Annotated in this window: 60 protein-coding genes and 1 tRNA gene (2 of these 61 running past the window's edge); 29 read left to right on the forward strand and 32 right to left on the reverse strand. The window is 60.1% G+C overall.

The window, feature by feature from the left end; genetic code table 11:
- Together guaA and ASG19_RS05315 are read left to right on the forward strand one after the other, a co-directional pair.
- A protein-coding gene (guaA, locus tag ASG19_RS05310) for a glutamine-hydrolyzing GMP synthase (RefSeq protein ID WP_062454075.1) crosses the window boundary here: on the forward strand, positions 1–58 show its 3' end. The gene continues 1,532 nt to the left of window position 1, outside the view; only the last 58 of its 1,590 coding nucleotides appear in the window; the start codon falls outside the window, past its left edge; it ends in the stop codon at positions 56–58.
- 65 nt (positions 59–123) lie between these two features.
- On the forward strand, positions 124–714 hold the full coding sequence (locus ASG19_RS05315; RefSeq protein ID WP_062454076.1) for a YqaA family protein: 591 nt from the start codon (positions 124–126) through the stop codon (positions 712–714).
- Positions 715–969: 255 nt separating this feature from the next.
- On the opposite strand, the gene ASG19_RS24175 is transcribed toward ASG19_RS05315, so the two are convergent.
- Positions 970–1,134 (reverse strand): hypothetical protein, encoded by a 165-nt coding sequence (locus tag ASG19_RS24175; protein ID WP_092663836.1) that lies wholly within the window; start codon positions 1,132–1,134, stop codon positions 970–972.
- Positions 1,135–1,304: 170 nt separating this feature from the next.
- On the opposite strand from ASG19_RS24175, the gene ASG19_RS05320 reads away from it, so the two are divergent.
- The 3 genes from ASG19_RS05320 (at position 1,305) to ASG19_RS05330 (ending at position 3,483) form a co-directional block, all read left to right on the forward strand.
- Positions 1,305–1,658 carry an ArsC family reductase gene (locus ASG19_RS05320; RefSeq protein ID WP_062454077.1) on the forward strand — a complete coding sequence of 118 codons (354 nt, stop codon included), beginning with the start codon at positions 1,305–1,307 and terminating at the stop codon, positions 1,656–1,658.
- A 5-nt stretch (positions 1,659–1,663) separates the two neighbouring features.
- Positions 1,664–2,137, forward strand: coding sequence for a Cys-tRNA(Pro) deacylase (gene ybaK / locus ASG19_RS05325; RefSeq protein ID WP_062454078.1), 474 nt, complete (start codon positions 1,664–1,666; stop codon positions 2,135–2,137).
- 92 nt (positions 2,138–2,229) lie between these two features.
- The gene (locus ASG19_RS05330) at positions 2,230–3,483 is read left to right on the forward strand and encodes an aminopeptidase (RefSeq protein WP_062454079.1); all 1,254 of its coding nucleotides are present in this window, start codon (positions 2,230–2,232) and stop codon (positions 3,481–3,483) included.
- Between the two features lie 43 nt (positions 3,484–3,526).
- Here the strand turns inward: ASG19_RS05330 and ASG19_RS05335 are convergent, their stop codons facing one another.
- From ASG19_RS05335 to ASG19_RS05345, 3 genes are all read right to left on the reverse strand, one after another.
- On the reverse strand, positions 3,527–3,862 hold the full coding sequence (locus ASG19_RS05335; RefSeq protein WP_156466408.1) for a hypothetical protein: 336 nt from the start codon (positions 3,860–3,862) through the stop codon (positions 3,527–3,529).
- A 123-nt stretch (positions 3,863–3,985) separates the two neighbouring features.
- Positions 3,986–5,599 carry an exodeoxyribonuclease VII large subunit gene (gene xseA / locus ASG19_RS05340; RefSeq protein ID WP_062454940.1) on the reverse strand — a complete coding sequence of 538 codons (1,614 nt, stop codon included), beginning with the start codon at positions 5,597–5,599 and terminating at the stop codon, positions 3,986–3,988.
- 71 nt (positions 5,600–5,670) lie between these two features.
- Positions 5,671–7,476 carry a hypothetical protein gene (locus ASG19_RS05345; protein WP_062454081.1) on the reverse strand — a complete coding sequence of 602 codons (1,806 nt, stop codon included), beginning with the start codon at positions 7,474–7,476 and terminating at the stop codon, positions 5,671–5,673.
- A gap of 152 nt (positions 7,477–7,628) precedes the next feature.
- On the opposite strand from ASG19_RS05345, the gene ASG19_RS05350 reads away from it, so the two are divergent.
- The gene (locus tag ASG19_RS05350; protein ID WP_062454082.1) at positions 7,629–8,642 is read left to right on the forward strand and encodes a glycosyltransferase; all 1,014 of its coding nucleotides are present in this window, start codon (positions 7,629–7,631) and stop codon (positions 8,640–8,642) included.
- Entirely contained in the window at positions 8,639–9,019 is a 381-nt protein-coding gene (locus ASG19_RS05355; RefSeq protein ID WP_062454083.1) for a GtrA family protein, read from the forward strand. Before ASG19_RS05350 ends, ASG19_RS05355 begins: the two co-directional genes overlap by 4 nt.
- Position 9,020: 1 nt before the next feature.
- Here the strand turns inward: ASG19_RS05355 and ASG19_RS05360 are convergent, their stop codons facing one another.
- Positions 9,021–10,007 (reverse strand): Gfo/Idh/MocA family oxidoreductase, encoded by a 987-nt coding sequence (locus ASG19_RS05360; protein ID WP_062454084.1) that lies wholly within the window; start codon positions 10,005–10,007, stop codon positions 9,021–9,023.
- A gap of 191 nt (positions 10,008–10,198) precedes the next feature.
- Between ASG19_RS05360 and ASG19_RS05365 the strand changes: the two genes are divergently transcribed.
- Genes ASG19_RS05365 through ASG19_RS05380 form a run of 4 tightly spaced genes read left to right on the forward strand, consistent with a single transcriptional unit; the run spans position 10,199 to position 12,897 of the window.
- On the forward strand, positions 10,199–11,149 hold the full coding sequence (locus tag ASG19_RS05365) for an aldo/keto reductase (RefSeq protein WP_062454085.1): 951 nt from the start codon (positions 10,199–10,201) through the stop codon (positions 11,147–11,149).
- 60 nt (positions 11,150–11,209) lie between these two features.
- Positions 11,210–12,205: an aldo/keto reductase gene (locus tag ASG19_RS05370; RefSeq protein ID WP_062454086.1), complete on the forward strand. Its 996-nt coding sequence runs from the start codon at positions 11,210–11,212 to the stop codon at positions 12,203–12,205.
- Between the two features lie 54 nt (positions 12,206–12,259).
- Positions 12,260–12,484: a DUF3072 domain-containing protein gene (locus ASG19_RS05375; RefSeq protein WP_062454087.1), complete on the forward strand. Its 225-nt coding sequence runs from the start codon at positions 12,260–12,262 to the stop codon at positions 12,482–12,484.
- A gap of 53 nt (positions 12,485–12,537) precedes the next feature.
- Positions 12,538–12,897, forward strand: a complete 360-nt coding sequence (locus ASG19_RS05380) for a nuclear transport factor 2 family protein (RefSeq protein ID WP_062454088.1) — start codon at positions 12,538–12,540, stop codon at positions 12,895–12,897.
- A gap of 9 nt (positions 12,898–12,906) precedes the next feature.
- Here the strand turns inward: ASG19_RS05380 and ASG19_RS05385 are convergent, their stop codons facing one another.
- The 7 genes from ASG19_RS05385 to infC all read right to left on the reverse strand — a co-directional run bounded on the left by ASG19_RS05385 (position 12,907) and on the right by infC (position 19,269).
- Entirely contained in the window at positions 12,907–13,524 is a 618-nt protein-coding gene (locus tag ASG19_RS05385; protein ID WP_062454089.1) for a hypothetical protein, read from the reverse strand.
- A gap of 223 nt (positions 13,525–13,747) precedes the next feature.
- Positions 13,748–16,183, reverse strand: a complete 2,436-nt coding sequence (gene pheT / locus ASG19_RS05390) for a phenylalanine--tRNA ligase subunit beta (protein WP_062454090.1) — start codon at positions 16,181–16,183, stop codon at positions 13,748–13,750.
- Entirely contained in the window at positions 16,180–16,623 is a 444-nt protein-coding gene (locus ASG19_RS05395; protein WP_244476082.1) for a GFA family protein, read from the reverse strand. The genes pheT and ASG19_RS05395 overlap by 4 nt, the downstream gene beginning before the upstream one ends.
- 26 nt (positions 16,624–16,649) lie before the next feature.
- Positions 16,650–17,732 (reverse strand): phenylalanine--tRNA ligase subunit alpha, encoded by a 1,083-nt coding sequence (gene pheS / locus ASG19_RS05400; protein WP_062454092.1) that lies wholly within the window; start codon positions 17,730–17,732, stop codon positions 16,650–16,652.
- A 152-nt stretch (positions 17,733–17,884) separates the two neighbouring features.
- Positions 17,885–18,289, reverse strand: coding sequence for a 50S ribosomal protein L20 (rplT, locus tag ASG19_RS05405; protein ID WP_062454093.1), 405 nt, complete (start codon positions 18,287–18,289; stop codon positions 17,885–17,887).
- A 42-nt stretch (positions 18,290–18,331) separates the two neighbouring features.
- A complete protein-coding gene (gene rpmI / locus ASG19_RS05410) occupies positions 18,332–18,535 on the reverse strand; it encodes a 50S ribosomal protein L35 (RefSeq protein ID WP_046793986.1) in 204 nt (67 codons plus the stop codon).
- A gap of 197 nt (positions 18,536–18,732) precedes the next feature.
- Positions 18,733–19,269 carry a translation initiation factor IF-3 gene (gene infC / locus ASG19_RS05415; protein ID WP_062454094.1) on the reverse strand — a complete coding sequence of 179 codons (537 nt, stop codon included), beginning with the start codon at positions 19,267–19,269 and terminating at the stop codon, positions 18,733–18,735.
- Positions 19,270–19,488: 219 nt separating this feature from the next.
- On the opposite strand from infC, the gene ASG19_RS05420 reads away from it, so the two are divergent.
- Positions 19,489–20,289: an alpha/beta hydrolase gene (locus ASG19_RS05420; protein ID WP_062454095.1), complete on the forward strand. Its 801-nt coding sequence runs from the start codon at positions 19,489–19,491 to the stop codon at positions 20,287–20,289.
- Between the two features lie 207 nt (positions 20,290–20,496).
- Entirely contained in the window at positions 20,497–21,039 is a 543-nt protein-coding gene (locus tag ASG19_RS05425; protein ID WP_244474020.1) for a transglutaminase-like cysteine peptidase, read from the forward strand.
- 125 nt (positions 21,040–21,164) lie between these two features.
- On the opposite strand, the gene mbfA is transcribed toward ASG19_RS05425, so the two are convergent.
- Positions 21,165–22,148 carry an iron exporter MbfA gene (gene mbfA, locus ASG19_RS05430; RefSeq protein WP_062454097.1) on the reverse strand — a complete coding sequence of 328 codons (984 nt, stop codon included), beginning with the start codon at positions 22,146–22,148 and terminating at the stop codon, positions 21,165–21,167.
- 254 nt (positions 22,149–22,402) lie between these two features.
- On the opposite strand from mbfA, the gene ASG19_RS05435 reads away from it, so the two are divergent.
- Together ASG19_RS05435 and ASG19_RS05440 are read left to right on the forward strand one after the other, a co-directional pair.
- Positions 22,403–23,509 carry a TRAP transporter substrate-binding protein gene (locus ASG19_RS05435; RefSeq protein ID WP_062454942.1) on the forward strand — a complete coding sequence of 369 codons (1,107 nt, stop codon included), beginning with the start codon at positions 22,403–22,405 and terminating at the stop codon, positions 23,507–23,509.
- A gap of 161 nt (positions 23,510–23,670) precedes the next feature.
- On the forward strand, positions 23,671–24,771 hold the full coding sequence (locus ASG19_RS05440) for a TRAP transporter substrate-binding protein (RefSeq protein WP_062454098.1): 1,101 nt from the start codon (positions 23,671–23,673) through the stop codon (positions 24,769–24,771).
- Between the two features lie 94 nt (positions 24,772–24,865).
- Here ASG19_RS05440 and ASG19_RS24180 read toward each other — a convergent pair whose 3' ends face one another.
- On the reverse strand, positions 24,866–25,033 hold the full coding sequence (locus ASG19_RS24180) for a hypothetical protein (RefSeq protein WP_165699867.1): 168 nt from the start codon (positions 25,031–25,033) through the stop codon (positions 24,866–24,868).
- Between the two features lie 143 nt (positions 25,034–25,176).
- On the opposite strand from ASG19_RS24180, the gene ASG19_RS05445 reads away from it, so the two are divergent.
- Together ASG19_RS05445 and ASG19_RS05450 are read left to right on the forward strand one after the other, a co-directional pair.
- Positions 25,177–25,794, forward strand: a complete 618-nt coding sequence (locus ASG19_RS05445; protein ID WP_062454099.1) for a TetR/AcrR family transcriptional regulator — start codon at positions 25,177–25,179, stop codon at positions 25,792–25,794.
- Between the two features lie 143 nt (positions 25,795–25,937).
- Positions 25,938–27,083, forward strand: coding sequence for an MFS transporter (locus ASG19_RS05450; protein ID WP_244476114.1), 1,146 nt, complete (start codon positions 25,938–25,940; stop codon positions 27,081–27,083).
- Between the two features lie 40 nt (positions 27,084–27,123).
- Here the strand turns inward: ASG19_RS05450 and ASG19_RS05455 are convergent, their stop codons facing one another.
- On the reverse strand, positions 27,124–27,645 hold the full coding sequence (locus ASG19_RS05455; RefSeq protein WP_062454101.1) for a GNAT family N-acetyltransferase: 522 nt from the start codon (positions 27,643–27,645) through the stop codon (positions 27,124–27,126).
- Positions 27,646–27,661: 16 nt separating this feature from the next.
- Positions 27,662–28,240 carry a helix-turn-helix transcriptional regulator gene (locus ASG19_RS05460; protein WP_062454102.1) on the reverse strand — a complete coding sequence of 193 codons (579 nt, stop codon included), beginning with the start codon at positions 28,238–28,240 and terminating at the stop codon, positions 27,662–27,664.
- Positions 28,241–28,413: 173 nt separating this feature from the next.
- Between ASG19_RS05460 and ASG19_RS05465 the strand changes: the two genes are divergently transcribed.
- The 3 genes from ASG19_RS05465 (at position 28,414) to ASG19_RS05475 (ending at position 34,723) form a co-directional block, all read left to right on the forward strand.
- Positions 28,414–29,661 (forward strand): MFS transporter, encoded by a 1,248-nt coding sequence (locus ASG19_RS05465; protein WP_062454103.1) that lies wholly within the window; start codon positions 28,414–28,416, stop codon positions 29,659–29,661.
- Positions 29,662–29,733: 72 nt separating this feature from the next.
- Positions 29,734–31,557, forward strand: coding sequence for a translation elongation factor 4 (gene lepA / locus ASG19_RS05470; RefSeq protein ID WP_062454104.1), 1,824 nt, complete (start codon positions 29,734–29,736; stop codon positions 31,555–31,557).
- 220 nt (positions 31,558–31,777) lie between these two features.
- Positions 31,778–34,723 (forward strand): PAS domain-containing protein, encoded by a 2,946-nt coding sequence (locus tag ASG19_RS05475; protein ID WP_062454105.1) that lies wholly within the window; start codon positions 31,778–31,780, stop codon positions 34,721–34,723.
- Positions 34,724–34,775: 52 nt separating this feature from the next.
- Here ASG19_RS05475 and ASG19_RS05480 read toward each other — a convergent pair whose 3' ends face one another.
- The 3 genes from ASG19_RS05480 to ASG19_RS05490 form a co-directional block, all read right to left on the reverse strand.
- A complete protein-coding gene (locus tag ASG19_RS05480) occupies positions 34,776–35,027 on the reverse strand; it encodes a hypothetical protein (protein WP_062454106.1) in 252 nt (83 codons plus the stop codon).
- A gap of 155 nt (positions 35,028–35,182) precedes the next feature.
- Complete coding sequence (locus tag ASG19_RS05485; RefSeq protein ID WP_062454107.1) at positions 35,183–35,476, reverse strand: hypothetical protein; 294 nt, start codon at positions 35,474–35,476, stop codon at positions 35,183–35,185.
- A 126-nt stretch (positions 35,477–35,602) separates the two neighbouring features.
- A complete protein-coding gene (locus tag ASG19_RS05490) occupies positions 35,603–35,791 on the reverse strand; it encodes a YegP family protein (protein WP_062454108.1) in 189 nt (62 codons plus the stop codon).
- A gap of 77 nt (positions 35,792–35,868) precedes the next feature.
- Between ASG19_RS05490 and ASG19_RS05495 the strand changes: the two genes are divergently transcribed.
- From ASG19_RS05495 to ASG19_RS05505, 3 genes are all read left to right on the forward strand, one after another.
- Positions 35,869–36,750: an NAD(P)-dependent oxidoreductase gene (locus ASG19_RS05495; protein ID WP_280136950.1), complete on the forward strand. Its 882-nt coding sequence runs from the start codon at positions 35,869–35,871 to the stop codon at positions 36,748–36,750.
- A 16-nt stretch (positions 36,751–36,766) separates the two neighbouring features.
- On the forward strand, positions 36,767–37,078 hold the full coding sequence (locus ASG19_RS05500) for a SelT/SelW/SelH family protein (RefSeq protein ID WP_062454110.1): 312 nt from the start codon (positions 36,767–36,769) through the stop codon (positions 37,076–37,078).
- Positions 37,079–37,169: 91 nt separating this feature from the next.
- Positions 37,170–37,256 (forward strand) — tRNA-Leu (locus ASG19_RS05505).
- 123 nt (positions 37,257–37,379) lie between these two features.
- Here the strand turns inward: ASG19_RS05505 and ASG19_RS05510 are convergent.
- The 4 genes from ASG19_RS05510 to ASG19_RS05525 all read right to left on the reverse strand — a co-directional run bounded on the left by ASG19_RS05510 (position 37,380) and on the right by ASG19_RS05525 (position 40,583).
- Entirely contained in the window at positions 37,380–37,748 is a 369-nt protein-coding gene (locus ASG19_RS05510; RefSeq protein WP_062454111.1) for a hypothetical protein, read from the reverse strand.
- Between the two features lie 103 nt (positions 37,749–37,851).
- On the reverse strand, positions 37,852–38,700 hold the full coding sequence (locus ASG19_RS05515) for an NlpC/P60 family protein (protein WP_062454112.1): 849 nt from the start codon (positions 38,698–38,700) through the stop codon (positions 37,852–37,854).
- Between the two features lie 48 nt (positions 38,701–38,748).
- The gene (locus ASG19_RS05520; protein WP_062454113.1) at positions 38,749–39,102 is read right to left on the reverse strand and encodes a MarR family winged helix-turn-helix transcriptional regulator; all 354 of its coding nucleotides are present in this window, start codon (positions 39,100–39,102) and stop codon (positions 38,749–38,751) included.
- An 86-nt stretch (positions 39,103–39,188) separates the two neighbouring features.
- Positions 39,189–40,583 carry a leucyl aminopeptidase family protein gene (locus ASG19_RS05525; RefSeq protein ID WP_062454114.1) on the reverse strand — a complete coding sequence of 465 codons (1,395 nt, stop codon included), beginning with the start codon at positions 40,581–40,583 and terminating at the stop codon, positions 39,189–39,191.
- A gap of 154 nt (positions 40,584–40,737) precedes the next feature.
- On the opposite strand from ASG19_RS05525, the gene ASG19_RS05530 reads away from it, so the two are divergent.
- Together ASG19_RS05530 and ASG19_RS23795 are read left to right on the forward strand one after the other, a co-directional pair.
- Positions 40,738–41,589 (forward strand): tetratricopeptide repeat protein, encoded by an 852-nt coding sequence (locus tag ASG19_RS05530; protein WP_062454115.1) that lies wholly within the window; start codon positions 40,738–40,740, stop codon positions 41,587–41,589.
- A gap of 175 nt (positions 41,590–41,764) precedes the next feature.
- Positions 41,765–42,304 (forward strand): hypothetical protein, encoded by a 540-nt coding sequence (locus ASG19_RS23795; protein ID WP_156461795.1) that lies wholly within the window; start codon positions 41,765–41,767, stop codon positions 42,302–42,304.
- A gap of 5 nt (positions 42,305–42,309) precedes the next feature.
- On the opposite strand, the gene ASG19_RS05540 is transcribed toward ASG19_RS23795, so the two are convergent.
- The 9 genes from ASG19_RS05540 to ASG19_RS05580 all read right to left on the reverse strand — a co-directional run bounded on the left by ASG19_RS05540 (position 42,310) and on the right by ASG19_RS05580 (position 51,208).
- The gene (locus ASG19_RS05540) at positions 42,310–43,248 is read right to left on the reverse strand and encodes a type II secretion system F family protein (RefSeq protein WP_062454944.1); all 939 of its coding nucleotides are present in this window, start codon (positions 43,246–43,248) and stop codon (positions 42,310–42,312) included.
- A 48-nt stretch (positions 43,249–43,296) separates the two neighbouring features.
- Positions 43,297–44,310: a type II secretion system F family protein gene (locus tag ASG19_RS05545; protein ID WP_062454117.1), complete on the reverse strand. Its 1,014-nt coding sequence runs from the start codon at positions 44,308–44,310 to the stop codon at positions 43,297–43,299.
- Between the two features lie 35 nt (positions 44,311–44,345).
- Positions 44,346–45,842, reverse strand: a complete 1,497-nt coding sequence (locus ASG19_RS05550; RefSeq protein WP_062454118.1) for a CpaF family protein — start codon at positions 45,840–45,842, stop codon at positions 44,346–44,348.
- A gap of 27 nt (positions 45,843–45,869) precedes the next feature.
- Positions 45,870–47,159 carry a CtpF protein gene (locus tag ASG19_RS05555; RefSeq protein WP_062454119.1) on the reverse strand — a complete coding sequence of 430 codons (1,290 nt, stop codon included), beginning with the start codon at positions 47,157–47,159 and terminating at the stop codon, positions 45,870–45,872.
- Positions 47,160–47,184: 25 nt separating this feature from the next.
- Complete coding sequence (locus ASG19_RS05560; protein WP_062454120.1) at positions 47,185–47,901, reverse strand: CpaD family pilus assembly protein; 717 nt, start codon at positions 47,899–47,901, stop codon at positions 47,185–47,187.
- Positions 47,902–47,914: 13 nt separating this feature from the next.
- A complete protein-coding gene (locus ASG19_RS05565; RefSeq protein WP_062454121.1) occupies positions 47,915–49,477 on the reverse strand; it encodes a type II and III secretion system protein family protein in 1,563 nt (520 codons plus the stop codon).
- A 13-nt stretch (positions 49,478–49,490) separates the two neighbouring features.
- Positions 49,491–50,297 (reverse strand): Flp pilus assembly protein CpaB, encoded by an 807-nt coding sequence (cpaB, locus tag ASG19_RS05570; protein WP_062454122.1) that lies wholly within the window; start codon positions 50,295–50,297, stop codon positions 49,491–49,493.
- 119 nt (positions 50,298–50,416) lie between these two features.
- A complete protein-coding gene (locus ASG19_RS05575; protein ID WP_062454123.1) occupies positions 50,417–50,935 on the reverse strand; it encodes a prepilin peptidase in 519 nt (172 codons plus the stop codon).
- 102 nt (positions 50,936–51,037) lie between these two features.
- Complete coding sequence (locus ASG19_RS05580; RefSeq protein WP_062454124.1) at positions 51,038–51,208, reverse strand: Flp family type IVb pilin; 171 nt, start codon at positions 51,206–51,208, stop codon at positions 51,038–51,040.
- 415 nt (positions 51,209–51,623) lie between these two features.
- Here ASG19_RS05580 and ASG19_RS05585 point away from each other — a divergent pair, with 415 nt between their 5' ends.
- From ASG19_RS05585 to ASG19_RS05600, 4 genes are all read left to right on the forward strand, one after another.
- Entirely contained in the window at positions 51,624–52,022 is a 399-nt protein-coding gene (locus tag ASG19_RS05585) for a pilus assembly protein N-terminal domain-containing protein (RefSeq protein ID WP_092664131.1), read from the forward strand.
- A 157-nt stretch (positions 52,023–52,179) separates the two neighbouring features.
- Positions 52,180–52,833 carry a TadE/TadG family type IV pilus assembly protein gene (locus ASG19_RS05590; RefSeq protein WP_062454126.1) on the forward strand — a complete coding sequence of 218 codons (654 nt, stop codon included), beginning with the start codon at positions 52,180–52,182 and terminating at the stop codon, positions 52,831–52,833.
- Positions 52,833–53,423 carry a TadE/TadG family type IV pilus assembly protein gene (locus ASG19_RS05595; RefSeq protein WP_062454127.1) on the forward strand — a complete coding sequence of 197 codons (591 nt, stop codon included), beginning with the start codon at positions 52,833–52,835 and terminating at the stop codon, positions 53,421–53,423. Before ASG19_RS05590 ends, ASG19_RS05595 begins: the two co-directional genes overlap by 1 nt.
- A gap of 114 nt (positions 53,424–53,537) precedes the next feature.
- On the forward strand, positions 53,538–54,409 hold the 5' portion of the coding sequence (locus ASG19_RS05600; RefSeq protein WP_062454128.1) for a phosphopentomutase. It continues 349 nt past the right edge of the window; the window shows 872 of its 1,221 coding nt (coding positions 1–872); the start codon lies at positions 53,538–53,540; its stop codon lies off the right edge, out of view.

Consider the following 54,409-nt stretch of genomic DNA (forward strand, 5'->3'; position numbering starts at 1 on the left):
CAACCGCGTCGTCTACGACGTGACCAGCAAGCCGCCCGGCACGATCGAGTGGGAATAGGCCTTTAGTGACCGGCCGCATCACTCAGCGGCCTGTCACCTCCCAATCCCTTCCCGGATATCCCTATGCTCCGCAGCCTCTATGACTGGACGCTGGCGCTCAGCGCCCGCAAGTCCGCAAGCGTGTGGCTTGCGGTCATCGCCTTCGTCGAAAGCTCTGTCTTCCTGGTGCCGGCGGATGTGCTGTTTCTGCCCATGGCGCTCGCGAGACCAGAGCGCGCCTGGCGCTACGCCCTGATCGCTACAACGTTTTCGGTCCTCGGTGGCATTGCGGGCTGGTGGATCGGGTTTTTCGCTTTCGATGCGATCGCTGTGCCGATCCTCGAATTCTGGGGCAAGCTCGATACGTTCAACGAGCTGAAGTCCGGCATCACCTACGAGACGATCCTGCTGATGCTGGTCACCTCAGGCTTTGCGCATCTGCCGCCGATCAAGGTGGTCACGATCCTGTCCGGTGCCGTGCATGTCAACATCTGGCTGTTCATCGCGGCGGCCGTGGTGACCCGTGGTGCCCGCTTCTTTCTCCTGGCATGGCTCCTGCGCCGCCACGGCGAGAGCATCCGGCACTTCATCGAGAAGCGGCTCGGGAAGATCGCACTGATCGGCGCCGTCGTGCTGATCGCCGTCTATTGCGCCTACAAGATGCTGATGAGCTGAGTTGGCGCGACGCCAGCTCGTCTATGCTATCAGGCAGCGTGGGCGCGCCTGGCCTAGTATCATTATTTTTGCGGGGAAGTTTGTGGCTTGATCGCCTATTGGCTTTCGAAACAAGCCATGCGTTTAGCGGGATGGTGACCTGCTCTGGCTGAAGGGCTCAGCCGGGTCGTATCATCAGCGCTTATGGTGTGGTGAAGGATTACGCCACACATGTCCGGCAGGAGCTTTCCCGCCGGGCGGTCTTTGGAAGTATGATTAGCGAACCTTGCGGAAAGCCTGGGGATCGATGCCGAGGATCTCGAGGTCACGGGCGTGCGGACGACGGTTGTTCTCGACAGCAGCGGATGCGGAGACGGCAGCGCCGAACAGTGCAAATGCACGACCGAATGCGCCAACGCGGTTCTTGATAGATGCAGACATTTGATCTCTCCTTGTGATGTTCCTAAAATAGGCTGCACATTGTGCCTATACAATCGACAAGCTCACAGAGGAGGCATGCGCCAATCACATGGCACGGACCTCACAGCATCCATGCCTTGCCTAAACCGAGGTGTCGTTGCTATCGATCGTCATCAACTGAAGAGGTTTTCATGGCGATCACCATCTATGGCATCAAGAATTGCGACACGATGAAAAAGGCCCGCGCCTGGCTGGATGAGAAGGGCGTTGCCTACACCTTCCACGACTACAAGGCGCTCGGTATCGACCCCGATCATCTTGCCGACTGGACGGCGCGCGCCGGTTGGGAACAGGTGCTGAACCGCGCAGGCACCACGTTCAGGAAGCTGCCCGAGACCGACAAGCTGGATCTCGACCGGGAAAAGGCGATTGCGCTGATGACGGCTCAGCCATCGATGATCAAGCGGCCGATACTGGAAGCGGATGGCGAGCTGGTTGTCGGCTTCAAACCGGAAACCTACGCCGCGACATTCACCGAGACCTGAATTTCATGTCCAAGGCGACCCGCGCAACCGAAGTCCTCGAGAAGGCTGACGTGAGCTTCACGACGGTCACCTACGACTATAATCCAAACGCCGAACGCATCGGCCTTCAGGCAGCCGAGGCGATCGGCGAAGAGCCTTGCCGGGTCCTGAAGACGTTGATGGCGGAGGTGGACGGCAAGGCGGTCTGCGTTGTCATCCCGTCGGATAGAGAAGTCTCGATGAAGAGGCTTGCTGCGGCCTTCGGTGGCAAGTCTGCGGCCATGATGAAACCGGCCGACGCGGAACGGATAACCGGTTATCGTGTCGGCGGCATCAGCCCGTTCGGACAGAGGAAGCTCGTCCCGACGGCCATCGAAGCGACTGCTCTCGAAGAGGTCCATGTTTTCATCAATGGTGGCCAGCGAGGACTTCAGGTTCGCCTTGCCCCAAAAGACGCACAATCGGCATTGAAAGCGATAGCGGCGGCCCTTGTTGCGTGAAGCAAGGGGACTATGATCGTGACCGATCGACTTCAAATTCACCTCAGTTACCCTAAGTCGTGTCAGCAGATATTCCAAGAACAGAGGCCATTATGACAATCGTGCCGAATTTCCAGACCGCCATCGATCCGCAGAAACTTGAAAAGCTTGCCGAAGTGGCGGTCAAGGTTGGCCTTGGGCTCGCGAAGAACCAGGATCTCGTCATCACGGCGCCGATTGCGGCCTTGCCGCTAGTGCGGTTCCTGACCCGCCACGCCTACAAGGCCGGTGCCGGCCTGGTCACCACGTTCTATTCCGACGAAGAGACGACGCTTGCGCGCTACGAGTTCGCGCCCGATGCGAGTTTCGACAAGGCCTCGGACTGGCTCTACGAAGGCATGGCGAAGGCTTATGCCAATGGCGCGGCGCGGCTGGCGATCTCCGGCGACAACCCGATGATGCTCTCCGAACAAGATCCCGCCAAGGTGGCGCGGGCCAACAAGGCCAATTCGATGGCCTACAAGCCGGCGCTCGAGAAGATCGCCAATTTCGACATCAACTGGAACATCATTTCCTATCCCAACCCGGCATGGGCGCGGCAGGTGTTCCCGGACGTGGCCGAAGAGGTGGCGGTGCGCAAGCTGGCCGACGCGATCTTTGCCGCCTCCCGCGTCGATCTCGACGACCCGGTCGCTGCCTGGGCATCGCACAATGCAAACCTCAAGAAGCGCTCCACATGGCTGAACGGCGAGCGTTTTTCGGCGCTTCATTTCACCGGTCCGGGCACCGACCTCACGGTCGGCCTGGCTGATGGCCATGAATGGCATGGCGGGGCGTCCGTTGCGAAGAACGGGATCACCTGCAATCCGAACATTCCGACCGAGGAAGTGTTCACCACCCCCCATGCGCTGAAGGTGGAAGGCTATGTTTCCAGCACCAAGCCGCTGTCGCATCAGGGCACGTTGATCGACGATATCAGGGTTAAGTTCGAGGGTGGCCGCATCGTCGAGGCAAGTGCCGCCAAGGGCGGGGAAGTGCTGAGCCGGGTTCTCGATACGGATGCGGGTGCTCGCCGGCTGGGCGAAGTGGCCCTGGTGCCGCATTCCTCGCCGATTTCGGCAAGCGGCATCTTGTTCTACAACACGCTGTTTGACGAAAACGCGTCGTGCCATATCGCGCTTGGCCAGTGCTATTCGAAATGCTTCCTCGACGGCGCTTCGCTGACGCCGGAGCAGATCAGGACGCAGGGCGGCAATTCGAGCCTCATCCACATCGACTGGATGATCGGATCCGACAAGGTGGATATCGACGGCATCAGGGCCGATGGTTCCAAGGTGCCCGTCATGCGCGCCGGCGAATGGGCCTGACGCACGAGACGCGAGGCCCGGATTTGCCGGGCCTTTGCCACTATCAACGGTAATAGACGACCTTGCCGCCATTGGCAGCGGTTTCCACCGACAGGACGTTGTGGACCGCAATGCCGCGGGCTTCGAGCGAGCGCATCAGGCTGCTGTCGGCACTGACTTCCGCCTGGGCCCGGCGCATGATGAAGTCGTTGCCGGAGCCCGACCATTCGGAAAACCCATCCTTGCGGCTGGTGAGCGAACCGGACTGGATGGCGATGACGTTGTCGTCATAGGCCTTGCCGAAGATGATCTCCGATGCCCTCGTCTGTCCGGCCAGCGCCGGCGTGCCGAAAGCTGCCGCCGACAGGATCAGCAACGAGGTCGCGAATGCTTTTTTCATGGCCATGGTCTCCGTGTGTGACTGCCGAGGAAACGCAGCTTGCAACGCCGTGTTCCAGCACGGTCTCTTCATGGAGAAGATAGGAAGTCTTGGCAGAGATTTGAATGGCGATGTCGCCTGTGACTAAAACAGCGTGCCCTGCTTGGCGGGCTCTTCAGGTGCTTCCGGCTTCGGCAGCTTCTTTTTCGGCTGCGGCGGACGTCCGGCGGACGACGGATCGTCTCCAAGCCCTTCCCCGCCCGTGACGGCTGCGATACGACCGTCGGCGAATTCGACGGAAATCGCCCGGCCCTCGCCAATGCCGGCGGCCCGTGTCAGGGGGTGGTTGTTCTCATCGCGGATGACGGCAAAACCGCGTTGCAGGACGTTCTTGTAGGAGAGCGACTGCAGGACGCGATCCTGCGCCGAGATGGCCGAACGGCTGCGCGCGAGCGTGTGCGACATAGCGGTATCGGCATGGCGCCCGAATGAGACGAGATGCTGACGCTCGCGCTGGATCTGGCCGAGCAGCCGCGCGGGCAGCGACTTCAGTGACGCTTCGAAACGCGACAGACGCCCGCGTTCGCTCAACGCTCTTCTCTCCAGGCAACGATCGGCCCGTAGCAGCCGGTCGTTCAAAGCCTGGCGTTGTTGCTGGAGCCTGCCCGTCAGGAGATCGAGGCGCAGACCGGACGAGACACGCTCGAACGCGCGGCGCTTGACGACCGTCGTGCGCTCCAGCCCGCGGCCGAGGCCAGCCGCGGCTTCATCGAACCGTCGGCGCGGAAGTGCCAGCAGCTGGTCGAGCGACGGAAGCGCGCGGACGAGCGCCCGCAGCGACTGTTTGCGGTGGTCCATCTGTCGCGCTGCACAGCCCCGCAGCCGGGCGGCCAGGCTCGCGAGTTGCGCATCGAGATCCGCCTTGACGGGAACGGCCATTTCGGCGGCCCCTGTCGGCGTCGGTGCGCGAACGTCGGCGGCGTGATCGAGGAGCGTCCAGTCGGTCTCGTGGCCCACGGCCGAGATCAGCGGTATCCGGCTTTCGGCTGCAGCGCGCACGACGATCTCGTCGTTGAAGCTCCAGAGGTCTTCCAGACTGCCGCCGCCGCGCCCGACGATCAGCACATCGGGCCTTCGGATCGCATCGCCAGGGCCGAGTGCGTTGAACCCGCGGATGGCCGCCGCGACTTCCTCGCCGGACCCCTCGCCCTGAACCTTGACGGGCCATAGGACCACATGGACGGGAAAGCGATCGGAAATGCGGTGCAGGATATCGCGGATGACGGCGCCGGTTGGCGAGGTCACCACGCCGATGACACGCGGCAGATAAGGCAGGGGCTGCTTGCGGTCCTGATCGAACAGGCCTTCGGCACCGAGCTTGCGGCGGCGCTCCTCAAGCAGCGCCATGAGCGCGCCGGCGCCTGCCGGCTCGAGGTTTTCGATGACGATCTGATATTTCGACGAGCCTGGAAATGTGGTGATCTTGCCGGTCGCGATCACTTCCATGCCTTCTTCCGGCCGGAACCGCAGGCGCGAGAAGGTGCCCTTCCAGATGACCGCATCAATGCGCGAGCGGTCGTCCTTCAGCGAGAAATAGGCATGACCGGAAGAGTGCGGACCGCGATAACCGGAAATTTCTCCCCTCACCCGCACATGATCGAACGCATTTTCCATCGTGCGCTTGATCGAGCCGGAAAGCTCCGACACGGAAAATTCGGTGAGGTTCGTCGGCGATTCTTGGGCGATAGGGCTCGTCATGCCCTTTGTTCTAACCGAAGGCTGCGCCGATTTCATCCGTCTTTCCGGATCATCCGACGCTTAATCTCGCGCTAGTCTCGAACAACCCGATAGATCATGAACCCATCCAGCGGGCCTGTGGCCACAGGCTGCAGGTATGGTGGGACGTCACTCCGGGCGAGCGCGGCATAGAGGCCGTCAGGTTTCATCGCGATCAGCCGCTCGGTCTGCGGATCGCTCTTGCAGAAGGTGAGAGCCGTGACACCGGCACCATCGATAAAGGCCTTGGATTCGGCCGGTTGCGCGAGGCCGATATGCAGTTCGGTCAGCATGCCGCCCTGATTGCGGTGATAGGGCGCGGACAATGCACGATGTCGCGTGAAGCGAATGATCTCCGCGCCGCTGTTGGAGGGAGAAGCGATAACGCCGACCGGAAGGGCATTCAGCGCGGACCATGTCTGCGGCCCGCCGCATTCTCCTTCTTCACCTGCGTTATCGGTGGAGAGGATATTGAGGTCGACGGCGCCGACGCCCTCTTTCACGAGAATGCCCACGACGCCCCAGACGACCGGAACGGACGCGAGGACCGTGACGATATAGGCCGCGGCAAGACCTGGATTGTTGCGGTCCGCATTGGCCCGGACGCGGATATCGGCGATCAGCAGAGACAGCGGCAGGATGCTGAGGAGGTTGGAAAAGATCGTCCCGCGCACCTGAATGGCAGCGACGGCGAAGGAAACCAGGAGCAGAACGAGAAGCACGACGTGGGTTTCGACCTTGCTGCGGCAGGCGATGCGGGCAAGGCAGACGAGAATGGCGAAAAGGCCCACGGCATAGAAGCCGCCGACGAGCTCGGGCGTGTCGCGCATTTCAGCCACGATCGAGCGTGCCTCGGATACGCCGTTCAGCCAGAGTTCGACAAGCAGCGGATCAAGGTTTGCCAGCGGATTGCCGAGGCATTCCGGCGCAATTGCGCGGGCTGCAGCAAGAAGGGCGACGCCGGCCGCCCCCAGCATGGCGAAACGCAGCAACCGTTTATCGGGCAAGGGCAGGCTTGCCAGAATGAACAGGCCGGCGCCACCGATCGCCGTCAGCGAATAAAAGCCGAAGGAAAGATTATCGCAGGTGACGACCGCATAGCGATAGGGCGGCACGGTGGCGAAAAAGGCGGCGGAGATCGCAAGCGTGAGGCAGAGGCCGAACGCTTTGGCGGCCCCGGCGAACGACCTGCCGTGCCAGGCCCATTGCAGCACGACGCAGATGCAGGCGGCAGCGACGAAAGGGACCGTTTCGGCACCGACGGCGATCGCCAGCGCCGCTGCAATGCCGGCGACGGCATAGCTTGACCGGCGATATTGCGGATCGACCAGCATGGCTGTGACCCACATGGCAAGCGCCAGTTGGACATTGTGGTGATCGAGCGCGCCCGGCTGAAATTTGATGTTGGTGAAGACGAAGATCGCGCCGATGCCGAGCGCCAGATGCATGGTGACCACGCCGCCGATGCGGCGGCCGGCAAGACCGAGCGGAAGGAATAGCAGGAGGGAGACGAGAAGCGGCCAGACCGTCGCCGCGACACTTTCGGCCAGCGGCATCGCCATGAACAGCGAGAGGGATTTGATCGTTGCTGCAATCGGCAGATCGACCAGCCGCGACCAGTGCATGAGCGTGCCATCGGCAAGGCCTAGCCGGTACTGCATCATGTCGAACCAGCCCTGACCGCCGAGGAGATCGCGCACTTCGACCAGCCGCATGATGTCATCATTGTCGGCGCCGATGAGATCGGTCGCGGTGGGCAGCTTGATGACCATTGCCATGATCGAGACTGCGAGCCAGTAGAGCATCACCACGGGCGCAAGCCTCGACGATATCGCACCGCGCTCGCTAACGACCTGCATGTCTTCCCCGCCTCCGACCTTGATTTCCGGGGCTTTCGCATTTTCGCCCCGAAATATTCCAGCCCGAAACCTAGCCTTAACCTTCCCAAGAAATAGTAAAGCGGTGAAGCGGCGTGTGCCGTCTGCGGTCTTCTTTGTATCGAGTGAAAACCATGACCGATGCCCTGACGGGTGATCTGAAGATCGCCGTTCTTCTGCCCTGCTACAACGAAGCATCGACAATCGAAGCGGTGGTAAATGGCTTCCGGCAGGCCCTGCCGGATGCGCACATCTACGTCTACGACAACAATTCGACCGACGGCACCGCGCTGAAAGCAATGCTGGCCGGCGCCGAGGTGATGCGCGAACGGCGCCAGGGCAAAGGCCATGTGGTGCGCCGCATGTTTGCCGATATCGACGCCGACATCTATCTGATGGCGGATGGTGACGGCACCTATTCTCCGAAAGACGCGGAAGAGCTGATCCGCACGCTCCTGACCGAGCGCGCCGACATGGTTGTCGGCACCCGCCGCGGCGTTCATGCGGATGCCGGGCGCCAGGGCCATGCGACCGGCAACCGGCTGTTCAACATTCTCTACCGGACGATCTTCGGACGCGACTTTACAGATATCTTTTCCGGATACCGCGCCTTCTCGCGTCGATTCGTCAAAAGTTTTCCGGCCGTATCAGGCGGGTTCGAGATCGAGACGGAAATGTCGGTGCATGCGTCGCGTCTGAAACTGCCGATCTGCGAGATCGAGCTGGATTATGGTCGGCGTCCGGAAGGATCGCATTCCAAACTTTCGACCTTCCGCGATGGTGCAAAGATCCTCTGGATGTTTGCGATGCTGATGAAGGAAACCCGGCCCTTCGCCTTCTTCGGCACGATCAGCGCTGCCTTCATGGCGGCAAGCCTCGCCTTCATGGCGCCGGTGCTGGTCGAGTATTTCGAGACGGGCCTGGTCGAGCGGATGCCGACCTGGGTCTTCTCGCTGGTGCTGATGCTGATCTCGTTTCTGGTGTTCACGGCCGGGCTCATCCTCGATTCCCTATCGCGGGCACGGTCCGAGCAGTTGCGCATCCACTATATGAGCCTTCAGCAACGGGTGCATGCTCCGGTGACGCTGCAGAAGCCTGCGGACGGCCGCCGCAAGACGGCCAAAGGGGACGCCAAGAGCGCCGCATGAAGCGACTTTTCTGGTTCCTGGCCGCGGGCGGCTGCGGCTTCGTTATCGATGCTGGACTGACGTATTTTCTCATTGCGGTTGCCGGGTTCGGGCCGTTCGCGGCCCGTATTCCTGCGATCATGGCCGCGATGAGCTTTACCTGGCTCATCAACCGCAACAGGACATTCGAGCCATCGCCGCACTCGCTTGCGCAGGAAGGTTTTCGATACTGGGCCGTGGGCATCACCTCGGCCTGTATCAATTACGCCGTCTATTCGCTGCTGATGTGGCGGGCGCCGTTCCTGCAGCCGATTGCGGCGATCGTATTCGCCTCGGCTGCAGCAACGGCCTACAGCTATTTCGGGTATTCCCGCTTCGTCTTCCGCCACAAGAACTAGGTCAGACCGTCTCCCAGCCGTCGGTTTCACCGGCGCGGTAGATCGCGTCGATAAAGCGCTGGTTGAGAAGCGAGTTCTCGAGCGTCACAATCTCTGCCGCCTCACCCTTTGCTGCCTTCGCGAAGGCTTCTGCCTGGCGGCGATACTGGCGGCTGTCGGGGAAGCGGAAGATCTGCGAGACGTTGTGCTTCTGGTTGGTGAGTTCGATCTCTTCGGCGCCCCAGCGATCCGCATTGAAGGGAGACTTGACCTCGATCGTGCCCTCTCTGCCATGGAACACCATGAGCTGGCGGCTCGCCATCTGGGTCGAGATGTAGAAGCTCATTTCGAATGTCTCGAAGGCTGCCTTGACGCTTGCATAGATATCCGTGCCGAAATCCGGGTCGCGCTCCACCTTGGCCTGGACTCGCACCGGTTCTTTACCGGTGACAAAGCGGGTCGCGATCGTCGGATAGACGCCGATATCCGGCAGCGCGCCGCCGCCGAGTTCCGGAATGTTGCGCATGTTGTCAGGATCGCGGTTGAAATAGCTGAAAGCGCCCTGGACATGCTTGAGATCGCCGATTGCGCCATCCTTCAAGAGGTCGCGGACCTTGTGCCAGACGGGCGCGTAGGTGACCATGAAGGCTTCGGAAATCAGGACGCTGTTGTCATCCCTTGCCGCGATCAGTCGCTCGATCTCGCTCGCCTTCAGCGCGATCGGCTTTTCGCAGAGAACATGCTTGCCGGCCTCAGCCGCCTTGATCGACCATTCCACATGCTGGCTGGTCGGCAGCGGGATATAGACGGCATCGATCATGTCGGAGGCCAGCATCTCGTCATAGGATCCGAACGCATGTGGCACGCCGAACCGGTCCGCAAATGCGCGCGCCTTGGCAATGTCACGGCTGGCAACGGCGCTGACCACGCAGTTTTCGGCGTCTAGCAGTGCGGGAACGACAGCGTCCCGTCCGATTTTCGCCGTCGACAGGATTCCAAAACGCAACATAGCAGTGCCTCCACACATTCACAGACAGTCATTGGGAGGCTAACCTAGGGCCGCTTGGTCGGGCGGGCAACTGTCGTTGTCGGCAGTGCTGAAACCTTGTGCCCGCTTGTCGGTTTGACAGTCGATCCAATCAGCCTAGTTTCATCCTTCAGCACTCATCGCTTCCCCACGTCATCTATCTGGAGACCATCATGGACATGCGCTTGCTCGGCCGTACCGGACTTTCCATCTCGCCCGTCGTTTTCGGCGGCAACGTGTTCGGCTGGACCGCGGACGAAAAGACTTCTTTCGAGATGCTGGACGCGTTCTTCGAGGCCGGGTTCAACACGATCGACACCGCCGATGTCTATTCCGCATGGGCGCCCGGCCATCAGGGTGGTGAAAGCGAGACCGTGATCGGCAACTGGCTGAAGCGCGGCACGGTGGCCCGCGACAAGGCGGTCATCGTCACGAAATTCGGTTACCCCACCATGGGCGACGACAAGAAGCTGAAGGCGAAGTGGGTGGTGGAAGCCGTCGACAAATCCCTGCAGCGGTTGCAGACCGACTATATCGACCTCTACCTTTCGCATTTTCCCGATGACGACACGCCGCACGAGGAGACGCTTGGCGCGCTTGCGAAGCTGAAGGATGCCGGCAAGGTGCGTTCCATCGGCTGCTCGAACTTCAGTGCCGAACAGTTGCAGGCCTCGCTCAATGCTGCCGAGAAAAACGGCCTACCCCGCTACGATGTGCTGCAGCCGGAATACAATCTCTACACCCGCAACAAGTTCGAGGGCCCGCTTGCGGACCTTTGCATCGCCGAAGACATCGGCGTCATCAGCTACTACGCGCTGGCAGCTGGCTTCCTGACGGGCAAGTATCGCAAACCCGAAGATGCAGAAGGCAAGACGCGTGGCAACCGCATGCCCGACTACATCAACGACCGCGGCCTGAAGATCCTCGCAGCACTCGACCAGGTGGCCGCGGAAACCGGCGAAAGCCTGGCTGCAATTTCGATTGCCTGGGTTGCCGCACGGCCGGGCATTACTGCGCCGATCGCCAGCGCCACCAGCCTGAAGCAGCTTGAGGCGATCATTACGGCCGGCAGACTCACGCTCACCGACGCGCAGATGGCGCTGCTCAACGAGGCCGGCGCCTGATCTATCCCTCCGGCGGACCTCCCGCCGGACCCTCCTCAAAGCCCAACCTGGAGAATCCCCGTGCAGACACGCAAGCTTGGAACTGAACTGACGGTCTCGGCGATTGGCCTTGGCTGCATGGGCATGAGCCATGCCTATGGCGGGCAGGATGAAGCAACGTCGATCAGGACGCTCCACCGCGCCGTCGAGATCGGTGTCAATTTCTTCGACACGGCCGAAGTCTATGGTCCCTACATAAACGAGGAGCTGGTCGGCAAGGCGTTGAAGCCGTTCCGCGGCAAGGTGGTGATCGCCACCAAGTTCGGCTTCAAGATCGATCCCACTAAAAAGGACTCGAGCGCAATGTCCGGTCTCGACAGCCGGCCGGAGCAGGTGCGCGCGGTTGCCGAAGCGTCGCTGAAACGCCTCGGCATCGACGTCATCGATCTCTTCTACCAGCACCGCGTCGATCCTGATGTGCCGATCGAGGAGACGGTCGGAGCGATGGCGGAGCTGGTGAAGGCAGGCAAGGTGCGCGCGCTCGGGCTTTCGGAGGCAAGCCCTGAGATCATCCGGCGCGCCCATGCGGTGCACCCGATTGCGGCGCTGCAGAGCGAATACTCTCTGTGGACCCGTGATCCCGAGGGCGACGTGCTCGATACCTGCCGCCAACTGGGGATCGGCTTCGTGCCATTCAGCCCGCTCGGCCGCGGGTTCCTGACCGGCAAGATCCAGAACACGTCGGAATTTGGCGAAGGTGATCTGCGCCGCACCATGCCGCGCTTCGAGGCTGAGAATATGGAGGCGAACCTGGCGCTGGTCCGGCTTGTCGAACAGATGGCGTCGGAAAAGGGCATCACGGCGGCGCAGCTTGCTCTTGCCTGGGTGCTCGCCAAGGGTGACTTCATCGTGCCTATTCCCGGTGCCCGTAAAATCCCCAATCTGGAGCAGAATGCCGGAGCGGCCGACGTCGTGCTGACCGCCGATGACGTGAAGCGCCTCGACGACATGCTGTCTCCCGACAAGATTGCCGGCGCCCGTTACGGAGGACAGGCGGCATGGACGCCGCGCCGCTGATGGAACTTCGTTTCACCGAGAACGTTTAAGGAACATCCAAACGGTGAGGAAACTATGAGCGACATACACAACCCGAAGACTGACCCGGATCCCGCATCGAACACCGAGAAGGACCCGGATGACTGGGTCACCGGTGACGAGCCAATGACCGGCGCCCAGGGCTCCTATCTCAAGACCCTCAGCGAGCAGGCGAAAGAGCCCGACGCTTTCGCCGAAGATCTGTCCAAGGCCGAAGCCTCCAAGCGCATCGATGCGCTGCGCGAGAAGATGAAAATGTGAGTGTCTAGCCTTCCCCGGGTTCTGCTATCGTAGAGCCTGGGGAGGGCCTCGTCATGTCTGAAGAGCAGGCAGTGCAGTCGGTCGTGCATCTTTACGTGGACGGGATGACGTTTGCGCACGAAGGCGCGCTCCGCAAAGCGTTTCATCCAAAAGCTTCGATCATCGGTAACTACGACAATGCGGTCGAATGGCTATCGGTGGCCGAATTTGTCGCAGCGGTCGCCTCAGAAGGGCCAGCGCCGGCGGGTACGCAGCCTCTGATCGAGATCATTGCTCTGGATATCGCCGGCGATGCGGCCAGCGTCAAACTCATCGACGAATTTGCCGGCCTCCGGTTCACCGACTACCTCTCTCTTTTGAAGGTGAATGGTCGCTGGGTCATTGTTAGCAAGCTTTACCACCTGCATTCCTGACACCGCTGGCTATCGCCTCACATTCGGAAAGCCCTGGTACCATTCCGAATGGTCGCCGCCATGGTTGGCCATTCCGGCCTTTGTCAGGAGGCCGCGGGGCCGGGCATAGCTCGTGATCCGCCGAACCGGCCGCTCATGCCACTGGATATTGAAGGCCCAGAGTTTCGGGAAAAAGCAGAGCGAGGCATAGGGAAGGTGATCGTGGATCCACCAGGCCAGCTTTCGCCAGTCGCCCTCCTCGCTGACATTGTCAATTAGCCATGGGACGACGACGCAGGCCGTTGCCCCCATGCAGCCATCGGCATCGCGAAGATCCCAGATATGGTCGGCAGATGACGCTGCATTTGTGGCGCAGTTCAATCCCCGGGCATTGCCGAAGGCGTTGACTTCAGCTGCGCGGTAACCTGAGCGGACATGCAGCCGGCCGAATGTCGCCTGCAGCGGTTCCAGCAGCTCCTGACAGAGACACCGTCCTGCCTCGATCGCGAGATCAGGATCATCAGGGACATTGGCCATGCCATAGACTGCGGCAATCTCGGAAAACAGGAAATCGCGGAAGAAGAAGTTTTCCGACAGCCTGACCCTGCCGAGCTCCTCCAGCCCCTTCATGGAATTCGGTTTGCGCATCGGTCGTTCCCCTACGGTTTTCTTGAAATTACCGTGCCCGTTTGAAATCTACGAAATCAATAACAGACGCGAAAAGGCCGCCTTTATCCAGGCGGCCTTTGCGGGATTTTCGGCTCTCCTTCCGCGATCTGCATGAGGAGAGCGACATCTATGTTCAGGACGTCCGCGCCGCATCCTATGGACATGGCGGCAGGACACAAGAATGGCGTTACCAGCGCGCCGATTAGGCGCGCAGCACGCCGCCGGTGACCTTGACGACGTTGGCGACGATCTTCGCCGTGAGTGCCTCGAAATCCTCGTCCGTGAGTGTCTTGTCGACCGGCTGGATCAGGATCTCGATTGCGACCGACTTCTTGCCCTCGCCGACCGATGCGCCTTCGAAGACGTCGAAGACGTTGACGCCCGAGATCAGCTTGCGGTCGGCACTGGTTGCGGCCTTGACGATCGCGCCAGCTTCGACAGTCGATTCCACCACGAAGGCGAAGTCGCGCTTGACGGCCTGGAAGGGCGATAGCTCAAGCGGCGGCTTGGTGCGGGTCGCCTTCTTCTTCGGCTCGGCCATGGCATCGAGATAGACTTCGAAGCCGCACAGCGCGCCAGAGACATCGAGCGCCGACAGCGTCTTTGGATGGAATTCACCGAATGTGCCGAGCACGATCTTCGGACCCATCTTGATCGTGCCGCAGCGGCCCGGGTGATACCAGGCGGGACCGCCCTTTTCGACCTGCACGTTCGACATCGGCAAGCCGCAGGCTTCGATCACGGCCAGCGCGTCGGCTTTGGCATCATAGACATCCACCGGCTTGCCGCCGCCCTTGGCACCGTTCGACCAAAGGCGGCCTGCGCCATTGATGGAGGCCGTGCCGCGGCGGACACCGCCGGCGACGCGACGCTGGCCTTCCGGCGTGTCGTTCTCGTAGGTGCCGGAGACTTCGAAGATCGCCACATCGCCCAAGCCCTTGTCGGCATTGCGCTGGGCAGCGGTCAACAGACCCGGCAGCAGCGAGGGACGCATATCCGACATGTCGGCTGCGATCGGGTTGGCGAGCTTCAGCGACGGCGCGCCGCCACCGAACAGCTTTGCCTGCGCCTCCGGAATGAACGACCAGGTGACGGCTTCCAGCATGCCACGGGCGGCGAGTGCACGCTTGGCCGTGCGGGTGCGGATCTGCAACGTCGTCAGGATCTTGCCGTTGACGCTGCCGATGCTTTCGAGAGGCTCCGGCTTGATGTGATCGACGCCGTGGATGCGCATGACCTCTTCAACGAGATCAGCCTTGCCATCGACATCCGGACGCCAGGACGGAACCTTGACCGACACGCGTTCGCCTGAACCTTCGACCGTAAAGCCGAGGCGATCGAGGATCTGGCGGCTTTCGTCGGACGAGATCTCAAGGCCGGTCAGGCGCTTGACTTCAGCGAAGGGGAAATCGACGACCTTCGGCTCATATGCCTTGTAGCCGACGACCTTTGCTTCGGCAGCCGTGCCGCCGCAGAGTTCCAGCACCAGTTGCGTGGTGCGGTCGAGGCCGGGCAGCATATAGTCTGGGTCGACGCCGCGTTCGAACCGGTAGCGGGCGTCGGTGATGATGCCGAGCGCGCGGCCGGATTTCGCGATGTTGATCGGGTCCCACAGAGCCGATTCGATCAGGACATCGACGGTGTTTTCGTCGCAGCCGGAATGTTCGCCGCCCATGATGCCGCCGATCGATTCGACGCCGTTGTCATCGGCGATGACGACGTTGCTGGGCGAAAGCTTGTACTCGCGGGTATCGAGCGCCAGGATCGTTTCGCCCTCGCTTGCGCGGCGAACGACCAGGTCGCCCTTGACCTTGGCAGCATCGAAGACGTGCATCGGCCGGCCCTGATCGAAGGTCATGTAGTTGGTGATGTCGACCAGGGCATTGATCGGGCGCAGGCCGATCGCCTTCAGGCGCGTCTGCATCCAGGCCGGGCTTGCGCCGTTCTTCACGCCGCGCACGAGGCGCAGGCCGAAGCCGGGGCACAGGTTTTCATCATCGAGATCGATCGACAGGCCGACCGAGGTCTCGCCTTCGAGCTTGAGCTGAGGCTCCGCGCGCTGCTTCAGCGTGCCGAGGCCGGATGCGGCCAGATCACGGGCGATGCCATAGATCGAAGTGCAATCGGGACGGTTCGGCGTCAGGTTGATCTCGATCATCGGATCGTCGAGGCCGGCATAGGCGGCGAACGAGGTGCCGACCGGCGCGTCTTCGGGAAGATCGATGATGCCGTTATGATCTTCCGACATGTTCAGCTCCTTTTCGGAGCACATCATGCCGTGGCTTTCGACGCCGCGGATCTTGCCGATGGCAAGCGTCACATCGATGCCCGGAACATAATCGCCCGGACGCGCAAGCGCACCGACGAGACCGGCGCGGGCATTCGGTGCGCCGCAGACGATCTGCAGCGGCTTGCCGCCGTTGACATCCGGACCGGCATCGACGGAGAGAACCTTAAGGCGGTCCGCCTCCGGATGTTTTTCCGCCGACAGTACCTTTGCGATGACGAAAGGCTTGTAGGCTGCCTTGTCATCGACATCCTCGACTTCCAGCCCGATCGCCGTCAGGCGCTCGCAGATCTGCTCGAGATTGGCATCGGTTTCAAGGTGATCCTTGAGCCAGGAAAGCGTGAATTTCATCGGTTTTCTCCTGAAGGTCTCTGCACGGTCATCGTTTCCATCCGTGGCAGGCCGTCATCGACATGGAAGAAAGGAAGCTCTTCGCGCACGTAACCGTGCACGCTGGGCGGATAGTTTTCCGGCGCATCCATGGCGCCGAGCATAAAGTAGAGACGGTCGGCGAGCCGCTCATCGGTATAGGCGATCGGTGCGCCGCAGGTCGCGCAGAAGCTGCGTTTGACGGGTGCTATGCCGTAGCTCGATCCGGTCTCGCCTGCGAAAGTCACGTTGTCGGTTGTGAACCCGACAAATACCGCGACAGGCGCACCGGTTGCTTTCCGGCAGTCGCTGCAATGGCAGTAACTGGCGTAGATCGGGTCAGCGCTGACCTCAAAGCGGATCGCGCCGCAGCGGCAGCCACCGCGGTGCACCTTCCCCTGTCGCGTCACCATCTCACTCATCGCAATTCCGTCCGCAATGGTTCCGGTTACTGGCTCAACCCACCAAACAATGTCGGCATGTCGAGCGGGCGGAAACCGTAGTGGTTCATCCAGCGGACATCGGCATTGAAGAAATCGCGAAGGTCCGGCATGCCGTATTTCAGCATGGCGATACGATCGAGGCCCATGCCCCAGGCAAAGCCCTGGTATTCATCCGGATCGAGCCCGCCGGCGCGCAGCACGTTTGGATGCACCATGCCGCAGCCGAGGATTTCCATCCAGTCGGTGCCTTCGCCGAACTTCACGATCGGGCCTGAACGGTCGCACTGGATATCGACTTCGAACGACGGTTCGGTGAACGGGAAGAAGGACGGGCGGAACCGCATCGTCACCGACGGCACTTCGAAGAAGGTCTTGCAGAACTCTTCCAGCACGTAGCGCAGGTTGCCGACATGCGCCTTCTTGTCGACCACGAGGCCTTCGACCTGGTGGAACATCGGCGAATGGGTCGCGTCGGAATCCTGGCGATAGGTCTTGCCGGGAATGATGATGCGGATCGGCGGGTCCTGCGCTTCCATCGTGCGAACCTGGACCGGCGAGGTATGCGTGCGCAGAACCTTGCGCTCACCCTTTTCATCCGGCTGGAAGAAGAACGTGTCGTGCATTTCGCGGGCCGGGTGGCCTTCCGGGAAATTCAGCGCGGTGAAGTTATAGTAGTCGGTCTCGACATCAGAGCCCTCGGCGATCGAGAAGCCCATGTCTGCGAAGATCGCGGTGATTTCGTCGGTGATCTGGCTGATCGGGTGGATACGGCCACGTTCGGCCGGAGAGGAGCGCACCGGCAGCGACACATCGAGCGTTTCGGCCTTCAGACGCGCGTCGATCGCTGCGTCCTTCAGCATCGTCTTGCGGCTGGTGATCGCCTCGGTGACCTCGGTTTTCAGCGCGTTGATCGCCGCGCCGCGGGTCTGGCGTTCTTCCGCAGACATGCCGCCGAGCGTCTTCAGGAGCTCGGAGACGGAGCCTTTCTTGCCTAGCGCGTTGACGCGCACGGCTTCGATCGACGCCTCATCGCTGGCACCTTCGATTTCAGCCAGAAGCGAGGTTTTCAGATTTTCCAGATCGGACATGATGTGTTCCGTTGATGCTCGGACAATGAAGCGGATTCGAATGCGAATGCTGGCAGACAAAACATGAAAGCCGACAAAAGAAAAACCCGCGCCAGCTCACTGCCAGCGCGGGTTCCCCAAAATCTATCAGCTACAAGCTTGGGAAGCGCTGGTTACTTGACCGCGCTTTCAAACTCGTTCTTCGTGCCGGCGTCCTTGAGGTAGGCCAGAGCCGTCTTGGAAGCTTCGACGAGAGCGCCGAATGCTGCAGGCTCATGGATTGCCAGGTCGGACAGAACCTTGCGGTCGACTTCAATGCCAGCCTTGTTGAGGCCATCGATGAAGCGGCCGTAGGTCAGGCCGGATTCGCGCACAGCGGCGTTGATACGCTGGATCCAGAGAGCGCGGAAGTTGCGCTTCTTGACGCGACGGTCGCGCGTTGCGAACTGGCGCGAACGATCGACTGCGGCCTTTGCGGCGCGGATGGTATTTTTGCGGCGGCCGTAGAAGCCCTTGGCTGCCTTGAGTGTCTTGGTGTGCTTGGCGCGGGAAGTTACGCCACGTTTTACGCGTGCCATGTCATGATCTCCTTAAAACTGTTCCAAATCGTCGAATGAGTCTTAGAGACCGTTCGGCAGGTAGTTCTTGATAACCTTCTTGCCGTCAGGCTCAGCGAGGATCATCGTGCCGCGTGCATCGCGGATGAACTTGTTGGAACGCTTGATCATGCCGTGGCGCTTGCCAGCAGCGGCGGCAACGACCTTACCGGTCGCGGTTACCTTGAATCGCTTCTTGGCAGCCGATTTCGTCTTCATCTTGGGCATTTTGCTACTCCATAATTGTATCGGAACCGCAGACGATGCGATTTCCAAGCATTTTGAACTGCCACGGCATGCCCTGCCGGACCGTTCGGACGCGCGCTTATAACCGCAGAGGATCGAAAGCGCAATGGTATAAGAAGAATGGCGCGACAACGCCGATACCCTGACCTCTTTCAGGTCCAAGGCGATTGGCGTGGCGCTTACTTCGGCGCCAGCACCATCATCATCTGGCGGCCTTCGAGCTTGGGCTCGGCTTCCACCTTGGCAATTTCAACAGTATCTTCCTTGACCTGCAGCAGAAGCTTCATGCCGAGTTCCTGGTGGGCCATTTCGCGGCCACGGAACTTCAGCGTCACCTTTACCTTGTCGCCTTCTTCAAAGAACCGGTTCATCGCCTTCATCTTCACCTCATAGTCATGGGTGTCGATGTTCGGGCGCATCTTGATTTCCTTGATTTCGACGATCTTCTGCTTCTTGCGCGCTTCGGACGCCTTCTTCTGGTTCGCGTATTTCAGCTTACCAAGATCGAGGATCTTGCATACCGGCGGATCGTTGTTCGGCGAGATCTCGACGAGATCGAGTCCGGCGTCCTCGGCCATCTTGAGGGCCTGGTCGGTCGGTATCGCACCGAGATTCAAGCCTTCGGCATCGATAAGCTGGACCTTGGGAACGCGGATTTCCCGGTTTGAGCGCGGGCCTTCCTTGACGGGGGCATCGGCTTTGAATGGTCTGCGAATGGTCGTGTTCTCCTAGATAATTTCAGCACGCAGCAACGACAATTCCTCGCTTGGCTGCAGCCGAAAGCGGAATGTCGTCATCACTGGATAGATGTCAATACCATATACGCGGGGAAAAATCACCTGCTGCAATCGTCTGACAATGTGATTTATAGATGCCCGCCTTTCAGGATGCCTCTGTTTGACGCAATCGGAGGCTGCGACGTCAAGGAGACCCCCATGTCAGCGACCGCCCCATCAGACCTTATCCGCATTCCGGTTGGCACCGCAGAGACAATGCGCGAGATCGCAATTCTCGTCAGGCCGGCATCCGCTTCCAACGACAACGCGGCTTTCGTCTGGCTCGGCGGCTACCGATCGGACATGACGGGCACCAAAGCCGTCGAACTCGACGCGCTGGCCGAGACGCTCGGCACCGAGTGCATCCGCTTCGACTATTCCGGCCACGGCGTCTCCGGCGGCGCGTTTCGCGACGGCACGATTTCCCGCTGGCTGGAGGAGGCTCTTGCCGTGCTCGACCACACGAAACCCAAGAGCGTAGTGCTGGTCGGCTCGTCGATGGGCGGCTGGATCGCGCTTCGTGTGGCTCAAGAGCTTAAGAAGCGTGGCGGGTCGCCCAAAGTCGAGGGTATGGTGCTGATTGCCCCCGCCCCCGATTTTACGGGGGAGCTGATCGAGCCACACCTGACGGATGAGCAGCGGCAGTCGCTTGCAGTCAACGGCTATGTCGAGGAACCCTCCGAATATAGCAGCGAACCTGATATCTACACCCGCGACCTGCTTGAGGATGGAGCACGCAACCGAGTACTGACCGGCATTATCGAAACCGGTTGCCCCGTGCATATCCTTCAGGGAATGAACGACCGCGACGTGCCTTATGAACACGCGCTGAAACTCATGGAATTCCTGCCTGCCGACGACGTGACGCTGACGCTTGTACGTGACGGTGATCACCGCCTTTCCAGACCTCAGGATATCGAAAAAATGAGGGGTGCAATCATGGGCCTAATAAATAAATGAGTAAATTTTGGGCTGATGCGAGAATGCAGCATTGTTAACCATAAAGCAGTTTTAATGAAGATTAACAAAACCTGAACGATTGACTTGACCCCCATTCGGCCCTTAACTTTTCGTTAGGACTTTAAGGGACGGGTCATGATGAAAGCCTTGCTGGTACGGCGCTTTGCGGTGATCCTTTTGTGCGCGCTGGTGCCTGCGGGCGCCGCAATGCCGGCTCCGCGGTCGATTGCATCGATGGTGACCGGTGACGTGACGTCGCAACCGATCGGCCATTTTGAGTTCTGCCAGCGCCTCCCCGCGGAATGTTCTCTGAAGAGCCGGTCGGCGCCCGCTCCCAAACTCAACGAAGACAGCTGGCAAACGGTTCGCCGGATCAACCTGGAAGTCAACGAGCGCTATATAGCCAAGACCGACATGGATGCTTACGGTCGGGAAGAGTTCTGGACCTATCCGACCATCTTCGCCGACTGCGAGGATTTCGCGTTGCAGAAGCGCAAGGAACTGGCCGAAGCAGGCTTCAGTTATTCCGACCTTCTGATGACGGTCGTGCGCAAGCCGGATGGAGAAGGTCACGCCGTTCTGACGCTTCGCACTGCGGATGGAGATTTCATTCTCGACAATCTTGATAACGATGTCCTGCCTTGGACAGCCACGCATTACACGTTCCTGAAGCGCCAGGCTTCGTTCAACGCAGGGCGTTGGGTCACCATCGAAAATGGCCGCGACCTTCTCGTCGGCGCTCTCCGGTAAAGCCATCCGTTCAGACGACGGTCCGCATCATCTAGCCGAAATGACAAGACCCGCCCTGCTTTGCAGCGGCGGGTCTTCTTTTTTGCTGTCGATGCGCCGGCTGCGGCGAACCGATAACCTGCGCCTTATCCGTTGCCGATCAGGATACCGGCAGCCAGGACCAGCGAGCCGCCGAACACGACCTGGAAGACAGCCTTGAAGAACGGTGTCTCCATGTAACGGTTCTGGATGAAGGCAATCGCCCAGAGTTCGAAGAAGACGATGATCGCCGCAACGATGGTGGCCGTCCAGAAATGCGGAATGAGATAGGGCAGTGTATGGCCGAGGCCGCCGAGCGCGGTCATGATGCCTGAGGAAAATCCGCGCTTGATTGGGGAGCCGCGACCGGAAATCTTGCCATCGTCGTGTGCCGCTTCGGTAAAGCCCATCGAGATACCCGCACCGACCGATGCGGACAGACCGATCAGGAAGGTCGACCAGGTATCGCCCGTGGCGAATGCTGCCGCAAAGATCGGCGCCAGTGTCGAAACCGAACCGTCCATAAGGCCGGCCAGCCCTGGCTGAACATAGGTCAGGATAAACTGACGCCGGGCAGACAGGTCTTCTTCCGAACGCGTTTCCTCGGTTACGTGCTTTTCGCCGAGCATCCGGGCGATGTCTTCATGCCCGTCCTCTGCCAAGGCCAGATCGCCCAGGAGCTGCCGCGTCGAGGCATCCGATACCCTTTTGGCGGCCTCGCGATAGAACCGTGCCGCCTGGCGCTCCATCGCTTCCGTCTGTTCGCGGATCTTGTCGAGCGGCAGATTGCGCATCAGCCAGTCGGGCTTGCGGGCGTAAAATCCCTGCACATGCTCTCTGCGGATCAGCGGAATGTTCTCGCCGAAGCGGGAGCGAAACATCTGGATCAGCATGTTCTTGTGCGTCTGCTCGACCTCGGCCATGTCCTCGAACACCTTTGCGGAGCTCGGATATGCCTCTTTCAGGTTCTTCGCGTAGGAGAGATAGATGCGCGCATCCTCCTCTTCCGACGAGATGGCAAGAGCGAGGATTTCCTCTTCGCTCAGCGACAAAAACGCCCGGCGGGACCCGGGCACCAAACGAGTGAACATCGAAGCTCCTTATTAGAATAATTCTAACCTAACTTTTTTGTGTGAAAGTTCAAGTCACTCCCAACCGTGCCCTTCAATCCGTTTGAGAAAAAAAATCGCGCGCAATATTCGCAAACCAATGCTGCAGCGCAGCGCAACTTCCTGCACTTTTTACTTGCCGGTGACGAAATGATCGGATTAAGAGCAGACGCCGGTGGGGACCGGTGAAATGAAGTTACCGGCCGTCAAGGGCCAGTCAGAAAGGCATGACCCGTATGAACCGCAGACATTTCTTTCGGCAGGCAGGGACCGCCGGAATCGGCGCAGTAGCAGCCGGGGCTCTGGCCGCTCCCGCGATCGCGCAGGAAAGCCCCAAGCTCACCTGGAGGATGACATCCTCCTTTACCAAGAACACAGACATCCTCTGGGCCGCATCCACCGATATCGCGCAAAGCGTCAAGGAAGCGACGGACGGCAACTTCACCATCCACACCTTCGCGGCCGGCGAAATTGTGCCCGGCCTTCAGGCGGCAGACGCTGTTTCCAACGGAACCGTCGAAATGGCGCATACCTGCTCCTACTATTACATTGGCAAGGATCCGACATTCGCGCTCGGGACGTCGGTGCCCTTCGGTCTTAATGCCCGCCAGACGAACTCCTGGTTCTCGATCGGCGGCGGCAACGACCTGCTCAACGAATTCCTCGGCACCTACAATCTCTATGCGCTGCCGGCCGGCAATACGGGTGCCCAGATGGGTGGCTGGTTCCGCAAGGAGATCAACACGATCGACGACCTGAAGGGTCTGAAGATGCGCATCGCAGGTCTTGCCGGCCAGGTGATGACCAAGCTCGGCGTCACGCCGCAGCAGATCGCCGGCGGCGACGTCTATGCGGCGCTGGAAAAGGGCACGATCGATGCGACCGAATTCGTCGGTCCGTATGACGATCAGAAGCTCGGCTTCGTGAAGGTCGCCAAATACTACTACTATCCGGCATGGTGGGAAGGCGGCCCGGCCGTCCACGCCTTCTTCAACCGCGACAAGTTCAACAGCCTGCCGAAATCCTACCAGCGTATCCTGAAAGATGCCTGCGCCAACGCCAACATGAACATGCTGGCTCGCTACGATGCCAGCAACGCCAAGGCGCTACGCCAGCTTGTGTCGGAAGGTGCCGTGCTGAAGGCCTTCAACCAGCAGATCCTCGATGCCAGCTACGCAGCGGCGCAGGAAACCTATGCGGAACTCACGGCCAAGAACGCTGCCTTCAAGAAGATCTACGACAGCCAGCAGGCCTTCAAGAAGGATGCCTATCTCTGGGCGCAGATTGCCGATTACACCTACGACACGTTCATGATGATCCAGCAGCGCAACGGCAAGCTTTGATCATCAAGCGCACCTGCTCAATCGAGAACCCCGGCCCAGTCCGGGGTTTTCCTTTTGCGGCAAGGCAAACACTGTCGATTCCTCTTGTCGGAGCCGGGAAAAGAGCTTTAAGACCAAGACGGCTTGAAAGAGATTTTTCAGACATCTCAGGAGGATATTTCATGGATCGCAGACGTTTCCTGCACAATGCTACCACTGCCGGTATCGGCGCCGCGGCTGCCGCTTTGGCCACGCCGGCGATCGCCCAGGAGCGTCCGAAGATCACCTGGCGGTTGACATCGTCGTTTCCAAAGAGCCTGAACATCATCTTCGATGCGGCGACCCAGATCGCCAACAGCGTCAAGAATTCGACGGACGGCAATTTCACCATCCAGACCTATGGCGCCGGCGAACTGGTGCCGGCTCTGCAGGCAGCCGACGCGGTTGCCAACGGCACGGTCGAGATGGCGCATACATGCTCCTATTATTACATCGGCCAGGATCCAGCCTTTGCGCTTGGCACCGCCATTCCGTTCGGCCTCAATGCCCGCATGACGAATGCCTGGTTCCTCAACGGCGGCAATGATCTGATCAACGAGTTCCTGGCGCCCCGCGGCCTTTACGCACTGCCCGCCGGCAATAGCGGCACGCAGATGGGCGGCTGGTTCCGTAAGGAGATCAACACGATCGACGACCTGAAGGGCCTGAAGATGCGTATTGCTGGCCTTGCCGGCCAGGTGATGCAGAAGGTTGGCGTGACACCCCAGCAGATTGCCGGCGGCGATGTCTATGCAGCGCTCGAAAAGGGCACGATCGATGCGACCGAATTCGTCGGTCCGTATGACGATCAGAAGCTCGGCTTCGTCAAGGTCGCCAAATACTACTACTACCCGGCATGGTGGGAAGGCGGCCCGGCCATGCATGCCTTCTTCAACCTGGAAAAGTTCAACAGCCTGCCGAAGAGCTACCAGCAGATCCTGACCGATGCCTGCGCGGCAGCCAACATGAGCATGCTTGCCAATTACGACGCCCATAACGCTGTCGCTCTGAAGAAGCTGGTCGGCGAAGGCGCCGTCTTGAAGGCGTTCAACCGCGACATTCTGGATGTGTGCTTCAAGGCCGCGATGGAAACCTATGCGGAGCTTTCCCAGAAAAGCCCGGCCTTCAAGAAGATCTACGATCACCAGCAGGCGTTCAAGAAGGACTCCTATCTCTGGGCGCAGGTGGCCGAATACAGCTACGATACGTTCATGATGATGCAGCAGCGCGCCGGCACGCTCTGAGCATCGAATAAAACGACGAAAGCCCCGCACGCGACGGGGCTTTCAAAACTTTAAGAGAGCGTCGGCCTAGCTCTTCAGATGGGCCTGGACGATCTTAGCTACCGGTGTTGGGGCGATTGCTGCCGACATTGGTATTTGTCGACGCGGTCTTCCCGTCGGCGGTCTGGCCGTAATAGGTACCACCGAGGTGGCCGCCGGAACTGGTGTTTTCCACCTGGCGTTCTGCGCGCTTTACGGTCTGTTCTACGTCACTCTTGCTCATAATGTCCTCCAGCTTTTGGGGTTGGTGACGGTGTTTCCAACTCAACTCTCAAAGATCTGTTCCCGAAAAACCGACATCTCGCTTGACGACGACATAATCCGATCCTATTTGGAAACGATCATTTCCTAATTAGGCAATCCGCTATGACGACCGAAACCCTCAACGATACAGCGCGAATGGCAGGCCGCCCGCGCGAGTTCGAAATCGAGGCGGCGCTGGACAAAGCGATCGTCGTGTTTTCCGAGCAGGGTTATCACGCGACGTCGATTGCGGACCTCAAGGACGCGATGGGGCTGACGGCCGGAAGCCTCTACAAGGCGTTCAAGGACAAGAAGGCGATCTTTCTCGCCTCCTTTGATCGCTACAAGCAGGTGCGCAACGCAGCCCTTGCAGACGCGATAGCCATTGGCGGCAATGGCCGCGAACGCATGCGCCTTGCGCTGCATCACTATGCAAACTCGGCGCATGGCGAGCTTGGCCGGCGCGGATGCCTTGTGGTCGGCGCTGCCGTCGAACTTGCGCTTTTCGATCTCGAAACGGATCAGCGCGTGAAACTATCGCAAGCACGAATTGAAGGTCTGTTCGAAAACCTGGTTCGGGAGGGCCAGACGGACGGATCGATTTCGGATCGGACCGATCCTGAACTGACGGCGCAGTTCTTCTACGCCGTGATCCAAGGAATGCGGATCGCGGGGAAGGCCGGACAGGGCCAGGAACGGGCCATCGCCACCGTGGAAACCGCGCTCAAAATTCTCGACTGACAGCACGTCTCTTTTCTCCCTCCCTTTTCTCCTCCCAAGAGCCCACCATGACATCCCCAGTTCCTTCCCCCGCTCGTCGGGTTTCGCCGGACGCCGAAACGGCGGCCACATCGCCAAGTGCAGCGCCCACCCTCTCCCCGATAATGGCCTTCACCATGGCCGCCGCGGCCGGTCTGATCGCCGCCAACCTTTACTATGCGCAGCCGCTTGCGGGCCCGATTGCGGCATCGATCGGCCTTTCCGAAAGCGCAACCGGCCTGATCGTCACGCTGACGCAGATCGGCTATGGGCTCGGCCTGCTGTTCATGGTGCCGCTCGGTGATCTCGTCGAGAACCGCCGGCTGATCATCCTGATGATTGCCGCCACGAGCGTTGCCCTGATCGCGGCCGGGCTTTCGACGACACCGCTTCCGTTTCTCGCGGCATCGCTGGCGATCGGCATCACCTCCACTGCGGTGCAGATGATCGTGCCGTTTGCGGCAAACCTTGCACCGGAGGAGAGCCGCGGCCGGGTCGTTGGAAATGTCATGAGCGGGCTGATGATCGGCATCATGATGGCGCGACCCGTCGCGAGCTTCATTGCAGGATTATCGTCGTGGCATACCGTGTTCTTCCTGTCGGCTGCGGTGATGGTTGCCGTCGGTCTGGTGCTGTCCTTCCGCCTGCCCAGGCGCATGCCGAAGACGACGCTTAGCTATCCCGGCCTGATCGCTTCCATGGGAAGGATCTACACGACGCAACCGCTCCTGCGCCGGCGGTCCTTCTACCAGTTCGCCCAGTTCTTCGCGTTCAGCCTGTTCTGGACTGTGACGCCGCTTCTCTTGGCAGGGCCGGCCTTCCAGCTGGGCCAGGGCGCCATCGCAATCTTCGCGCTTGTCGGTGTCGCCGGTGCGGTTGCTTCTCCGATCGCCGGGCGGTTGGCCGACCGCGGCCTCGGCAAGCCGGCAACCGCATTCGGCATCCTCGCTGTCGTTGCCGCCTTCCTGATCACCCATGTCGCGCCTGAAGGTTCGACCTTTGCGCTGGTGATGCTGGGTTTGGCCGCCATCGCGCTCGATTTCGGCGTGTCGATGACGCTGGTGATCGGCCAGCGATCAATCTACGGCCTTGATGCAGAGCTGCGCAGCCGTTTGAACGGCCTGTTCATGGCAACCTTCTTTGTCGGCGGAGCACTGGGTTCGGCAATCGGCGCCTGGGCCTATGCGCAAGGCGGCTGGCTTGCCGCATCGGCGATCGGCCTCGCCCTGCCGGCCGCAGCCTTTACTTATTTCCTCACGGAAAAACGATGACGAGATATGGCCCGCTTGTTTTGCGGGCCACTTACGGCGCTTACCCGATGCGCTTGTAAAACAGCGTTGTGCCGCAAAGGCCGCCTTGCGGCCACAGGGCGTAGTCGGGGATGGCGCCGACCCGTTCCCAGCCGAAGCGGGGATAGATGCGCTCCGCGTCGCTGCCGGTCGCGGTGTCCAGGACCAGAAGCGTGCGTCCCTGCCGTGCGGCTTCCGCTTCGACGGCCTCCATCAGCTTGCGCGAAAGGCCAAGGCCGCGGGCATCGCGGTGGACGATGAGTTTCATCAGGTCGCCCCGATGCGGCTGGTTCGGTTTCGACGCAAGACCGATCTGGACGGTGCCGACCGCGCGGCCATCGACCTCGGCGACAGCCAGGATGATGGCACCCTTTTCCACTTCGTCGGCGATGCCGTTCCAGTATGCGGTCGCATCGTGAGATTGGAAAGGCAGCATGAAGCCCAGCGAGGCGCCGCCGTTGATGCAATCGGACAGGATGTCACTGAGATCGGGGATCGCAGCGCGGGTGGCGGCGGCATCGAGGATGCGGATGGTCGGGGTCATTGTTTGCTCCTGTTGTTCAGCGGCCGCGGTTGAGGATTACCGCGTAGCGGGCGGGGCGATCACTCGGATTGTGGAATTCGAAGGCGTCGCCGATATCCATGAACAGGCAGTCGCCCGGCAAAAGGTGATGGGTCATGTCGGGGAGCACCATGTTCAGTTCTCCCTCGAACAGCCAGACATGCTGGGTCATCACCCGGCTTTCCTCCCGCGGCGGAAAACTGACGCGTGCGCCGGCCGGGAACTCCACCTCGACGATATCGACCGGTGTCGGCATGCCCGGCGGCGAGACGGAGCGCCGCAGATATCCCGTTGTCGGATCGCGCCACAGCCTTTGCTCGGACTTCTTCGACAGAGGCGATGATGAAGGCTCGTCGGGCGCGAAGAAGGTGGAGAGGCTTTGCCCCAGTCCTTCGCAGAGCCTTGCCAGCAGCGCCGCCGTCGGGCTCGCCTCCGCCCGTTCTATGCGCGAAATCATCGCTCGGCTGACACCGGACCGCAGCGACAGTTCGTCCAACGTCAGCCCTGCGGAAGCCCGCAGCGCCTTCAGCCTTTCGCCAATCGCCAGTTCGATTTCGCTGTCTGAATTTTCCATTATCAGAGATATAAATTCTCTTTTGATGGAATCAAGCGATTTGCGAAGGCTGGATGAATTTTTAAAGGTGATGGCGTTTCCGCGATAGCGAATGTCCCATTCGATACGCTATGGATCGTCGACCAAGGCAGCCGCGACGGAAGCGCCGAGGGTCCACTAAAATCAGGGATTTCGCAATGAACGGACAAGCGGCTGTCTCGCCCTTTTCAATCGCCAGCATCGTCGTCTCGATGACGATCGCCGCGATCGGAAGCGGCATCATGTTCGCCTATGTGCCGTTCATGCTGACAAGGTCGGAAACGCCCTGGGCGGCAGGCGCTGCGGTGACGGCCGTCGCATTCGGTGGGCTCATTGGCTGCGTGCTGGGCGGGCCGCTGATCAAGCGCGTCGGCCATGCGCGGCTGTTTGCCTGCTCGATGGCGATGGTCATCATTGCAGCCGTGCTGATTGCCGCCGACCTTCCCGCCTATATCTGGATTTTTGCACGCGGCATTTACGGCGCCGCCGCCAACGTCAACTTCATCATCGCCCAGAGCTGGCTCAACCACGCTGCCTCCAACGAATGGCGCGGCAAAGCCATGTCGTTCTTCTACATGGCCTATGTTCTGGGCCTCGGCTGCGGCAACTGGATTTTCGGCCAGATCCCGACAGACGGCAATCTTGCGCCGCTTGCGGTGGTCTTCTTTACCGCGCTTGCGATCCTGCCGATCGGGCTGACCCGCCTGCCCAACCCGCCGGCACCGGCGCGCGTCAATGTCGATATCAAGATGGCCTGGAAGATCTCGCCGGTCGGTCTGGTCGGCGTGCTTGCCTCAGGCGGTCTTTCGATGGTGGTGCAGGGCTTCCTGCCGATCTACGCCTCCACCAACAACGTGTCGCAGACCGATGTCGCGATGCTGATGTTCGTGATGCAGACCGGACTGCTGTTCGTCCAGTATCCGCTGGGCATCCTGTCTGACCGGATGGACCGACGCTTTGTGCTATTGATCACCTGCGTGCTGATCGTGTTTGCCGGCTTCGGTGCGTTTTTCTCCTCCTTCTCGCATCTCTATATTCTGATGATCGTCTTCCTGATTTTCGGAGGATCGGTGGAGACCGTGTATTCGGTGGCCAACGCTCATGCCAACGACCGCGCCGACCCTGGCGATTTCGTGCCGCTGTCTTCCACGCTTCTCGTGGCATGGTCGACGGCTGCGACGATCGTGCCGCTGATGGTCACGATGCTGACACCTGTTCTGGGCGGAAAAACCTTTATCGTTGCGGCAATGGCGGTGGCTGTCGTCTATGGCCTGTTCGTGCTGCAGCGTCTCAAAGAACGCGGTCCGGCACCCGAGGCGGAGCGGGAGAGCCACGAAGTGCGCAGCGCCCAGCTTCCGAATGCAGCGGCGCTGACCGAACCCGGGGCTGTAAATCCCGGAAATTAACGCCTTTCATCCTCAACGAAAGGTTATCTTCCCTCTTTGCGGCAGACACGGGCGCTGCTATATGCGCGAGCCATGAGCACCAATTCCCGCACGCCGCTTGACCATATCCGCAATTTCTCGATCGTGGCGCATATCGACCACGGCAAATCGACGCTCGCCGATCGTCTAATCCAGACGACCGGCGGCCTTGCCGAACGCGACATGTCCGAGCAGGTTCTCGATTCGATGGATATCGAGCGCGAGCGCGGCATCACCATCAAGGCCCAGACCGTGCGCCTGCATTACAAGGCGAACAACGGCGAGACCTATGTTCTCAACCTGATCGACACGCCCGGCCACGTCGACTTCGCCTACGAAGTGTCGCGCTCGCTGTCAGCCTGCGAAGGCTCGCTGCTGGTCGTCGATGCCAGCCAAGGCGTCGAGGCGCAGACGCTTGCCAACGTCTATCAGGCGATCGACAACAATCACGAGATCGTCACGGTCCTCAACAAGATCGACCTGCCGGCCGCCGAGCCCGACCGCATCCGCGACCAGATCGAGGAAGTGATCGGCATCGACGCCAGCCAGGCCGTGCTGATCTCGGCAAAGACCGGCCTCGGCATTCCCGACGTTCTGGAAGCCATCGTCCACCAGCTGCCCCCGCCGAAGAGCGAGATGGGCGACAAGGGTCCGCTGAAGGCGCTGCTGGTCGACAGCTGGTACGACACCTATCTCGGCGTCATGGTTCTCGTTCGCATCCTTGATGGCGTGCTGACCAAGGGCCAGACCATCCGCATGATGGGCACCGATGCCAAGTATCAGGTGGAACGCGTCGGCGTTCTGACGCCGAAGATGCTGGCCGTCGATAGTCTCGGCCCGGGCGAGATCGGTTTCTTCACCGGCTCGATCAAGGAAGTGGCCGATACGCGCGTCGGCGATACCATTACCGAAGACAAGAAGCCGACCGCCAAGGCACTTCCGGGCTTCAAGCCTGCGCAGCCGGTCGTGTTCTGCGGCCTGTTCCCGGTCGATGCGGCCGATTTCGAAGACCTGCGTGCCGCGATGGGCAAGCTGCGCCTCAACGACGCTTCGTTCTCGTTCGAGATGGAATCGTCTGCGGCTCTGGGCTTCGGTTTCCGTTGCGGCTTCCTCGGACTGCTGCATCTCGAAATCATCCAGGAGCGTCTGGAACGCGAGTTCAACCTCGATCTGATCGCAACCGCGCCTTCGGTGGTCTATCAGCTGACCATGACCGACGGTTCCGAGCGCGAGCTGCACAACCCGGCCGACATGCCTGATGTCGTCAAGATCTCGGAAATCCGCGAACCTTGGATCAAGGCGACGATCCTGACCCCGGACGACTATCTCGGCGGCATCCTGAAGCTTTGTCAGGACCGCCGCGGCATCCAGACCGAGCTTACCTATGTGGGCAAGCGCGCGATGCTGACCTATGAACTGCCGCTCAACGAAGTGGTGTTCGATTTCTACGACCGTTTGAAGTCGATCTCCAAGGGCTATGCCTCGTTCGACTACCACCTGCACGGCTATCAGGAGGGCAACCTCGTGAAGATGTCGATCATGGTGAATGGCGAGCCTGTCGACGCGCTGTCGATGCTGGTGCACCGGACTGCTGCCGAAAAGCGAGGCCGCGACATGTGCGAGAAGCTGAAGGATCTGATCCCCAGGCACATGTTCAAGATCCCGATCCAGGCAGCCATCGGCGGCAACGTGATTGCGCGCGAGACGATTTCTGCGATGCGCAAGGACGTGACGGCGAAGTGCTACGGCGGCGACGCCACCCGCAAGCGCAAGCTGCTCGACAAGCAGAAGGAAGGCAAGAAGCGCATGCGGCAGTTCGGCAAAGTCGACATTCCGCAGGAAGCATTCATTGCAGCGCTGAAGATGAAAGACGATTGATTTGCACAGGGGCTGGTTCGAAAGAACCGGCCCTTTTTACTCGCCGAATGCTCGGTCAGCCGGATCATTTCGGGACAGGAATCAAAAGATCTGGGCCGGACCGCAATAAACGAACATATCGCGCCGTCCAAAGTTTGATAATCTGCAAAAATTGCTTTGAAAACCGCCGATTGACGGCATATTACCGGCGCCTATTCCATCACACGCATTTGGTGACGTCATGAACTATCAGGTCGTATCCGCGCATTGGCCTATTGGCGGAGGCGAGACCGGCGAGCTCATACGCCAGTTCGACTGGACGAAGACGTCTCTCGGGCTGATCAAAGACTGGCCTTCGCATCTGCGGATCAAGGTCAACTCGATGGTCAATTCGCCGATCCCGCAGGTTTTGATGTGGGGCGACGACCATGTGATGATCTACAATGACGGCTACAAGGAGATTGCCGGGGATTATCATCCACGCGCGCTCGGCGACAAGGTTTCCGCCGTCTGGCCGGAAATCTGGGATTGGAACAAGACAATCCTTGAAGCCGGCTTTCGTGGAGAGGTCCAGTCCTTCCGCGACCAGGTCATGGTGCTGAACCGTCATGGATCGCCTGAGGATGTCGTCTTCGACCTGTTCTACACGCCGATCTACGACGAAACAGGCAAGGTAGACGGTGTCCTGTGCACGGTGCTTGAAAACACCGAGAAAGTACACGCGCTGAACGCCTTGGCTCAGAGCCAGGAAGAGCTCAGCCGCCTTACCAACGCGCTCCCCATCCTCGTCGGGTTCCTCGACCGCGACCATGTCTATCGCTTCGCCAATGACGGTTATCAGGAGTGGTTCGGACTTGCCGCCAGCGACGTGATTGGCAAGCATGCCGCGGAGGTGATCGGCAACGCCTATTACGCCGCCCGCATACCATTGCTTCAAAAAGCGCTCTCCGGCGAACGGGTGATCACGGACACGGTGATCAAACGTCCTGACGGAGAAGAACGGACAGCCGAAATCCGCTACGTTCCGCGCTTCACCTCCAAGGGTGAGATCGACGGCATCTATGTGCTGATCATCGATATCGAGGACCGCAAACAATCCGAGAACGCACTTCGTCGCAGCAATGAACGGTTCCGGGCCGCGGTCGCGGCCATCCATGGCGTGCTGTGGACCAACACCGCCGACGGCCGGATGCTGGGCGAACAGACGGCCTGGGCCACGCTGACCGGCCAGCGTTTCGAGGAATACCAGGACTACGGCTGGGCAGATGCCGTGCATCCCGACGATCGGGAAGGTTCGGTCGCCAGCTGGCAGGCAGCCGTCGCGTCCAAATCCACCTATGTCTGGGAACATCGCGTCCGCCGCCATGACGGCCTCTATCGTACCTTTGCCATCCGCGGCGTGCCGATCATCGGTTCCTCGGGCGACATCGAGGAATGGGTCGGTGTCCATACCGATATTACCGAGCAGCGGGAAGCCGAATCGAACCTGCAGGACCATGCCAGCAACCTGGAACGGCAGGTCCGCCACCGCCTGCGGGCAGAGGAACAGCTAAGACAGCTGAACGAAAGCCTGGAAGCGCGCGTCGAATCGGAGATCGCGGAGAGGCGCCAGGCCGAACGGGCATTGCAGCAGGCGCAGAAGATGGAATCGATCGGTCAGCTGACCGGGGGCGTTGCGCATGACTTCAACAACCTGTTGCAGGTCGTTGCCGGCAATCTTCAGCTCCTGGCCAAGGACATTGTCGGCAATGCACAGGCGGAACGGCGTGTCGGCAATGCGCTTGCCGGCGTCAGCCGCGGTGCAAAGCTTGCCAGCCAGTTGCTGGCTTTCGGCCGCCGGCAGGCGCTGGAGCCACGCGTCATCAACATCAGCCGCTTTATTGCCGGAATGGACGATCTGCTGCGCCGGTCGCTCGGTGAGGCGGTTGAGGTCGAGGTAATTGCCAGCGGCGGGCTCTGGAACACCTATGCCGACCCGACACAGGTCGAAAACGCGCTTCTGAACCTCGCAATCAACGCACGTGATGCGATGGAGGGGTCCGGCAAGTTGACGATTGAGGTGGGCAACGCCTTTCTCGACCAGGATTACGCTCGCACCCATGTGGAAGTCACGCCCGGTCAATACGTGATGCTGGCCGTGACGGACACGGGCGCCGGCATGGCGCCAGATATTCTCGATAAAGTGTTCGAGCCGTTCTTTTCCACCAAGCCAGAGGGCAAGGGAACCGGATTGGGACTGTCCATGGTCTACGGCTTCGTCAAGCAGTCCGGCGGGCATGTGAAGATTTACAGCGAGGTGAACGAGGGCACGACCGTGAAGGTCTACCTGCCGCGGTCCGTCGCCGATGAGGACCGCGAAGTGGTCGTCCAGGCCGGCCCGGTCGTCGGCGGCTCGGAAACCGTGCTGGTCGTGGAAGACGACGAGGCGGTGCGCAACACTGTTTTCGAGACGCTGACCGATCTCGGCTACCGCGTCCTGACGGCAAAGGATGCACAGGCCGGCCTCAACGTGGTCGAGAGCGGCATTCCAATCGACGTCATCTTTACCGACGTCGTGATGCCGGGCCCGCTGAAGAGCCGCGAAATGGCGCGTCGCGCAAAGGAGCGCCTGCCGCATCTCGCGGTGCTATTCACCTCCGGCTACACTGAAAATTCCATCGTCCACGGCGGCATTCTGGATGCCGGTGTCGAGCTCTTGTCAAAGCCCTATACCCGCGAGGCTTTGGCGCGCCGTATTCGCCATGTCATCGCCAACCAGAAGCAGGTGGACCAGGCGACCGCCCCCAGGGCGGAAACAGTCAAGCCCGTTGCCGAAGTTGCCGCCGCGACGCCGAAAACGCTGACGATCCTGCTGGTCGAAGACGACTTTCTGATCCGGGGAAACACGGCCGAGATGCTTGCCGAACTCGGCCATCAGGTAATCGAGGCTGGGACAGGAAAAGAAGCGCTGGTCGAGCTCGAAAGCAATTCGATCGATGTCCTGATCACCGATATCGGCCTGCCGGATACAGTCGGCGGTGATCTGGCGGTGCGTGCCGTGGCGGAAAAGCCCGACCTGACCGTCGTGTTCGCAACGGGAGAGAGCCACAAGCCGGACAACGCGCCACCCGGCTCCCGCCTTCTGCAGAAGCCTTACAACGAGATGGACCTTGCGGCGGTTCTGGCAGGCGTCAACGCGGGTTCGTAGTCCGGATCCCCGCATGGCCGGGGCCTGTTGCCTGCATTACGCCCCGGCGGCTTCAATGTTTCGCCGGGAGAAAGGGATGCGGAAGGTCAGCCGGTGTGATCCAGACGCAGCCGTCAAATGCCACTTCCCCATGGTCCAGTTTGCGGCTGGCGATCGTCTCCATCAGGGAGAGCTTTGATCGCACGCTACCGATTCCGTCATCGTTGAGGACCCGGACCGCCTGGCAGGTGGGGCCATCCCGCATCACGATCAACGTATGATGGCTGTTCTCGACGATTTTGTTTTCGATGGTAACGAGCTTCATGCTCTCTCCTTCGACAGACGGATAGGGTTGAGGCGTCATCGAAGGGTCGGCAAATTTGGTTAACAAAAGGTTAACGACACGGCGGCATTCCCCGCAAACGAAAAACCGCCCGTCCTTGCGGACGAGCGGTTCGATCGATGGTCTTTCCCTGCCTGTTACGGCTGGGTCGTACCGCCTGTTGCCGGTGCAGCAGGAGCCGGTGCGGCCGGAGCAGGTGCTGCTGGCGTTGCCGGAGCAGGTGCAGCCGGTTCCGTGACAGCAGGCGGCGTTGCGGTCGAGGATGTCGTGGCAGGATCGGTGGTTGAGCCACCCATCTGCGACCAGACAAACGCGCCGACGACGATAACTGCCAGAATGGCTACCCAGCCCATCCAGGAAGAGCTTTTGCGCGTCTCCGGGGTGGTGCGAAGGTCAGGGCGGGTGTTATTCGAGTTTGGATCGTAAGCCATGTTTGTTTCCTCCGTTTCAGCAGAGACAATGCGACCACAGGGAATTTGTTCCAAAGATCTGCGGATCGGACATTGTGTCTGCGCTGAAACCTTACGTTGGAATGCGGCAGACGAACGTTCAAACCGTCAAACGGTGGCGGTTGTACCGTCTTCGGTTGTGGCACCAGGCGCATTCTTCTTGATCGATTCGATCGCGTTGATTGCCGACGCCTTCTGCTTGTATCCTTCAGAGATAAACATCGTTTCGCCGTTCGACGCTTTGAAGCGGAAACGGAACTCGCCAGTCTTGTCCTTGTAGACCTGAAACTTGTACAATTTAGCCTCCCTCAGCTGACCCTAAACAAGAAGATGCCACTGGATAAGGGATGGAACAAGAGGGATATGCGCCTGCCATGAAGGAAACGGATTTGAACAAAGAACGGGTGGGTATCGTCGGTCTTGGACGAATGGGAAGCGCCATGGCGACGCGCCTCGCACAACGGGGCTTCGCCGTCATCGGCTGGAGCCGAAGCGACGCTTTTGGTGCGCGGCAGAGGGCTCTCGGCATTGATGCCGTTGAAGACCTTTCCTCCCTAGCAGAGCGTTCCGACGTCATCATTCTTGCCCTGATCGACGATCAGGCAGTGCATGATGTGCTTAACACACTCGCGGCTACGGACCTTACGGGCAAGCTGATCGTCGATACCAGCACGGTCAGCCCTATGACTCTGCGGAGCCACCAGGAGGCCATCGGTCGATCGGGCGCCGCCCTCCTCGACGCGCCGATCGCCGGCGGCCCGGAGATGCTGCTTCAGGGAAAGGTCGGGCTTTATATCGGCGGCTCGCCTGAAGACCACGAGCGCTTCCGGCCCGTTGCGGAAACGCTTTCCGACCGTGCGCTGCATGTGGGAAAACTCGGAGATGGCGCATCGGCCAAGCTCGTCAACAACATGATGCTGATGGGACTGTGGCAGAATCTCAAGGAGGCACTGCTGCTAGGCAAGAGCGCCGGCCTCTCTTCAGCGAAGATCCTAGAAATCCTTGCGGGAAGCCCGGCTGCGAGCCCGGCGATGAAGAGCAGGCTTCCTGTCATTTCAGGTGAGACGGACACGGTCGGGTTTCCTGTGTCGGGTGCGGTGAAGGATGCGCGGCTGGTGCGCGATTTTGCAGAGGAGCTCGGGATCTCCATCCCTTCGATCTCGGCGTCGCTTGCAAGCTTCGAGGCGGCGCTCGCCGCAGGCTATGGCGCCGCAGACCTTGCGACCATGGTCAAACTGGTTGCCGACGCGGATTAAACAGGAGTTCAGTTGCATGCCCGACAAACCGCATATCACCATTTTATACTGCACCCAGTGCAACTGGCTGCTACGGGCGGGCTGGATGGCGCAGGAACTGCTGCAGACATTCGGTGATTCGCTGGGCGAGGTCGGGCTTATCCCAGGCACCGGCGGAGCATTCGAAATCCGCATCGACGGCGCGTTGATCTGGGAGCGCAAACGCGATGGCGGTTTTCCTGGTCCCAAGGAATTGAAGCAGCGGGTTCGCGATATCCTCGACCCCGACCGGGACCTTGGCCATATCGACCGACACCAAGCCAAAACCGAAGTCGACACCGCGGGTTAGGACGGTTTTTGAAAGTTTTTCGGGGCCTGACATGAAAACTTCAAAAACCCTGTTGACTTGACCCGGTGTCCCTCGTACATCGCTCTCCGTCGCCCAGATGGCGGAATTGGTAGACGCGCCAGCTTCAGGTGCTGGTACCCGAAAGGGTGTGGAGGTTCGAGTCCTCTTCTGGGCACCATTCCCATTTAGAAATATGCAGTTAGCTCGTGTGTGAGATCCTCACACGCGGCTTTTCTGCTGTTGAAATTTTCGGATCTCAAGTAGTTCCTGCGGGTGGAATGAACGCGCAAACACCTCCGCTCTACTTCGGAAGATGCCGCGGGTTGATGCCTGGGACCCAGTGCGTATTCGGCATCTGCGTGCCCGTATAGCGAATGCCGTTGTTCGTTTCGCAGTGATACAGCCGCCGCGGCACGTCATCCCAGAAGCGGGCGCCCGGCCCTGACCTCAATTCCGAGACGTAGCCGATATCACTGGTGCACGAATAGGAATCGGGATCCGACTTGACGAGGCTTTCCGTCGGTTTCACGCCGGGCAGGTTCTTGAAGAAGGTCTGGGGCGACTGGGTGAACACGTCGCCTTCCGCAGCCATCGTGTCATCAGGAACAAGGGCCGTTACGACGACCCCCATCAGCATCGCGGCTGGTAAAATCCATGCACCCTTCAGCATTTTTCTGTCCCTGTCGGCACTCTATCACCTTCACGAAATAAGAGGTGCAACGCCACGGTGCCAGCGGATGCGATCCCACATTTGCGTGATCGTTGCGCCCGGATCATGGAAAGCGGCGGTAATCGGTCGGCTGTCCGTAGAGCCAGCCTATCCGCTCCACAGCGGCTTTGAAATTTTCGCGCGCCACAGTCATCGTGTGGCCGTTGGCGTGGAGCAGGGTTTCCGGGTCTTCCATGATTCCGACATGGCCCTTCCAAAAGACGAGATCGCCGCGGCGGAGATCCTCGGCATCGATTCTCCCACCAAAGGCTGCCTGCATGTCGCTGTCACGCGGTACCGGTTTGCCGATCATCGCCATCGACAGCTGGACGAGGCCGGAGCAGTCGATGCCGAAGCCCGTGCGCCCGCCCCAGAGATAGGGCGTTTCCAGGAACCGGAGAGCGACCGCGACATAGTCGTCGCCGGCAACTTCCGAGATCGGCAGGCAGTGGTCGGCAATTACGGCGCCGCCGCCGGCCAGCGTGAAATAGTGGGTGCCGCGGGTTTCGCTTTTGCCGACGATCGTCACGCGGCTGCCCATCGACAGTGCGCGAAGCGGCGGCTTGCGCAATTCCGGGCCCGGATAGACGAAGGTGCGCTGCGTGGCGATACGGTGCGTCGCCTGTTCGACGACGTCGAGCATCACGTCCGGGAGGTAACCGACATAGCCATCCTGATCGGCCTGGACCCAGACGAAGCCGTCCTTGCGGTCGAAGACGCACACGGTTTCACCGAACAGAAGTTGCGTATCGATCCCGCTTTCCAGATCCGGTGAAGGTCGAAGCGGGGCAACGGGGACGGCGATTTGGGCTGCGACGCCCTGCACGAAGCGGGGGGCATCGACGCGACCTTCGAGCGCCGCATCGGCAAGGTCGGCACGGAAGGCATGGAGGCGTCTGTCGAGATCGGTCATCTTTTTGTGTTCCAGGGTCAGATCGGAGTTATCAGCAGGTTCGTCGCACTATGCGGCAGCCGTGCGGCGGCTTTCACGGATGATGAGGTCGCCGAGATTTTCGAGGTAGAGGGCGCCGGCCACGGTCCGCTTTATCACGACATTGCGGCGATCGCGCTCGTCCCTCACCCGATCGACCAGACCGAGCGCACCCATCGTATCGAGTGCGCGGGTGATCACCGGCTTGGTGACGTCGAGGGTGGCGGCCAAGCCACGCACCGTGTGGGGCGGCGGCACGAGATAGATATGCAGGAGGATCGACAACTGGCGCAGGGTAAGATCCCGCTCGTCGCGCTTCACCTGTTCCAGCGAAACGCGATGCCAGAGGCCGAGTGCCTGCGTTGCGGTTAGGTCTGCGGACATCCCGCCTCCAAGATTGCTTGTGTCGAGCATCTTAGGTGCGAGATCTTACCGCTTCGTTTGGCACCGCATCTTCCGCGCCCGCGACCTTACCTCGCCGCCATGTCCTTGATGACCTTGTAGAGCGCCCGGATCGCGAATGCTTCGCCGCCGACGGAGGCATGCGGCTTGTCCGCTGCAACCCAGGCATAGATATCGAAATGCACCCAGCTCTTTGCGGCCGTGACGAAGCGTTTGAGAAACAGCGCCGCGGTAATTGCACCGGCCATGCCACCGGAAGGCGCGTTCGTGATGTCGGCGGCGCGAGACCGGATGTCCTTGTCGTAGCCCATCCACAAGGGCAGTCGCCACATCGGATCCGCCTGCGATCCTGCTGCTGCCGTAAGTCTGGTGGAAAGATCCTCGTCGTCGGTGAAATAGGGGGCGAGTTCGGTGCCGAGCGCGACGCGTGCGGCACCCGTCAGCGTCGCCATGTCGATCAGCAGGTCCGGCGGGGTCTCATCCGCATAGGCAAGCGCATCGGCCAGCACGAGCCGGCCTTCCGCATCGGTATTGTCGATCTGGACGGTGATGCCCTTGCGGCTCTTGTAGATGTCGCCGGGACGGAAGGCGTTAGATGAGATCGAGTTTTCGACCGCGGGGACAAGAACCTGGAGATCGATCGCGAGGCCTGCATCCATGATCATCAACGCAAGACCCATGACATTGGCGGCACCGCCCATATCCTTCTTCATCAGCGCCATGTTGGCGGCGCCCTTGATGTCGAGACCGCCGGTATCGAAGCACACGCCCTTGCCGACCAGCGTGACCCGCGGATCGCCCTTTTTGCCCCAGCGCATCTCGAGGAGACGCGGCTGCGAGGCGCTGGCGCGACCGACCGTGTGGATGAGCGGGAAGTTCTGTGTCAGCAGGTCATCACCGACGATCGTGGTGACGGTTGCGCCGTACTGCGCGCCGAGCGCCCGGAAGGCTGCGTCCAGTTCGTCCGGCCCCATCTCGTTGGTCGGGATGTTGACGAGATCGCGGGCGAGGAACACACCGGCAAGCTGGCGCTCGAGATCTGCCGCATCCGCAGAAGCTCCAATGGCGAGGCGGACATCCTTCGACTTTTCAGTCTTGTAACGGCTGAAGCAATAGCTGCCGAGACCAAATCCGAGCGCGAACTGCTCGGGCGAGACGCCCTCGCCTTCCAGATGCCAATCACCTGGCGGAAGCAGCTTTGACAGCTTTCCCGCGACGAACGGTTGCTCCGACGCGTTCTTGCCCAGTCCGAACAGCGCGCCGGCGACGCCGCCGTTCTTGCCCGGCAGCAAGGTGAATGCGCCGGCTTCGGCCTTGAAGCCTGCAGCCTTCGCCCAGTCGGTGACCGCCGCGTCGAGACGACCGTTCTCCAGATCCGCGGGCGTGACGGCGTGGACGGGCCGGGTCGTAGCGCCCTTCTGGCTGAACAATGCTGGACGGACGGTATGCTGGTATGGGGTCATGGCAACCTTCGCAAGGATCTGGAAACGTTCATTTTAACGGTCTGTTAGGGTTAACAGTTTATTCCTTTATTTCAAATGTGTTCGCAAAGCGCCGACGACAATCGGCTGCTAGACCGGACGACGATTGAACGACGCCCCAACGAGATCGCCATCGATGACTGCATCTGTCGCCACCCCGTCTCGCTCGTCCCGGCTGTTCGCGCTCGCGCCGCTTGCGCAGGCAACCGCGATCGTTCTTCTGGCACTGTCTGTGACGGGGTGTACCACGAGCAAGCGCGACACGCTGACGACGGGCTCGATTCCCCAGAGGATCTCCGCTGCGCCGCTGGATGGCATGAACGCAAGCGAACTCGCTGAAGCGGAACGCTCCATCGGCGCTGCTTATGTCAAGAACCCGAGCGACAAGGATATCGGCCTGCGCTATGCCAACGTTCTCGGCATGACCGGCAAGAACACCCAGGCACTCGCCGTAATGCAGCAGGTGGCGATTGCGCATCCTGCAGATCGCGATGTCCTTTCCGCATATGGCAAGGCACAGGCAGGTGCCGGCCAGCTCGAACAGGCACTGACAACGATCAACCGCGCGCAGACGCCTGACCATCCCGACTGGCGCCTCTATTCGGCGGAAGGTGCCGTTCTCGATCAGCTCGGCCGCTCGCAGGAAGCTCGCGCGAAATATCGCCAGGCCCTGAACACACGGCCGAACGAGCCGACGGTCATGTCCAACCTCGGCATGTCCTACGTTCTCTCCGGCGATCTGAAGACTGCCGAAAGCTACATGAAGAACGCCTCGCAGCAGCCGGGTGCCGACAGCCGCGTTCGCCAGAACCTGGCGCTCGTCGTCGGTCTGCAGGGTCGCTTCGCAGAGGCTGAAGGCATTGCCCGCCGCGAACTCTCCCAGCAGCAGGCCGATGCCAACGTGACCTACCTGCGCTCCATGCTCTCCCAGCAGAACTCCTGGCGCAAACTCGCCGACAGCGACAAGGGCACGACGGCGGTCAATTGAGCCGCGAAACCCAAAATAACGCTACAAATCCAATCTGGTATTGCGTGTTCAGAAACGTTTGCAGCCCGAGATGGAAGTCCAATTTAAGATTGTGTCCCGAATTCTTCTCTCGTATTGAAATTCTGTAAGGCGAGCCCGTAAGCTCACAGATTACGACGGAAGATGGGAGGTATTCTTGAACAATGGCGAGCCTGGACCAATCCACGGATCCACGACACTTACACAAACTGATAACCTGAACATGCTGAGGCACACCATCGTTCGCCACAGTGCGATATTTGCTGTCTGTATGTCCTTGCCCGTGCTTGGAATTGGACTGTATTACTACTCAGTCAGCGGCATCGCGCCTATTTCCGAATTCCCGTTGGAAGCAATCCGGCTATCTGTACAGAATGCGTGGAAACCCCTTCTCGTGGGCTTGATCGGTTACCCTGTATTGTTAACGGTTTGCTGCACCGTGAAATGGGCGTTCTTGCCGAAAGCGAACAAGGCCATCGCCTACGCCATTGATGAAAACGGCATGACTGCCAGTGATGCTGCCGGTGCCATGCTCTATATTCCATGGTCGATGGTCAAACGTGCAACAAGGACGCGAGCCCATCTGGTCATGAGGCTCAAGTCTGGCGGGTTGCGGTTTGCATCGTGGAAAGCCTTCAACTCCGAAGATGCCGAAAGACTCTGGCAGCTTGCTCGTGCAAAAACATTGATCAGGTAATTTTCTCAGAACCGGTCTGAGACCTGGATGCCGGCCGGGCCGAGGATGACGGCGATGAGGACGGGCAGGAAGAACAGGATCATCGGGACCGTCAGCTTCGGAGGAAGTGCCGCGGCCTTCTTTTCTGCATCGTTCATGCGCTCGTCACGGCCTTCCTGAGCCAGAACGCGCAAAGCCTGGGCGATCGGCGTACCATAGCGTTCGGCCTGGATCAGCGCCTGCGCCACCGCCTTGACGATATCGAGCTGGGTGCGGATGCCGAGATTTTCAAGAGCCGTACGCCGATCCTGAAGGAAGGACAGCTCCGCCGTGGTCAGCACCAGCTCTTCTGCCAGTTCGGCGGACTGGGTGCCGATTTCTTCGGCCGCCCGGCGCATGGAGGCTTCGATCGAGATCCCTGACTCCACGCAGATCAGCATCAGGTCGAGCGAATCGGGCCAGGCTCTCTTGATCGAATGCTGCCGCTTTTTCATACGGTTGGAAATATAGATGTTGGGAGCGTAGAAGCCCAGATAGCCGAACCCGATGGCCGCCAGCATGCGGATGGCAATCGGTTTGGATTCCAGATTGCCAAGCACGAAGATCCACACCGCGGCTGCTGCGAGGAAGCAGAACGGCAGGATGAAACGCGCCGCCAGGAACAAGTTGAGGGCGTTCTGGGTGCGCAGACCTGCGGCGCGCAGCTTGTTCACCGTATTGGCATCGACAAGCGCTTCGCGCAGATTGAACCGGTCGACGATGTGACTTGCAGAGCGGTTGTTCTGGGTGCGCAGCGATGCCTTCGACAGATCGTTCATTCGCGCGCGCTCACGGGCGCGGATTGCGTCGCGCTCGGTCGAGACCGCTTTCATGCGCTTGTCGAGCGTTCCCTTTTCCATGAAGGGGATCGCCAGCGTGTAGCAGGTCGCAAACACTGCGACCGCGACCAGAAGCGCAAACAACATGGCCGGATCGGTTAAAGTGGCGGCGAGATCCTTCACGTGCGGTTCTCCTCAGATCTCGAAGTTGATCATGTTGCGCATCACGAAAATTCCGATGCCCATCCAGACTGCGGAGAAGAGCATGATGATATGGCCGCGTGGGTCTGTAAAAAGGATCGATATGTAGTCCGGCGAGGTCAGATAGACGAGCGTCGACACGACGAAGGGCAATGAGCCGATGATCCACGCGGAAGCCTTGGCTTCCATCGACAGGGCCTTGACCTTGGCCTTCATCTTCTTGCGCTCGCGCAGGACGCGCGAAAGATTGCCGATCGCTTCCGAAAGATTGCCGCCCGCCTGGCTCTGGATGGCGATGACGATGGCGAAGAAGTTGACTTCCGAAAGCGGCATCGTCTGCACCATGCGTGCGCAGGCTTCGGGGATGCTGAGGCCGATCTGCTGGGAGTCCACCACGCGCCGGAACTCGGTCTTGACCGGCTCCTGACCATCCGACGCGATCAGCCGGATGGCATCGTTGAGCGGCAGTCCCGACTTGATCGAGCGAACCATGACATCCAGTGAATTGGCGAACTCGTCCAGGAACTTGGCCTGACGGCGCTTGATCAGGAAGCCGACGACCCAGCGCGGAAACCCAAGGCTCGCCGCAAACGCGGCACCGGTGGCGCCAAGCAGCGGCAAGCCGGCGATCAACGTCACCAGAAAGACGAAAAGTCCGAACACGGCGCTGTAGACGTAGAAGCGTGGGACGGTGAGAGCCAGACCGGTCTGCGGCAGCCGCGCCTTCAGGCTGCGGTCGCCCATTTTCTTGTTTTTTTCCTGCTGCTGCTTTTCGAGGTCCTTGAGGCTGTCCTGGACCGACTTGCGGCGCTTGGAAAGCTCCTGGACCCGATCCCGAGATGCCTTCATGCGGGTCAGGTCGGTTTCCGCACTCTTGACCCGGCTCAACCGCGCATCGGTCTTTTTCTCGACCTCGATGCGGGAAAACAGCAGCGCATAGCAGACCGCACCGGCGGCCACGGCCGCCAGAGCAATGATCAACACAACGGTCATATCCAGTCCGAACATCCGTCGCTCCCCCGAGACCTATCTCTGATCCGCTCTCAAGATTTTACCATTTCCATCGCGTCGAGAGCTGCCGCCAGACGGCGCTCCTCGCCGAAGTAGCGTGCGCGATCCCAGAAATGCGGCTTGGCAATACCGGTCGATGCGTGGCGGCCGATCAGGCGACCATTGGCATCCTCGCCTTCGATTTCGTAGCGCATCAGGTCCTGGGTGACGATCACGTCGCCTTCCATGCCGATCACCTCGGTAATCTGGGTGATGCGGCGGGAACCGTCGCGCAGACGTGCCGCCTGGATGATGATGTCGACCGATCCGGTGATGATCTCGCGAACGGTCTTAGCCGGCAGGGTGAAGCCGCCCATGGCGATCATCGATTCCATACGGCTCAGGCATTCGCGCGGCGTGTTGGAGTGGATCGTTCCCATCGAGCCGTCGTGACCGGTGTTCATTGCCTGCAACAGGTCGAAGACTTCAGGTCCGCGCACTTCGCCGACGATGATGCGTTCCGGGCGCATACGCAGGCAGTTCTTGACGAGGTCGCGCATGGTGATCTCGCCCTCACCTTCGATGTTCGGCGGCCGGGTTTCAAGACGCACGACATGCGGCTGCTGCAATTGCAGTTCGGCCGTATCCTCGCAGGTGATGACGCGCTCGTCCTTGTCGATATAGCTCGTCAGGCAGTTCAAAAGCGTGGTCTTGCCCGAACCGGTACCACCGGAAATGACGACGTTGCAGCGGACGCGGCCGATGATCTGCAGAACAGTTGCACCTTCAGGCGTAATCGCTCCGAACTTGACCAGCTGATCGAGCGTCAGCTTGTCCTTCTTGAACTTGCGGATGGTGAGGGCAGGCCCGTCGAGCGCCAGTGGCGGCGCGATGACGTTGACGCGCGAACCGTCCGGCAGACGGGCGTCGCAGATCGGCGAGCTTTCGTCGACGCGGCGGCCGACCTGGCTGACGATGCGCTGGCAGATCGACAGGAGCTGCGCGTTGTCGCGGAAGCGGATCTCCGACTCGATCGTCTTGCCGCCGACTTCGATAAAGGTCTGGCCGGCGCCGTTGACCATGATATCGGCGATGTCGTCGCGGGCCAGAAGCGGCTCCAGCGGACCATAGCCCAGCACGTCGTTGCAGATGTCCTCGAGCAGTTCCTCCTGCTCGGAAATCGACATCGCGAAATTCTTGATCGTGATGATGTCGTTGACGATGTCGCGGATTTCCTCGCGCGCGCTCTCGGCATCGAGCTTGGCAAGTTGCGACAGATCGATCGTATCGATAAGTGCTGAAAAGACCTGGCTCTTGGTATCGTAATACTGTTCGGTGCGGGCCTGGCGACGGCGACCGGCAGGCGGTGGCGCAAGCGGTGGCGGTGCGACGGCTTGGCGTACTCCGCCTGTATCGCGCACGGGCTCGGCCAGAATCTCCGGTGCTGTGGATTTCATGGCCGATTGCGGCGTCATGGCAGGCGGCGCAGAGACGGGCGGCATCAAGCCGACGCTCTTCCCAGAACCTTCGTTTCCGCGCTTTCCAAACATGATTTGATCCAGTCCCTAAACGTCTGACTATTTGCGGCCGAGAATTTGCATGACCTTGCCGAGACCGCCCTTTTTCGCCTTCTTCATGGCCACCCGACCGGTGACGATGTGAGCGATCTGCGAGAAGGTTTCGGCCATCGGAGATTTGGCGTCGATTTCCGAGATCATCCGACCGCTGTTTGCGGCATTGCCGAACAACTGCGCATCGAAAGGCAGGATGGCGATCGGTTCGATTTCAAGCGGCTCGACGAAATCGGCAGGCGCAATCTCCGGGCGCTTCGGCATGCCGACCTGGTTGAGGATGAGATGCGGAGCGCGGTCGTTGGGACGCAGCTTCTTCAGCGCATCGATCATGTTCTTGGTGTTGCGCAGGTTGGCAAGATCGGGAGCCGCACAGATGACCACCTCGTCCACCGACGCGAGAACCGAACGGGTCCATTCCGACCAGCCATGCGGGATATCGAGAACAGCCACGGGCGCCGAGCGCTGCAGGACCTCGATGATCGGCTGGAAAGCCATGCTGTCGAAATCATAGGCCCGGTCGAGCAGCGAGGGGGCGGCCAGAAGCGAGAGGTGTTCGGAGCATTTGGTCAGGAGGCGATCGAGAAAAACTTCGTCGAGGCGCTCGGGTGCAAACACCGCTTCGGCAATACCCTGGGCCGGATCCTGATCGAAATCGATATTGGCGGTCCCGAACGGCAGGTCGAGATCGGCAAGAATGGTTTCGGTGGAGAACAGGCTGGAAATGCCGAATGCGCAGTTATGCGCAATGGTCGATGCACCGACGCCACCCTTGGCGCCGACAAAGGCGATCGAACGGCCCAGAGGTTCGGCTTCCGGATCGACGAAAATGGCCGAAATCGATGCCAGCATGTCCGCCATCTCGACAGGACCGACAAGATATTCCGATATGCCGTTGCGGATCAGTTCGCGATAAAGCGGGATATCGTTATAGCGCCCGATGACGATCACGCGGGTCGACGGGTCGCAGACTTCCGCAAGCGGTGTCAGCTCGTGCAGCAGGTTTCTTGGCTCCGCATCGGTCTCGAGAATGACCAGATTCGGGGTTGGTGACGACGCAAACATGTTGGCGGCTGCAGCAACGCTGCCGCTTGTGACACGCAGATTGACCTTTGCCATGCGCCGGTCGCGGCCCATGCGGTCCATCATCCGCTGCATGGTGTCGCTTTCGCAAAAGGCGTGGATGGAAATGCGTGGAAGAGGCCGCAGGGCCTCCATGTCGCCATTCCGCTCCGGCTCGGCGCCCGAGATCTCCTCCTGGCCGGAACCGCGAATTTCGTAGTTGATCGCGCTCATGGTTCTCTCCGGTTCAAGGCCGCCGTCAGTTGCCGTTGATGTTGATCGTCGTGCCGCTGCCACTGTCGCTGCTTGTCGTCTCGCCGCGGTAACTGCGGATCACACCGGCGCGCTGCGTGGCATCGATCGGCGTCATTCCGCGTGGAGCAATCAGGTCCGACGGGTTGGCGATCTGGGCGGCCAGATTGTTTTGCGAGGCGCAGCCGAAATTGTACCAGTTGCTGTTGTTGTAGGTATCGTTCGACAGGTCTGCCGGCCATTTGCCGCACTGGCCGGTCATCGCCTTTGTCGTGACGAAGGAAAGCCGGATCGGGGCCGCATCGCCGGTCGGCGAGGCTCCATAGCTCGTCATCAGGATGCGCTGCGGCTTGATGCCGTTGGCGATCAGGGTGCGGCGAACGTCGCCAGCCAGATGCGATGCAGCACCGGCATTGTATGAGCCCTGCGGAACCTGGACCTGGATGATGCCGGCAGGCGAGGATACGAACCGCTGTGCGAAACCCTTCACCGTGTCGCGCAGTCCGATCGTCAGGCGAACGTCGCCCGATCCAATCGGAATATCCAGCGACGATTCACCCTCCGCCAGAACGATCGGATGGCGGGTGCGGTAGTCGTCTGGAACCGAGCCGGTCGTCATGTTGTTGCCGCAGGAGGACAAAAGCGCGGCAAGTGCCGCAATGCCCAGGGCAGACCGGATTTGGCGACGCTTTGCAGCGGAGGCCGATGTCGATGTGATGGTCATGATCGATCCCCGCTTACTTGTAGATGAAGCCGACGGAGCCATGATACTGGCTGCCACCGCTTTTGGCCGGCTCATTGCGGCCGTAGATCTTGTTGACGCGGTTCAGGAAGAAGGAAGCCGCGTCGTTCTCAGGATTGAAGTTGTCATCCGGGCGGGCGATCTCGTTGCGGGCCACAGGCCTTACGAGATAGGGCGTCGCGATGATGACGAGTTCGGTCTCGTTGCGGATGAAGTCCTTGCTGCGGAACAGCGTACCGAAGACAGGAACCTTAGAGATGCCCGGCAGTCCAGACATCGCCTGGCGGACATTGTCCTGCACGAGGCCGGCGATAACGATCGAACCGCCGGAGGGAAGCTCGACCGTGGTTGAGGCTTCGCGCTTGCGGATCGACATGTAGGTGTTGCCCGGAACGCTCAGGCTTGTGCCGTTGCCCGTCGTTACGGAACCCTCATAGGTCGGCTCCGAAACATTGGTTTCGATATTCAAACTGATACGGCCAGGCGACAGAACGATCGGCTTGAAATTCAGCTCGATGCCATAGTCCACGGTGGTGATGGATCGGTTGACCGTCGTCTTGCGGGTTTCGTCGTCAACGTTGACTTCCTGCTCCGCTGGCAGTCGATACTCGCCGCCAACATAGAATTTAGCCTGCTGACCCGAAATCGCCGTCAGGCTTGGTTCGGCAAGCGTGCGCATGACGCCGGCCTGTTCCATGGCATTCATGGTTGTGGCGAGAGTGGCTGCACCAACGGAGCCAGACAATGCCCCCTGGCTTCCCAGGCTGACAGCATTCCCCAGATTCGCAGGATTGAAGAAGGAAAAGCTACCCTTGTTGCCGCTGATCGAGCCGTTGAAACCAAGCTGTTTCAGGACCTGGCGGCTGACTTCCGCAACCGTGACCTTGAGCGTGACCTGATCTTCGCCCTCGATAGTCAAAAGGTTGACGATCTGCGACTGCTGGCGGTTTTCGGCGAAGATATCCGCATCGCCGTTATTGCCCTGTGCGGTGATGTTGCGGGTGGTTGCTTCACCGCCCTTGAGGAAGGCGCGCGCGAGCTTTTCCGCCTGCGACGAATCCTGCGGCGTGCGCACCGTGCCCGACAGCACGATGTTGTCGGAGATGATCTCGACCTTGATGTCGGATTCCGGCAGGAACCGGCGAAGGTTCTGCTGCAGACCGGAGATGTCGCGTTCGATCTCGACGTCGAGACTGACGATCTCCTCGCCGTTCGGGCCGAACACAAAGATATTGGTCTGGCCGACAGTCTTCCCGAACAGGTAGATGCGGCGCGAGGTTCGCGTGACCGCATCGGCAAGCGAAGGATCTGCGACCAGGATGTCGTGCGCATCGGCCGGGAGATCGACAACCAGCGCCTTGTTCAAACCGAGTTGGACTCGGCGTTTCACGCCAGGGCCGCCTTCGGTGATGCGGATAAGGTTGGCATCGGAAGCGGCCACTGCATCGCGGACCGACAGACCGACCGGCGCGTATCCGCCTGGAAAACCCGATACCGACAGGCAGAGGGCTATCCCGGCGACCGAGGACCTACGAATTCTGGCTCTTAGCTTGCTCATGTGCCCGCCCCGTTCACTTCGTCTGCTGTGAGGCAGAACTTTTGACGATCGCCCCTGATTTGATGACCTGGACCTCTGCCTTGCCGCCGCCATGCAGCAGATAATCTGCTGCAACCGTATCGGCTTCCTGGGCATCCGCGACCGAACGGAGAGCAAGCGTCAGGCGCTCTGCCATCTGCTGCGCCACCGTGATGATCTTTGCCTGATCGGGGGTCAGTTCCAGCGTGGCGGTCGTTCCGACCACCGACTTGCTGCCATCCGGCGCCTCCTGGATCTGCTGGTCGATCGCGAGCACCCGGACGTTGTTGAGGACGTTTTCGGTGATGAAATTGCCGCTGTCCTTGTTCTCGCGCACCATGATCACGTCGACGCGGTCATTGGGGAGCACGAAGCCGCCAGCCCCGGTGGCGACGGAAATTTCGGTCGCGACAGCGCGCTTTCCGGACGGAAGCAGCGAGGACATGATGCGGCTGGAGGAGTCTGCAATCTTCTCGGCGCGGATCGGCTCGCCCTTGAAGATCGGCAGGCGTACGACGGAGCCGGCGACATCGGCGATGGCATCCGGCCGGGCGTCGCTCGTGATAAAGCCTTCGACGACGCTGCCGTTCGGCCACTCTACCCACTGGACCGACTTGTCATTGAGCCGGCTGCCGACGGGAATGTTCTCAGCCGAAACGAGAACTTTCGTCGTCGGCTCCCGCTGGATGACCGTCTCGACGAGGTCCGGGCCCTTCTGACCAGTAAGGCGCATCGCCAGCAGGCCGGCAAGACCTGCCGCTACAACTGCGACTGCGAGAATCATAAGACGAGCGGGCTTCATGAGCTTCCTCGGAGGAATACAAATCAATCCTCGAGAGCATGCGCCGGAATGGTGTAATTATGGTTAATAGGAAGCTTACGATTTGGGTTAACGCAATGTTACCCTGCCGTGCGCGTCGATTAGCTTGCGGCCAGAAGCACAAGATTGACGACAGGCGACTGCTGGAAGGTCAAGTAGCCGCCGATCGCGATCGCGATACCATAGGGAATCTTGCTTTCTGTCACCAGCGAAGCCGGCAGGCGTATCCCCATTGCCATTGCTGTATTGGCGTTTGCTCTCAACAGCAGGAAGATGAGTGTAATAAATCCGCCGACGAAGGCGACGGTGACCAGAAACGAAATCAGGGCGGGCGTAAAGCCGAACCAGATTGCCGTTGCCGTCAGAAGCTTGGCATCGCCGCCACCCATCACGTTCATCGCAAACAGCATGAAGCACACAGCAAACACGGCGGAAGCTGCGGCAATACTCATCCCATAGTCCGCCCATCCAAGACCGACCAGCGGTGCGAAGACGAGAAACGAAACGAGGATAGCGGCAGACAGCTTGTTCGGGATCTTCATGGTGAAAAGATCGCTGATGGCAGCGAGCGCAAGACAGAATGGAACGATCAAGGTTACAATGACAACCATTTCAAGCATCCTTTTGGCGCCGCGTCCCTCGATCTTATGTATCAAGGCCTAAAGCTGTAAAACCGCCCCTGGTGGGGCGGTCTACACATAGACATCACGGTTCTTAAGAACTTACTGCTGGTTCAGCTTGGTAGCGAGGTTCTTGAACTGGTTGTTCAGAGCGCCGCCGAGCGTGGTCGCACCGGCGATCAGGGCCACGGAAATGAGAGCTGCGATGAGGCCATACTCGATGGCGGTCGCACCAGACTCATCCTTCATAAAACGAGCAAAAATCTTGGACATGGAATCTCCTATTCCCACCTACGGTTCAGCACTTACCGACAACTGTTTTCCGCTGTTCGGATAACCCAAACTAACCCCAGACGATTGCTATCGACTTAACGAAGAACCTTTCCAAAGTGTTAACTCCCCTGATACGGCACATTGGGTAAACAACCCACCAACAGCATCATTCAAATCGAAAACTGCGTCCCCGAACATTATATTTACCTAATAAAATATCATAAACATGCGGATATGGGATATTTGCAGCCGCGTTCGGGCACGAAAATGCCGCTCTTGCTCCTGTCATCATTTGTTAACGTTTCGGAAAGCTCAGCGTCGAGATGTTTACTTAAGCCTTCATTCACCATTCCGCGCCATCTTTGAGACACGACTGTTCATCGATTCAAAGGCCACCACGATGGTTGTGCGCAAAATGCTCGTTGCCTTCGCATGCCTTTGCGGCATTGCCACAAGCCTCAGCGGCCCGGCATTGGCGCAGGAAGACGGCCTTGTGCGCGTGTTCATGAATCACGCGCGGGTACTGAAACTGGATAGGCCAGTGGCCAAGGTGATTGTTGGCAACGCGGAAGTCGCCGACGCGACCGTGGCCGACCCGACAACCATCGTCCTGACGGGCCGTGCGTTTGGAACGACCAATCTCGTCCTGCTCGATGAGGACGGCAATGCAATTGCCGACGAACGTATTCTCGTCTCCATTGACGAAGGCAATACGGTTCGCGTGTACCGTCAGACCGAGCGCTCTGTTCTCTCCTGCACGCCCAACTGCGAGCAGCATGTGGAATTCAAGAATACGGCTGGTGCAACGCCCTGACGGCCTTGATCTGACACGACGCCAGACAGAAAATTGCCCAGCTGCGTCGCCCGACCTGCTCTACGTGGACACAGGTGCCTAAACTCTAATCCCATTCGGCAACGGAATATCAATATTCCCCTCCTAGTATCGCGGCTCGAATGGACCGGGGGCGGCAATGCATCAGAACGATAGGCACACTGACGGCGCTGGCGCGTCGCGCGTGCCGGCGACGCACTCTCGGCGTCCATGGCGCCGGTTCAGCCGGTCCACGGATGGTGCCGCGGCGATCGAATTTGCGCTCCTGGCCATCCCCTATTTCGTGATCGTCTTTGCCATCATCGAAACCTTTGTTGCCTTCGCCGGCGAGCAACTGGTTGCCAATGCCGTCGACACGATGGCCCGCAAGATCAGAACAGGCAACATCACCTACGCTCTCGGCCGTCCCGGCACCGATATGGACCGGACGAAATTCCGGACCGCGTTCTGCGGCGAGATTGCGATCCTGATCAAATGCGATGCATCGGAAATCGCGACCCCGAACAAGCTCTGGCTCGACGTTCGCACCTTTACGACCTTCTCAGCGATCCCGAAGACAGTGCCCCGGACACCCGCAAACACGACATTCGGCGAACTGGATACGGCCTCCATCAACTACTATTCGCCGGGCGGGCCAAAGACCGTCAATATGCTGAGGGCCTATTACAAATGGGAGGTCATCACCGATCTGGTGCGGCCCTACATAACCAATGTCCGGCCAACCAACGGGACACGGCCCAACTACTTCCTGATCGTCGAAACGGCTGCATTCCAGAACGAGGACTATCCGTGATGGCGACCCCAACAACCAGGCGGGCTGCACAGACCGGATGGCTCTGCCGCTTCAGGGCATTGATCGTTGACACGAAGGGCGCGGGCGCCGTCGAGTTCGCGTTGATCGTGCCGCTTCTGATCTTTCTCTACATCACGGCATTCGAGCTGACGATTGCGCTCAGTGTCTCCAAGCGAACCGCGAGTTCCGCAAGCACGATTGCCGACATTACGACCCAGCAGGCGAGCGTGACCCCGACGTGGCTTGCCACAATGAAGGATGTGACGGGCAGCATCTTTGCGCCCTACGCGCCGCAGAACCTGAGCCTGAAGATCACCGGCGTGCAGCTGGACGCAAACAGCAATCCGACCGTTGCCTGGTCGTGGGATCAGTCTAACGGCAAGCCGTACGCGGTGGGCAGCACCGTCAACGTTCCGAGCGACATGCGCACAGCCAGCACGTTTCTGGTGCGTACAGAGCTATCGGTTACGCACAAGTTGCTGATGATCATGCCGGGACTACTTCCGCCTCAGCTCCAGACGATCACGCTCAGCCGCCAGTACTACTACCGTCAACGCGTCGGAACCAGTATCGACTGTAACGGCTGCTGACGCGGTCCTCTGCTTCCCCTTTGCCAACATGATCGCGCGACTATATGTATCGCCATCCGGGCAGGTGATTTGTGTCACTTGTCCGCACAGGCGATTTCAATTTCCGGGTGACAGATGGCACGGGCCTTCCTCTTCGTTCTCGATTCCTTCGGCGTCGGCGGCGGCCAGGATGCGCAGGCGTATAATGACCTTGGCTCCAACACGTTCGGCCATATTGCCGAATTCTGTGCCGCCGGTGCCGCGGACCGAGCCGGCTTGAGGCAGGGACCGCTCAGCCTTCCGAACATGTCCTCGCTCGGCCTGCTCGAAATCGCAAAGCTTGCCAGCGGCGACTACCCGATCGGCATGCAGCGGCCCGAACGCGTCTTCGGCCTTCACGGCGCGGCAAACGAACTGTCGCTTGGCAAGGACACGCCGTCGGGACATTGGGAAATCGCCGGCACGCCGGTCACCTTCGACTGGGGTTACTTCCCGACCGAAGGCGATGCGTTTTCGCCCGAACTCGTCGAGGCGATCTGCCGCGAAGCCGATATCCCGGGCATTCTCGGCAACTGCCATGCTTCGGGCACAGACATCATTGCAAAACTCGGAGAAGAGCATGTCCGGACGGGCAAGCCGATCTGCTATACATCGAGTGACAGCGTCTTCCAGATCGCCGCTCACGAGACCCATTTCGGGCTGGAGCGGTTGTTGAAGCTGTGCGAGACCGTGCGGACGCTGCTCGATCCCTTGAATATAGGAAGGGTGATTGCCCGACCATTCACTGGCGAGACGCCGGAGACGTTCGAGCGAACCGGCAACCGGCGCGACTATTCAGTGCTGCCGCCGGAGCCGACATTGCTCGACCGGCTGGTTTCGGCGGGCCGAACCGTCCACGCCGTCGGCAAGATCGGTGATATCTTCGCGCACCAGGGCATCAGCCGCGTGATCAAGGCAAACGGCAACCACGCCCTGATGGATGCGACGCTCGACACGATGGCGCAAGC

It is taken from the genome of Rhizobium sp. Leaf306 (assembly GCF_001423425.1).
Taxonomy (GTDB): Bacteria; Pseudomonadota; Alphaproteobacteria; order Rhizobiales; family Rhizobiaceae; genus Neorhizobium; species Neorhizobium soli.

What these genes read in the sequence shown, in the direction of transcription:
- ASG19_RS05480 (WP_062454106.1), bottom strand. Translation starts at nt 35,027, where the DNA reads ATGAAGCTCGTTACCATCGAAAACAAAATCGTCGAGAACAGCCATCAT.
- ASG19_RS05495 (WP_280136950.1), top strand. Translation starts at nt 35,869, where the DNA reads ATGAAGGAAACGGATTTGAACAAAGAACGGGTGGGTATCGTCGGTCTT.
- ASG19_RS05565 (WP_062454121.1), bottom strand. Translation starts at nt 49,477, where the DNA reads ATGAGCAAGCTAAGAGCCAGAATTCGTAGGTCCTCGGTCGCCGGGATA.
- ASG19_RS05440 (WP_062454098.1), top strand. Translation starts at nt 23,671, where the DNA reads ATGGATCGCAGACGTTTCCTGCACAATGCTACCACTGCCGGTATCGGC.
- ASG19_RS24175 (WP_092663836.1), bottom strand. Translation starts at nt 1,134, where the DNA reads ATGTCTGCATCTATCAAGAACCGCGTTGGCGCATTCGGTCGTGCATTT.
- ASG19_RS05445 (WP_062454099.1), top strand. Translation starts at nt 25,177, where the DNA reads ATGACGACCGAAACCCTCAACGATACAGCGCGAATGGCAGGCCGCCCG.
- ASG19_RS05580 (WP_062454124.1), bottom strand. Translation starts at nt 51,208, where the DNA reads ATGTCCAAGATTTTTGCTCGTTTTATGAAGGATGAGTCTGGTGCGACC.
- lepA (WP_062454104.1), top strand. Translation starts at nt 29,734, where the DNA reads ATGAGCACCAATTCCCGCACGCCGCTTGACCATATCCGCAATTTCTCG.
- ASG19_RS24180 (WP_165699867.1), bottom strand. Translation starts at nt 25,033, where the DNA reads ATGAGCAAGAGTGACGTAGAACAGACCGTAAAGCGCGCAGAACGCCAG.
- ybaK (WP_062454078.1), top strand. Translation starts at nt 1,664, where the DNA reads ATGTCCAAGGCGACCCGCGCAACCGAAGTCCTCGAGAAGGCTGACGTG.
- ASG19_RS05560 (WP_062454120.1), bottom strand. Translation starts at nt 47,901, where the DNA reads ATGACCATCACATCGACATCGGCCTCCGCTGCAAAGCGTCGCCAAATC.
- ASG19_RS05555 (WP_062454119.1), bottom strand. Translation starts at nt 47,159, where the DNA reads ATGAGCGCGATCAACTACGAAATTCGCGGTTCCGGCCAGGAGGAGATC.
- ASG19_RS05365 (WP_062454085.1), top strand. Translation starts at nt 10,199, where the DNA reads ATGGACATGCGCTTGCTCGGCCGTACCGGACTTTCCATCTCGCCCGTC.
- ASG19_RS05450 (WP_244476114.1), top strand. Translation starts at nt 25,938, where the DNA reads ATGGCCTTCACCATGGCCGCCGCGGCCGGTCTGATCGCCGCCAACCTT.
- ASG19_RS05320 (WP_062454077.1), top strand. Translation starts at nt 1,305, where the DNA reads ATGGCGATCACCATCTATGGCATCAAGAATTGCGACACGATGAAAAAG.
- ASG19_RS05425 (WP_244474020.1), top strand. Translation starts at nt 20,497, where the DNA reads ATGCCGGCTCCGCGGTCGATTGCATCGATGGTGACCGGTGACGTGACG.
- ASG19_RS05385 (WP_062454089.1), bottom strand. Translation starts at nt 13,524, where the DNA reads ATGCGCAAACCGAATTCCATGAAGGGGCTGGAGGAGCTCGGCAGGGTC.
- ASG19_RS05520 (WP_062454113.1), bottom strand. Translation starts at nt 39,102, where the DNA reads ATGTCCGCAGACCTAACCGCAACGCAGGCACTCGGCCTCTGGCATCGC.
- ASG19_RS05510 (WP_062454111.1), bottom strand. Translation starts at nt 37,748, where the DNA reads ATGCTGAAGGGTGCATGGATTTTACCAGCCGCGATGCTGATGGGGGTC.
- ASG19_RS05515 (WP_062454112.1), bottom strand. Translation starts at nt 38,700, where the DNA reads ATGACCGATCTCGACAGACGCCTCCATGCCTTCCGTGCCGACCTTGCC.
- ASG19_RS05395 (WP_244476082.1), bottom strand. Translation starts at nt 16,623, where the DNA reads ATGAGTGAGATGGTGACGCGACAGGGGAAGGTGCACCGCGGTGGCTGC.
- ASG19_RS05475 (WP_062454105.1), top strand. Translation starts at nt 31,778, where the DNA reads ATGAACTATCAGGTCGTATCCGCGCATTGGCCTATTGGCGGAGGCGAG.
- ASG19_RS05375 (WP_062454087.1), top strand. Translation starts at nt 12,260, where the DNA reads ATGAGCGACATACACAACCCGAAGACTGACCCGGATCCCGCATCGAAC.
- ASG19_RS05350 (WP_062454082.1), top strand. Translation starts at nt 7,629, where the DNA reads ATGACCGATGCCCTGACGGGTGATCTGAAGATCGCCGTTCTTCTGCCC.
- ASG19_RS05315 (WP_062454076.1), top strand. Translation starts at nt 124, where the DNA reads ATGCTCCGCAGCCTCTATGACTGGACGCTGGCGCTCAGCGCCCGCAAG.
- mbfA (WP_062454097.1), bottom strand. Translation starts at nt 22,148, where the DNA reads ATGTTCACTCGTTTGGTGCCCGGGTCCCGCCGGGCGTTTTTGTCGCTG.
- ASG19_RS05465 (WP_062454103.1), top strand. Translation starts at nt 28,414, where the DNA reads ATGAACGGACAAGCGGCTGTCTCGCCCTTTTCAATCGCCAGCATCGTC.
- rplT (WP_062454093.1), bottom strand. Translation starts at nt 18,289, where the DNA reads ATGGCACGCGTAAAACGTGGCGTAACTTCCCGCGCCAAGCACACCAAG.
- ASG19_RS05540 (WP_062454944.1), bottom strand. Translation starts at nt 43,248, where the DNA reads ATGTTGTTTGCGCTTCTGGTCGCGGTCGCAGTGTTTGCGACCTGCTAC.
- ASG19_RS05355 (WP_062454083.1), top strand. Translation starts at nt 8,639, where the DNA reads ATGAAGCGACTTTTCTGGTTCCTGGCCGCGGGCGGCTGCGGCTTCGTT.
- pheT (WP_062454090.1), bottom strand. Translation starts at nt 16,183, where the DNA reads ATGAAATTCACGCTTTCCTGGCTCAAGGATCACCTTGAAACCGATGCC.
- xseA (WP_062454940.1), bottom strand. Translation starts at nt 5,599, where the DNA reads ATGACGAGCCCTATCGCCCAAGAATCGCCGACGAACCTCACCGAATTT.
- ASG19_RS05335 (WP_156466408.1), bottom strand. Translation starts at nt 3,862, where the DNA reads ATGAAAAAAGCATTCGCGACCTCGTTGCTGATCCTGTCGGCGGCAGCT.
- ASG19_RS05595 (WP_062454127.1), top strand. Translation starts at nt 52,833, where the DNA reads ATGGCGACCCCAACAACCAGGCGGGCTGCACAGACCGGATGGCTCTGC.
- ASG19_RS05545 (WP_062454117.1), bottom strand. Translation starts at nt 44,310, where the DNA reads ATGTTCGGACTGGATATGACCGTTGTGTTGATCATTGCTCTGGCGGCC.
- cpaB (WP_062454122.1), bottom strand. Translation starts at nt 50,297, where the DNA reads ATGAAGCCCGCTCGTCTTATGATTCTCGCAGTCGCAGTTGTAGCGGCA.
- ASG19_RS05550 (WP_062454118.1), bottom strand. Translation starts at nt 45,842, where the DNA reads ATGTTTGGAAAGCGCGGAAACGAAGGTTCTGGGAAGAGCGTCGGCTTG.
- ASG19_RS05360 (WP_062454084.1), bottom strand. Translation starts at nt 10,007, where the DNA reads ATGTTGCGTTTTGGAATCCTGTCGACGGCGAAAATCGGACGGGACGCT.
- ASG19_RS05345 (WP_062454081.1), bottom strand. Translation starts at nt 7,476, where the DNA reads ATGCAGGTCGTTAGCGAGCGCGGTGCGATATCGTCGAGGCTTGCGCCC.
- ASG19_RS05575 (WP_062454123.1), bottom strand. Translation starts at nt 50,935, where the DNA reads ATGCTTGAAATGGTTGTCATTGTAACCTTGATCGTTCCATTCTGTCTT.
- pheS (WP_062454092.1), bottom strand. Translation starts at nt 17,732, where the DNA reads ATGTCCGATCTGGAAAATCTGAAAACCTCGCTTCTGGCTGAAATCGAA.
- ASG19_RS05590 (WP_062454126.1), top strand. Translation starts at nt 52,180, where the DNA reads ATGCATCAGAACGATAGGCACACTGACGGCGCTGGCGCGTCGCGCGTG.
- rpmI (WP_046793986.1), bottom strand. Translation starts at nt 18,535, where the DNA reads ATGCCCAAGATGAAGACGAAATCGGCTGCCAAGAAGCGATTCAAGGTA.
- ASG19_RS05380 (WP_062454088.1), top strand. Translation starts at nt 12,538, where the DNA reads ATGTCTGAAGAGCAGGCAGTGCAGTCGGTCGTGCATCTTTACGTGGAC.
- ASG19_RS05530 (WP_062454115.1), top strand. Translation starts at nt 40,738, where the DNA reads ATGACTGCATCTGTCGCCACCCCGTCTCGCTCGTCCCGGCTGTTCGCG.
- ASG19_RS05485 (WP_062454107.1), bottom strand. Translation starts at nt 35,476, where the DNA reads ATGGCTTACGATCCAAACTCGAATAACACCCGCCCTGACCTTCGCACC.
- ASG19_RS05585 (WP_092664131.1), top strand. Translation starts at nt 51,624, where the DNA reads ATGCTCGTTGCCTTCGCATGCCTTTGCGGCATTGCCACAAGCCTCAGC.
- ASG19_RS05330 (WP_062454079.1), top strand. Translation starts at nt 2,230, where the DNA reads ATGACAATCGTGCCGAATTTCCAGACCGCCATCGATCCGCAGAAACTT.
- ASG19_RS05455 (WP_062454101.1), bottom strand. Translation starts at nt 27,645, where the DNA reads ATGACCCCGACCATCCGCATCCTCGATGCCGCCGCCACCCGCGCTGCG.
- ASG19_RS05500 (WP_062454110.1), top strand. Translation starts at nt 36,767, where the DNA reads ATGCCCGACAAACCGCATATCACCATTTTATACTGCACCCAGTGCAAC.
- ASG19_RS05435 (WP_062454942.1), top strand. Translation starts at nt 22,403, where the DNA reads ATGAACCGCAGACATTTCTTTCGGCAGGCAGGGACCGCCGGAATCGGC.
- ASG19_RS05420 (WP_062454095.1), top strand. Translation starts at nt 19,489, where the DNA reads ATGTCAGCGACCGCCCCATCAGACCTTATCCGCATTCCGGTTGGCACC.
- ASG19_RS05525 (WP_062454114.1), bottom strand. Translation starts at nt 40,583, where the DNA reads ATGACCCCATACCAGCATACCGTCCGTCCAGCATTGTTCAGCCAGAAG.